The sequence below is a fragment of the Micromonospora sp. NPDC005205 genome, from assembly GCF_040608275.1.
Classification (GTDB): Bacteria; Actinomycetota; Actinomycetes; order Mycobacteriales; family Micromonosporaceae; genus Micromonospora.
On record NZ_JBEXHV010000002.1, the window covers coordinates 1 to 57013 of the forward strand.

At 71.0% G+C, this 57013-nt stretch carries 55 protein-coding genes and 1 pseudogene (1 of these 56 cut by a window edge); 16 read left to right on the forward strand and 40 right to left on the reverse strand.

Annotated elements, in window-relative coordinates:
• Positions 1–283 precede the first annotated feature (283 nt).
• Together ABZU43_RS04640 and ABZU43_RS04645 are read right to left on the reverse strand one after the other, a co-directional pair.
• Positions 284–1123 (reverse strand): GNAT family N-acetyltransferase, encoded by an 840-nt coding sequence (locus ABZU43_RS04640; RefSeq protein ID WP_355005204.1) that lies wholly within the window; start codon positions 1121–1123, stop codon positions 284–286.
• Between the two features lie 5 nt (positions 1124–1128).
• On the reverse strand, positions 1129–2382 hold the full coding sequence (locus ABZU43_RS04645) for an MFS transporter (RefSeq protein ID WP_355005205.1): 1254 nt from the start codon (positions 2380–2382) through the stop codon (positions 1129–1131).
• 112 nt (positions 2383–2494) lie between these two features.
• On the opposite strand from ABZU43_RS04645, the gene ABZU43_RS04650 reads away from it, so the two are divergent.
• Positions 2495–3088, forward strand: a complete 594-nt coding sequence (locus ABZU43_RS04650) for a PadR family transcriptional regulator (protein WP_355005206.1) — start codon at positions 2495–2497, stop codon at positions 3086–3088.
• Positions 3089–3254: 166 nt separating this feature from the next.
• Here ABZU43_RS04650 and ispG read toward each other — a convergent pair whose 3' ends face one another.
• The 7 genes from ispG to ABZU43_RS04685 form a co-directional block, all read right to left on the reverse strand.
• Complete coding sequence (gene ispG / locus ABZU43_RS04655; RefSeq protein ID WP_355005207.1) at positions 3255–4427, reverse strand: flavodoxin-dependent (E)-4-hydroxy-3-methylbut-2-enyl-diphosphate synthase; 1173 nt, start codon at positions 4425–4427, stop codon at positions 3255–3257.
• 9 nt (positions 4428–4436) lie between these two features.
• Entirely contained in the window at positions 4437–5687 is a 1251-nt protein-coding gene (locus tag ABZU43_RS04660) for a site-2 protease family protein (protein WP_355005208.1), read from the reverse strand.
• Positions 5687–6898 carry a 1-deoxy-D-xylulose-5-phosphate reductoisomerase gene (gene dxr / locus ABZU43_RS04665; RefSeq protein ID WP_355005209.1) on the reverse strand — a complete coding sequence of 404 codons (1212 nt, stop codon included), beginning with the start codon at positions 6896–6898 and terminating at the stop codon, positions 5687–5689. The genes ABZU43_RS04660 and dxr overlap by 1 nt, the downstream gene beginning before the upstream one ends.
• 43 nt (positions 6899–6941) lie before the next feature.
• Positions 6942–7577 (reverse strand): Uma2 family endonuclease, encoded by a 636-nt coding sequence (locus ABZU43_RS04670; RefSeq protein ID WP_355005210.1) that lies wholly within the window; start codon positions 7575–7577, stop codon positions 6942–6944.
• Positions 7578–7733: 156 nt separating this feature from the next.
• Entirely contained in the window at positions 7734–8183 is a 450-nt protein-coding gene (locus ABZU43_RS04675; RefSeq protein WP_355005211.1) for a hypothetical protein, read from the reverse strand.
• A 325-nt stretch (positions 8184–8508) separates the two neighbouring features.
• Positions 8509–12480: a CARDB domain-containing protein gene (locus ABZU43_RS04680; RefSeq protein ID WP_355005212.1), complete on the reverse strand. Its 3972-nt coding sequence runs from the start codon at positions 12478–12480 to the stop codon at positions 8509–8511.
• Positions 12481–12919: 439 nt separating this feature from the next.
• A complete protein-coding gene (locus ABZU43_RS04685; protein ID WP_355005213.1) occupies positions 12920–13471 on the reverse strand; it encodes a GNAT family N-acetyltransferase in 552 nt (183 codons plus the stop codon).
• A gap of 51 nt (positions 13472–13522) precedes the next feature.
• On the opposite strand from ABZU43_RS04685, the gene ABZU43_RS04690 reads away from it, so the two are divergent.
• Positions 13523–14395 carry a YhjD/YihY/BrkB family envelope integrity protein gene (locus ABZU43_RS04690; RefSeq protein WP_355005214.1) on the forward strand — a complete coding sequence of 291 codons (873 nt, stop codon included), beginning with the start codon at positions 13523–13525 and terminating at the stop codon, positions 14393–14395.
• Positions 14396–14477: 82 nt separating this feature from the next.
• On the opposite strand, the gene ABZU43_RS04695 is transcribed toward ABZU43_RS04690, so the two are convergent.
• The 4 genes from ABZU43_RS04695 to ABZU43_RS04710 are packed head-to-tail and all read right to left on the reverse strand — an operon-like array spanning position 14478 to position 18109.
• Entirely contained in the window at positions 14478–15689 is a 1212-nt protein-coding gene (locus tag ABZU43_RS04695) for an ABC transporter permease (RefSeq protein ID WP_355005215.1), read from the reverse strand.
• Complete coding sequence (locus ABZU43_RS04700) at positions 15686–16375, reverse strand: ABC transporter ATP-binding protein (protein WP_355005663.1); 690 nt, start codon at positions 16373–16375, stop codon at positions 15686–15688. The genes ABZU43_RS04695 and ABZU43_RS04700 overlap by 4 nt, the downstream gene beginning before the upstream one ends.
• Positions 16375–17508, reverse strand: a complete 1134-nt coding sequence (locus ABZU43_RS04705) for a hypothetical protein (protein ID WP_355005216.1) — start codon at positions 17506–17508, stop codon at positions 16375–16377. Before ABZU43_RS04705 ends, ABZU43_RS04700 begins: the two co-directional genes overlap by 1 nt.
• A complete protein-coding gene (locus ABZU43_RS04710) occupies positions 17495–18109 on the reverse strand; it encodes a hypothetical protein (RefSeq protein WP_355005217.1) in 615 nt (204 codons plus the stop codon). Before ABZU43_RS04710 ends, ABZU43_RS04705 begins: the two co-directional genes overlap by 14 nt.
• A gap of 113 nt (positions 18110–18222) precedes the next feature.
• Here ABZU43_RS04710 and ABZU43_RS04715 point away from each other — a divergent pair, with 113 nt between their 5' ends.
• From ABZU43_RS04715 to ABZU43_RS04725, 3 genes are all read left to right on the forward strand, one after another.
• Complete coding sequence (locus ABZU43_RS04715) at positions 18223–18918, forward strand: response regulator transcription factor (protein ID WP_355005218.1); 696 nt, start codon at positions 18223–18225, stop codon at positions 18916–18918.
• Positions 18908–20794: a HAMP domain-containing sensor histidine kinase gene (locus tag ABZU43_RS04720; RefSeq protein ID WP_355005219.1), complete on the forward strand. Its 1887-nt coding sequence runs from the start codon at positions 18908–18910 to the stop codon at positions 20792–20794. The genes ABZU43_RS04715 and ABZU43_RS04720 overlap by 11 nt, the downstream gene beginning before the upstream one ends.
• Before the next feature lie 132 nt (positions 20795–20926).
• Positions 20927–22522, forward strand: a complete 1596-nt coding sequence (locus ABZU43_RS04725) for an NAD(P)/FAD-dependent oxidoreductase (RefSeq protein WP_355005220.1) — start codon at positions 20927–20929, stop codon at positions 22520–22522.
• 96 nt (positions 22523–22618) lie between these two features.
• On the opposite strand, the gene ABZU43_RS04730 is transcribed toward ABZU43_RS04725, so the two are convergent.
• Positions 22619–24199: a Rieske 2Fe-2S domain-containing protein gene (locus tag ABZU43_RS04730; RefSeq protein WP_355005221.1), complete on the reverse strand. Its 1581-nt coding sequence runs from the start codon at positions 24197–24199 to the stop codon at positions 22619–22621.
• A gap of 198 nt (positions 24200–24397) precedes the next feature.
• Between ABZU43_RS04730 and ABZU43_RS04735 the strand changes: the two genes are divergently transcribed.
• Positions 24398–24619, forward strand: coding sequence for a DUF2631 domain-containing protein (locus ABZU43_RS04735; protein ID WP_036412111.1), 222 nt, complete (start codon positions 24398–24400; stop codon positions 24617–24619).
• Positions 24620–24706: 87 nt separating this feature from the next.
• Here ABZU43_RS04735 and ABZU43_RS04740 read toward each other — a convergent pair whose 3' ends face one another.
• The 8 genes and pseudogenes from ABZU43_RS04740 to ABZU43_RS04775 all read right to left on the reverse strand — a co-directional run bounded on the left by ABZU43_RS04740 (position 24707) and on the right by ABZU43_RS04775 (position 33873).
• On the reverse strand, positions 24707–25873 hold the full coding sequence (locus tag ABZU43_RS04740) for a DivIVA domain-containing protein (protein ID WP_355005222.1): 1167 nt from the start codon (positions 25871–25873) through the stop codon (positions 24707–24709).
• Positions 25874–25904: 31 nt separating this feature from the next.
• On the reverse strand, positions 25905–27062 hold the full coding sequence (gene rlmN, locus ABZU43_RS04745) for a 23S rRNA (adenine(2503)-C(2))-methyltransferase RlmN (protein ID WP_355005223.1): 1158 nt from the start codon (positions 27060–27062) through the stop codon (positions 25905–25907).
• A gap of 104 nt (positions 27063–27166) precedes the next feature.
• Positions 27167–28588: a phosphatidate cytidylyltransferase gene (locus ABZU43_RS04750; protein WP_355005224.1), complete on the reverse strand. Its 1422-nt coding sequence runs from the start codon at positions 28586–28588 to the stop codon at positions 27167–27169.
• Positions 28589–29043: 455 nt separating this feature from the next.
• Entirely contained in the window at positions 29044–29601 is a 558-nt protein-coding gene (gene frr, locus ABZU43_RS04755; RefSeq protein WP_204943784.1) for a ribosome recycling factor, read from the reverse strand.
• Between the two features lie 83 nt (positions 29602–29684).
• The gene (gene pyrH, locus ABZU43_RS04760; RefSeq protein ID WP_030487501.1) at positions 29685–30452 is read right to left on the reverse strand and encodes a UMP kinase; all 768 of its coding nucleotides are present in this window, start codon (positions 30450–30452) and stop codon (positions 29685–29687) included.
• 161 nt (positions 30453–30613) lie between these two features.
• Positions 30614–31441 carry a translation elongation factor Ts gene (tsf, locus tag ABZU43_RS04765; protein WP_091400300.1) on the reverse strand — a complete coding sequence of 276 codons (828 nt, stop codon included), beginning with the start codon at positions 31439–31441 and terminating at the stop codon, positions 30614–30616.
• Positions 31442–31575: 134 nt separating this feature from the next.
• Complete coding sequence (rpsB, locus tag ABZU43_RS04770) at positions 31576–32496, reverse strand: 30S ribosomal protein S2 (protein WP_355005225.1); 921 nt, start codon at positions 32494–32496, stop codon at positions 31576–31578.
• 275 nt (positions 32497–32771) lie between these two features.
• Positions 32772–33873 (reverse strand): annotated as a pseudogene (locus ABZU43_RS04775) (hypothetical protein).
• 166 nt (positions 33874–34039) lie between these two features.
• Between ABZU43_RS04775 and ABZU43_RS04780 the strand changes: the two are divergent.
• From ABZU43_RS04780 to ABZU43_RS04795, 4 genes are all read left to right on the forward strand, one after another.
• Positions 34040–34399 carry a YraN family protein gene (locus tag ABZU43_RS04780; RefSeq protein ID WP_355005226.1) on the forward strand — a complete coding sequence of 120 codons (360 nt, stop codon included), beginning with the start codon at positions 34040–34042 and terminating at the stop codon, positions 34397–34399.
• A gap of 30 nt (positions 34400–34429) precedes the next feature.
• Entirely contained in the window at positions 34430–35950 is a 1521-nt protein-coding gene (locus ABZU43_RS04785; protein ID WP_355005227.1) for a YifB family Mg chelatase-like AAA ATPase, read from the forward strand.
• A complete protein-coding gene (dprA, locus tag ABZU43_RS04790) occupies positions 35947–37164 on the forward strand; it encodes a DNA-processing protein DprA (RefSeq protein ID WP_355005228.1) in 1218 nt (405 codons plus the stop codon). The genes ABZU43_RS04785 and dprA overlap by 4 nt, the downstream gene beginning before the upstream one ends.
• A gap of 301 nt (positions 37165–37465) precedes the next feature.
• Positions 37466–37984, forward strand: a complete 519-nt coding sequence (locus ABZU43_RS04795; protein WP_355005229.1) for a hypothetical protein — start codon at positions 37466–37468, stop codon at positions 37982–37984.
• Between the two features lie 271 nt (positions 37985–38255).
• Here ABZU43_RS04795 and ABZU43_RS04800 read toward each other — a convergent pair whose 3' ends face one another.
• Complete coding sequence (locus ABZU43_RS04800; protein WP_355005230.1) at positions 38256–38513, reverse strand: hypothetical protein; 258 nt, start codon at positions 38511–38513, stop codon at positions 38256–38258.
• Between the two features lie 1142 nt (positions 38514–39655).
• Between ABZU43_RS04800 and ABZU43_RS04805 the strand changes: the two genes are divergently transcribed.
• Positions 39656–39916 (forward strand): hypothetical protein, encoded by a 261-nt coding sequence (locus ABZU43_RS04805; protein ID WP_355005231.1) that lies wholly within the window; start codon positions 39656–39658, stop codon positions 39914–39916.
• Positions 39917–39990: 74 nt separating this feature from the next.
• On the opposite strand, the gene ABZU43_RS04810 is transcribed toward ABZU43_RS04805, so the two are convergent.
• Positions 39991–40215 carry a DNA-binding protein gene (locus ABZU43_RS04810; RefSeq protein WP_355005232.1) on the reverse strand — a complete coding sequence of 75 codons (225 nt, stop codon included), beginning with the start codon at positions 40213–40215 and terminating at the stop codon, positions 39991–39993.
• A gap of 226 nt (positions 40216–40441) precedes the next feature.
• Here ABZU43_RS04810 and ABZU43_RS04815 point away from each other — a divergent pair, with 226 nt between their 5' ends.
• Positions 40442–40618 (forward strand): hypothetical protein, encoded by a 177-nt coding sequence (locus tag ABZU43_RS04815; protein WP_355005233.1) that lies wholly within the window; start codon positions 40442–40444, stop codon positions 40616–40618.
• Positions 40619–40818: 200 nt separating this feature from the next.
• On the opposite strand, the gene ABZU43_RS04820 is transcribed toward ABZU43_RS04815, so the two are convergent.
• Positions 40819–41589: a hypothetical protein gene (locus ABZU43_RS04820; RefSeq protein WP_355005234.1), complete on the reverse strand. Its 771-nt coding sequence runs from the start codon at positions 41587–41589 to the stop codon at positions 40819–40821.
• 420 nt (positions 41590–42009) lie between these two features.
• Between ABZU43_RS04820 and ABZU43_RS04825 the strand changes: the two genes are divergently transcribed.
• Both ABZU43_RS04825 and ABZU43_RS04830 read left to right on the forward strand, forming a co-directional pair.
• Positions 42010–42966: a tyrosine recombinase XerC gene (locus ABZU43_RS04825; RefSeq protein WP_355005235.1), complete on the forward strand. Its 957-nt coding sequence runs from the start codon at positions 42010–42012 to the stop codon at positions 42964–42966.
• Between the two features lie 76 nt (positions 42967–43042).
• Entirely contained in the window at positions 43043–44224 is a 1182-nt protein-coding gene (locus ABZU43_RS04830; RefSeq protein ID WP_355005236.1) for an aminotransferase class V-fold PLP-dependent enzyme, read from the forward strand.
• On the opposite strand, the gene ABZU43_RS04835 is transcribed toward ABZU43_RS04830, so the two are convergent.
• Positions 44145–44846, reverse strand: coding sequence for a M23 family metallopeptidase (locus ABZU43_RS04835; protein ID WP_355005237.1), 702 nt, complete (start codon positions 44844–44846; stop codon positions 44145–44147). The genes ABZU43_RS04830 and ABZU43_RS04835 overlap by 80 nt on opposite strands.
• 244 nt (positions 44847–45090) lie before the next feature.
• Between ABZU43_RS04835 and ABZU43_RS04840 the strand changes: the two genes are divergently transcribed.
• Entirely contained in the window at positions 45091–46233 is a 1143-nt protein-coding gene (locus tag ABZU43_RS04840) for a sulfite oxidase (RefSeq protein WP_355005238.1), read from the forward strand.
• A gap of 63 nt (positions 46234–46296) precedes the next feature.
• On the opposite strand, the gene ABZU43_RS04845 is transcribed toward ABZU43_RS04840, so the two are convergent.
• The 12 genes from ABZU43_RS04845 to proS all read right to left on the reverse strand — a co-directional run bounded on the left by ABZU43_RS04845 (position 46297) and on the right by proS (position 54660).
• Positions 46297–46620: a DUF2469 domain-containing protein gene (locus ABZU43_RS04845; RefSeq protein WP_007075222.1), complete on the reverse strand. Its 324-nt coding sequence runs from the start codon at positions 46618–46620 to the stop codon at positions 46297–46299.
• Positions 46617–47429 (reverse strand): ribonuclease HII, encoded by an 813-nt coding sequence (locus ABZU43_RS04850; RefSeq protein WP_112699866.1) that lies wholly within the window; start codon positions 47427–47429, stop codon positions 46617–46619. Before ABZU43_RS04850 ends, ABZU43_RS04845 begins: the two co-directional genes overlap by 4 nt.
• Positions 47423–47902 carry an NUDIX domain-containing protein gene (locus tag ABZU43_RS04855; RefSeq protein WP_355005239.1) on the reverse strand — a complete coding sequence of 160 codons (480 nt, stop codon included), beginning with the start codon at positions 47900–47902 and terminating at the stop codon, positions 47423–47425. Before ABZU43_RS04855 ends, ABZU43_RS04850 begins: the two co-directional genes overlap by 7 nt.
• 47 nt (positions 47903–47949) lie before the next feature.
• Positions 47950–48585, reverse strand: coding sequence for a signal peptidase I (lepB, locus tag ABZU43_RS04860; protein ID WP_355005240.1), 636 nt, complete (start codon positions 48583–48585; stop codon positions 47950–47952).
• A 10-nt stretch (positions 48586–48595) separates the two neighbouring features.
• Positions 48596–49465, reverse strand: a complete 870-nt coding sequence (lepB, locus tag ABZU43_RS04865; RefSeq protein ID WP_355005241.1) for a signal peptidase I — start codon at positions 49463–49465, stop codon at positions 48596–48598.
• Between the two features lie 183 nt (positions 49466–49648).
• Positions 49649–50005 (reverse strand): 50S ribosomal protein L19, encoded by a 357-nt coding sequence (gene rplS, locus ABZU43_RS04870; protein WP_088991045.1) that lies wholly within the window; start codon positions 50003–50005, stop codon positions 49649–49651.
• A 143-nt stretch (positions 50006–50148) separates the two neighbouring features.
• Positions 50149–50922 carry a tRNA (guanosine(37)-N1)-methyltransferase TrmD gene (gene trmD, locus ABZU43_RS04875; RefSeq protein ID WP_355005242.1) on the reverse strand — a complete coding sequence of 258 codons (774 nt, stop codon included), beginning with the start codon at positions 50920–50922 and terminating at the stop codon, positions 50149–50151.
• Between the two features lie 11 nt (positions 50923–50933).
• Complete coding sequence (rimM, locus tag ABZU43_RS04880; protein WP_355005243.1) at positions 50934–51602, reverse strand: ribosome maturation factor RimM; 669 nt, start codon at positions 51600–51602, stop codon at positions 50934–50936.
• Entirely contained in the window at positions 51602–51862 is a 261-nt protein-coding gene (locus tag ABZU43_RS04885) for an RNA-binding protein (protein ID WP_186718042.1), read from the reverse strand. The genes rimM and ABZU43_RS04885 overlap by 1 nt, the downstream gene beginning before the upstream one ends.
• Positions 51837–52355 (reverse strand): 30S ribosomal protein S16, encoded by a 519-nt coding sequence (rpsP, locus tag ABZU43_RS04890; RefSeq protein ID WP_355005244.1) that lies wholly within the window; start codon positions 52353–52355, stop codon positions 51837–51839. Before rpsP ends, ABZU43_RS04885 begins: the two co-directional genes overlap by 26 nt.
• A gap of 228 nt (positions 52356–52583) precedes the next feature.
• Entirely contained in the window at positions 52584–53204 is a 621-nt protein-coding gene (locus ABZU43_RS04895; RefSeq protein ID WP_355005245.1) for a DUF402 domain-containing protein, read from the reverse strand.
• 49 nt (positions 53205–53253) lie between these two features.
• A complete protein-coding gene (gene proS, locus ABZU43_RS04900; RefSeq protein ID WP_355005246.1) occupies positions 53254–54660 on the reverse strand; it encodes a proline--tRNA ligase in 1407 nt (468 codons plus the stop codon).
• Between the two features lie 241 nt (positions 54661–54901).
• Between proS and ABZU43_RS04905 the strand changes: the two genes are divergently transcribed.
• Positions 54902–55498: a TetR family transcriptional regulator gene (locus tag ABZU43_RS04905; RefSeq protein WP_355005247.1), complete on the forward strand. Its 597-nt coding sequence runs from the start codon at positions 54902–54904 to the stop codon at positions 55496–55498.
• Positions 55499–55775: 277 nt separating this feature from the next.
• Here ABZU43_RS04905 and ABZU43_RS04910 read toward each other — a convergent pair whose 3' ends face one another.
• Together ABZU43_RS04910 and ffh are read right to left on the reverse strand one after the other, a co-directional pair.
• Positions 55776–56855 (reverse strand): amidohydrolase family protein, encoded by a 1080-nt coding sequence (locus ABZU43_RS04910; RefSeq protein ID WP_355005248.1) that lies wholly within the window; start codon positions 56853–56855, stop codon positions 55776–55778.
• A gap of 65 nt (positions 56856–56920) precedes the next feature.
• A protein-coding gene (gene ffh / locus ABZU43_RS04915) for a signal recognition particle protein (protein WP_112581984.1) crosses the window boundary here: on the reverse strand, positions 56921–57013 show its final stretch. Its footprint extends 1467 nt past the window's final position; the window shows 93 of its 1560 coding nt (coding positions 1468–1560); its start codon lies beyond the right edge, outside the window — the gene reads right to left on this strand; it ends in the stop codon at positions 56921–56923.

The following is a 57013-nucleotide window of genomic DNA, read 5'->3' on the forward strand; positions in this document are numbered from 1 at the left end:
GGACACCGCACCAGCGTCGGCACCACCCACGCCGGCACCACCGTCACCGCCATCCGCGACCACAACCGAATCACCATCTACCACCACGACGGCCACCCCCTCGGCCACTTCCACCTCACCCCCGAGCGGACCTACACCACCCTCACCCGAGCAGCCTGATCAACAACACATGACACATCTATCGGGACTTCCCCTTGACACATGTCTCGGGACACGACAGTTTCGCGCGAACGGAAAGTGTCCAAGATCTACGAGGATGCATCACCACCCTCACCCGCAGCGGTCAGAAGAGGACGGTGGCCAGGGTGCCGATCGGCTGGAAGCCACAGCGCTCGTAGACGCGGCGGGCCGGGAGGTTGAAGTCGTTCACGTACAGGCTGACGGTGGGGGCGACCCGCAGCAGCGCGTCGCGGACCACGGCTGCCATGGCGGCGGTGGCGATCCCCCGACCTCGCCACTCCGGTGCCACCCAGACGCCCTGGATCTGCGCCGTCCGTTTGGTGACCACTGCCAACTCGGCCTTGAACACGACCTTGCCGTCGACGATGCGGGCGTACGCGCGACCGGTCCGGACCAGGTCGTTGACCCGTCGGCGGTAGCTGCGTCCGCCGTCCTCGGCCAGCGGGGAGACGCCGACCTCTTCGGTGTACATGGCCACCGCCGCCGGGAAGAGCCGGTCGACCTCGCCGGAGCGAACCTGGCGTACCTCCGGATCGGCCGGTACGGGTGGCAGTGTGTCGGTGACCAGCAGTGGCTGATTGGGGCGAACGTCTCGCGCTGGCCCCCACGTGTCGGAGAGGCGGCCCCACAGCCCGAGGACGGCATCGGCCCGGCCGACGATGGAGGAGCAGAGCCGCTCCTCGCCCGCGAGCAGGTCGGCGAAGGCAGCCACCGCGGCGTCGCTGGCCAGCACCGGCGTGAGATTGCCGCCGAGCCAGCAGAGTGATTCGAGGTTGCGGCGGGCTCCGTACCCCAGGATTCTGCCCTCGGCCCGCCACCACGAGAGTCCGCGCGCGGCGATGCGCTCGGCGACCTGCGCGCCCGCGAACGGGTCATGGTCGAGCAGTCGCTCGACCGCGCGGCGCTCCGATTCCCCCAGTTGGCGTACCGGCACCGTCAGCACGGCTATCAGCCTGCCAGATCAGCCCCCCGCTTCGCCGGTCGAGTGACAAGGCCGGCACCGGTTACCCGAGGCCGGGTCCGCCCGGCCCACCGGACGACCGGGGGCACCAGGGCTCCGAGCAGGAGAAACAGGGCACCGAGTACGAGCCAGCCGGGTACGCCCCAGCCGAGGGCCAGGGTGGTCACCACCACCGGTGCGAGCATCTTGCCCAGTTCATAGCCCATGCCGTACGCCCCCTGGTACTGCCCCTGGGCATCCGCCGGTGCCAGCCCGAAGGAGATCGCCCAGCCGGCGGCGGAGTGCCACAGTTCTCCGGTGACGTGCGCGAGCGCCCCGAGGCCGAGCAGGCCCACCGCCCCGGCGGTGGGCAGCGCGCCGCTGGCGGCGAAGAGTACGCAGGCCAGGGCGATGGCCACGCCCGCTCGACGAGCGGCGCGGGCGGCTCCGGGCAGTGTGGCGGCGGTGCCCGCGGCGCGTACCTGAAGGAGCACCACCACCACGGTGTTGACCAGTGTCAACGCGGAGATCATCCAGGCCGGGGCCCGGGTGTGGCCGGCGATCCACAGCGGCAGGGCGATGGTGAGCAGGCTGAAGTGCATCGACATCAGCCCGTCGACCAGGGTGAAGGCGAGGAACGGGCGGTCCCGTAGAGCGACCAGCCGAGGACCGTGCGTCGGGGCGGCGACCGGGGCGACGGCGGGTAGCCGAAGGAAGACCACCGCTGCCGCCAGGGATGTCGCCGCCGAGGCCAGGATCAGCGCGACGTACCCGGTCCGGGTGTCGGCGGCGATGGCGAAGCCGCCGAGGACGGCGCCGACGGAGATCCCGACGTTGGTGGTGGCTCGCAGGTAGGCGCGGGTGCGGACCCGCTGGTCGGCAGGGATCGCTCCGGCGATCAACGCGCCGCGGGCACCCCGCTCGACCGCGTCGGCAAGCGCGGTGGCGGCTCCCACCAGTACGAACGTGGGGAACGACCGGACGGCGATCAGGCCGACGGTCAGGGTGCCGGCGACGAACAGCGCGCCGACCTGCACGCCGCGCGGACCGACGCGGTCGGCCAGGTAGCCGCTCGGGGCGCTGGCCAACACACCGACCAGGGCCGAGATGGTCAGCCCGATGCCGACCTGGGTGGCCGACAGGCCGACCGACCGGGTGAGGAAGAGCGCGCTGGCGACGAGCCAGAGGCCCCGCCCCACGGTCTTGACCAGAGTGCCGAGGGTGAGGACCCGGGCCGGACCCGGCGGGGGAAGCAGGCGCATGACCGACACCCTAACAAGACGTACGTACGGTTTGTTAGATAGGGGTTGTCGACGATGCATTGCCGATATATCGTTGATGCATCAGCGATAGTCCTAAGGAAGGAAGAGCCCCATGAGGTTCCACCGACAGCACCACCCGATGCACGAGGCCCGGATGCGGGGGTTCGGCTTCCCACCGGTCCCGCCCGGTCCGCACGGCCATGGCCACGAGCACGGACACGGCGGCCCCTGGGGCGGCCGGGGCCGTGGTCGGGGTCGGGGCCGACGACCCAACGTCCGAGCCTCCGTGTTGGCCCTGCTCACCGAGCGGCCAATGCACGGCTACGAGATGATCCAGGAGATCGACTCCCGCACCGGCGGTGCGTGGCGGCCAAGCCCCGGCTCGATCTACCCCACCCTCCAGCTCCTGGAGGACGAGGGCGTGATCGTCGCCAGCACCGAGGATTCCGGTGGTGGGCGGAAGCGGTTCACCGTCACCGAGGCCGGTCAGGCCGAGGCGACCGAAGCCGCGCAGACCCCGCCGTGGGCGGACGTCGCCCAGGGCACGGTGAGCAGCTGGCACGACATCCGCGACTCCGGCACGCAGGCGATGAACGCGCTGCGCCAGGTGATGATGAACGGCACCGACGACCAGCGTGAGCGGGCCGCCCAGGTGCTCGACGAGACCCGGCGCAAGCTGTACGCGATCCTCGCCGAATCCGAGTGACGCCAGGCCGCACCACAGCGCCAGCCCGCACCGCAGCGCACGAGCACCAAGGCGCCCGGCTACAGCACCGCGGCTACGAGCACCACGGCGCACAAGCGCACGATCAGCACAAACGCACAGCGGCCGTTCCCCGCACGGGGAACGGCCGCTGTTTCCACCTGGAAAATCAGTGCACGGTGACGGTCGGGCCGGTGACCAGCCCTCGCAGCTCCTCGGGAAGCTCGGCGCCCATCTCGTCGGCGAGCCGCAGCGCTTCCTCGATGAGGGTCTCGACGATCTGGGCCTCGGGCACCGTCTTGACGACCTGCCCCTTGACGAAGATCTGGCCCTTGCCGTTGCCGGAGGCGACGCCGAGGTCGGCTTCCCGGGCCTCACCCGGACCGTTCACCACGCAGCCCATGACGGCGACCCGCAGTGGCACCGGCAGCCCTTCCAGGCCGGCGGTGACCTCCTCGGCGAGCTTGTAGACATCCACCTGGGCCCGCCCGCAGGACGGGCACGAGACGATCTCCAGGCCCCGCTCGCGCAGACCGAGGGACTCCAGGATCTGGTTGCCGACCTTGATCTCCTCCACCGGCGGGGCGGACAGCGACACCCTGATCGTGTCGCCGATCCCCTCGGCCAGCAGCGCTCCGAAGGCGACCGCCGACTTGATGGTGCCCTGGAACGCCGGCCCGGCCTCGGTGACGCCGAGGTGCAGCGGGTAGTCGCACTGCTCGGCGAGCTGCCGGTACGCCCGGATCATCACGACCGGGTCGTTGTGCTTGACCGAGATCTTGATGTCCCGGAAGCCGTGCTCCTCGAACAGCGAGCACTCCCACAGCGCCGACTCGACGAGCGCCTCAGCGGTTGCCTTGCCGTACTTGCTCAGCAGCCGCTTGTCCAGCGACCCGGCGTTGACGCCGATCCGGATCGGCACCCCCGCCGCCCCCGCGGCACGGGCGATCTCCTTGACCTTGTCGTCGAACTGCCGGATGTTGCCGGGGTTGACCCGGACCGCCGCGCAGCCGGCGTCGATCGCGGCGAAGACGTACTTGGGCTGGAAGTGGATGTCGGCGATCACCGGGATCTGCGACTTCTTGGCGATCGCGGGCAGCGCCTCGACGTCGTCCTGGGACGGCACGGCCACCCGGACGATCTGGCAGCCGGACGCGGTCAGCTCGGCGATCTGCTGGAGGGTCGCGTTGATGTCGGAGGTGAGGGTCGTGGTCATCGACTGCACGGACACCGGAGCACCGCCGCCGACCGGGACCGAACCGACCATGATCTGGCGGCTGGCCCGGCGGGGAGCGAGCGGCGGGGGCGGCACGGCGGGCATACCGAGACTGATAGCTGTCACTTCAGGCACTCACCTTGAGAAGAGCGTGATGGGGTTGACGACGTCCGCGGCGATGGTCAGCAGCGTGAACGCGCCACCGATCAGGATCACCGCGTACGTGAAGGGCATCAGTTTGAGGTAGTCCACCCGGCCGGGGTCGGTCCGGCCGATCTTCGCGTAGATCCAGGAGCGGGCCCGTTCGAACCAGGCGATGGCGATGTGGCCGCCGTCCACCGGAAGCAGCGGCAGCAGGTTGAACACGCCGATGAAGAAGTTCAGCGACACGAAGAGCATGAAGAAGACCAGCCAGGCGTTGTTCTCCACCGCCTCGCCGCCGAGCCGGCTGGCACCGACGACGCTGATCGGGGTGTCGATGTCACGCTCGCCGCCGGTGAGGGCGGTCCACAGGGCGGGGACCTTCTGCGGGAGGCGCTGGAGTGCCTGGACGGTGCCGACGGCCAGTTGACCGGTGAAGTCGGCGGTGGCGCCGAAGGCCCCGACCGGGCCGTACGTCACGCGGGTGGGCGTGCTGGGGACGAGCCCGACGCCGAGGGCGGCCACCGGGGCGGCGGCACCGGTCGGGTTGTCCAGCGGCGGACGCTGGGTCTGCGCGAGCACGGTGCTGGTGGTGGCCGGCTGCCCGTCGCGGACGTACGCGATCTGCGCGGTGTCGCCCGGCTTGAGCCCGCGCAGCGTGGTGAGCAGGTCGCCGTAGGAGTTGACCGGGGTGCCGTTGATCGAGGTGATCCGGTCCCCGTTCTTCAACTGCGCCTGGGCGGCCGGGCTGGCCGCGTCGGCGGAGGTGCAGGCGCGCACCGCGTTCTCCGGGACCACGCACTGGCTGAGCTGGATGACGGCGGGCTCCTGGCGGGCCTGCGCGTCGGTGGTCGGGAAGTCGGGGTTGGGCAGGCCGGCGGAGACGGCCAGGATCCAGATGGTGACCAGGGCGAGCGCGAAGTGGGTGATCGACCCGGCGGCCATCACGATGGTCCGCTTCCAGACCGGGTAGCGCCACATCACCCGGGACTCGTCGCCCGGCTCGACGTCGTCGTCCTGCGGCGTCATCCCGACGATCTTGCAGAAGCCGCCGAGGGGGATGCCCTTGAGGCCGTACTCCGTCTCACCTCGCCGGAACGACCAGATGGTGGGCCCGAAACCGACGAAGTACTTCGTGACCTTCATCCCGAACGCCTTGGCGGTCAGCAGGTGACCCGCCTCGTGCAGACTCACCGAGATGAGAATGGCCAGGGCGAAGAGGACCACCCCGAGCAGGTACGACATCAAGCTCCTTCCACCGAACCCGCGATGATCTCCTGCGCATGCGCGCGCGCCCACGACTCAGCCGCGAGCACGTCCTCGACGGTACCTGGTTCGTCGAAGTCCGGAGCCTCCTCCAACACCCGTTCGAGGGTGTCGACGATGCCGAGGAACGGCAGCCGGCCCGCCACGAACGCGGCCACGCACTCCTCGTTCGCCGCGTTGTAGATCGCCGGCCGGCAGCGCCCGGCCTCCCCGGCGGCCTTGGCCAGGGCGACGGCCGGGAACGCCTCGTCGTCGAGCGGCGCGAACTCCCAGGTGTGCGCGGCCGTCCAGTCGACGGCGGTGGCCGCCTCGGGGACCCGGTCGGGCCAGCCGATGCCCAGCGCGATCGGCAGCCGCATGTCCGGTGGGCTCGCCTGGGCGATCGTCGACCCGTCGACGAACTCGACCATCGAGTGGATCACCGATTGCGGGTGCACCATCACGGTGATGTCGGAGTAGGGCACGTCGAACAGCTCGTGCGCCTCGATCACCTCCAGCGCCTTGTTGACCATGCTCGCCGAGTTGATCGTGACGACCGGCCCCATGTTCCAGGTCGGGTGCGCGAGGGCCTGCTCGGGTGTGACCTGCGTCAACTCGTCACGCCGCCGCCCCCGGAACGGACCGCCGCTGGCCGTGACGATCAGCCGCCGCACCTCACCCCGCGTCCCGGAGCGCAGGCACTGGGCCAGCGCCGAGTGCTCCGAGTCGACCGGCACGATCTGCCCCGGCCGCGTCACCGCGGCCTTGACCAGCGGGCCGCCGGCCACGAGCGACTCCTTGTTGGCAAGCGCGAGGGTACGACCACCGCGCAGCGCGGCCAGCGTAGGAGCGAGGCCCAGCGAGCCGACCACCCCGTTGAGCACGATGTCGCACTGCCACTGGGCCAGCTCGGTCATGGCGTCCGGCCCGGCCACGATCTTGGGAAGCTTGAAGTCACCGGTGGCCCACCCGCGCCGGCTCGCCTCCGCGTAGAACGCGAGTTGCAGATCCTGCGCGGCGGACGCTTTCGCCACCCCGACCGCCTCGACGCCCAGTTCCAGGGCCTGCGCGGCGAGCAGCTCGACGTTGCCGCCGCCCGCACCCACGGCGACCACCCGGAACCGGTCCGGGTTACGCCGGACAATGTCGATGGCCTGGGTGCCGATCGAACCGGTGGACCCGAGCAGAACAAGGTCGCGGGGGGTAGTCACCCGGCCATTCTTCCCCACCGCCGCTGCACGCCCGCTGGGAGCCTCAGCCCTCCCCCTCCGCCGGCTCCTCCTCGTCCAGCAACTCGGCCGGGTCGATGGAGAACTCGAACGGCTCCCGCATCGCGAAGGTGCTCCCCGCCGCAGCGGCGGCCAACGGCCGGTACTCCCCGTCGGACAGCTCGAACAGGGCAATGGTCGGCACCCGGTTACGCAGGTCCACCCGGAGAAAGAACGGCACCCCGACGGCGGCGTACTCGCGGGGCCGGTCGATCACGCCCTTACGTCGGTCACCCAGCGAAACGATCTCCCCCAACAACACCGCCTCGGCGATGGGGACCGTCGTTCGGCCACCACCGGACTTGCGCAGCACAGCGATGTCCGGGATGAAGAGATCATTCCCGGAGATGACGTTGATCTCCGGATAGACCCAGAATCCTGCCTTCCGCGCAGCACGGTGCAGCACGTAGGGCAATTCCCGCTCGACCGACTGATGATCGATTCCCGCATGTGGTGTCACGATCACGCTTCCGCTCAGGACCTCAACCTTGGGGCCGTTGGTCTCCGGCAACAGGTCGAGGGCGAGCTGCGCAGTCCAGGGTTCGTCGTGCCACCGCAGCACGTCGAACGACGGCTCGGTGTGCTGCGGCGTCGGCTCCGGCGCGAACGCGGCCTGGGCCATCCGGGCTCACCCCCTCAGCGGGACATTCTGCTCAGGTCAGCCTAGCCATCGCAGCCCCAGAAGCGCGTCATCGCACACAGGGTCCGTCAGCCCGAAATGACTGCACCGCAGCGAGGCGCGTGCAGATCTTGGACAGTTTCCGTCATGGCCGAACTGTCATGGCCGAACGGAAAGTGTCCAAGATCTGCGGGCCGGTGCCCGACTCGTCGTGGTCCGGTGCCGCACGACGGCCAGCCAGACCGCTGCGCCGACACAGAGGACGGCCAGCAGGGACAGCAGCACCAGGGCCGGGTTGACCCAGACGGGCACCAGGTCGTAGGTGGCGTTGCATCGGTCGCGGAGCGGGAACCACATCGACGACTCACGCCAGTGCGCGGCGCGGTAGGCACTGTCGTAGCTGACGCCGGCCTGTCGGCAGGACTCCTCCGAGCTCATGGAGGAACCCGCGAACGCGCCGACGAACCAGGTGACAGCGGTGGCGACGATCGAGAGCCCGGCCGTCGCGGCGAACCAGCCCGGAGTCTTCCAGCGGCCGGTGAGCAGAGGTCGGCCCCAGAACCAGAGCACGAACAGGGCGGGTACGGCGAGGCAGAGCCCGGTCGTCACGACACCCATCCTGATTCGTCAGCCTCCCGCCAGCGAGCCGGCCGTGATCATCGCACGGGCCGGCTCACCGCCGCGAACATGACGACGGCCGTCCAGGCCGACGGGGTGAAGGTTCGGCGAGACCACGCCCAGCGAGGAGGTCGCGCAGTTCCTGCGTACCCGAGTGTTCTGTGACGGCCTGCTCGGCGATGCCGGCCGCTGCCGGCGGCGCGACGCCCACGACGGACCCTGCGCTGCGGCGATCGACTCGGCTTCATGGAAATCGGGGCGTCCGCAGTCCGCGGACACCCCGACTTCACTGAAACCGTGTTGATCAAGCGGCGAACTAGCCGCCGGTGATGACGAACTGTGAGCCCGGCTGGATGACGATGTTGCCGTCGGCCGAGTTGGTGATTGTCACGTTCGTCAGGTTGGCGTTGCCGCGCGCTCCGCTCATCGCGAGGATGCCGGCACCGTTGTTGGACTTGTCGATCCGTACGTTGGTGATGGCGACGTTCGGGATGTTTCCGCCACCGTTCTTGAACTGGATGCCGTCGAAGGTCGAGTCGATGATGTCGGTGTCCCGGATGGTGACTCCGACGATGTCCCTGGTGGCCGGGAAGATCGTGATGGCACCGAACTCCTGGTCCTCGTTCCAGAACGCGCCGCCGGTGCGGTAGAGCCCGTTGTTGGCGATCAGCGTCGTGCCGGAGAACGGCAGCGGGTCGTGGTCGGTCGCCAGCATGATGCCCGGGTAGTTGGCGGTGTCGTAGATCAGGTTGTTCTGGATCGAGTTGTCGTAGCCGCCGTAGATGGCGATGCCGTTCGCCCGCCAGGGCAACTGGATGGTGTTGTTGACGAAGTGGTTGTCGTGGGCGATGTCGACGTTGCGGTCCTTGACGTACGGGTTGGCCCAGACGGCGAGCGCGTCGTCGCCAGTGGTGCGGAACGACGAGTTGAACACCCGCGAGTTGCGCGTGCCGTTGCTGAAGTTGATGCCGTCGGCGTACGTGTTGCGGATCCGCATGCCGCTGAAGTCCAGCCCGTCGGCCGGCCCCCACAGGTCGGGGATGTTGTCGTAGTCGCGACCCACCCAGACGCCCACGTTGGCGTGCTCGATCCAGACGTTGCTGATCTTCGTGCCGGCGCCGAAGCGACCGTTCAGACCGACGCCACCCTCGGCGTTGCCGTCACCGCCGCGGATCCGGCCCGAGCCGAAGATGGCGATGTCGGAGATCTGGGTGTTCTTGTCGATGTCGAAGCCGAAGTTGCCCTCGTGCGGGTGGTTGATGCCGCCCACCACGTTCTGCGGCTCGGTCAGCGTGTAGAGCTGCGAGTGCCACATGCCGGCGCCTCGGATCGTGACGTTGCTGATGCCGACCTGGTTGTGCATGCCCCGGTTCAGCGGGTCGTCGGTCAGGATCTTCTGCTCCTGCCGCCACTGCCCGGCGGGAATCCAGACGCAGCTGATGACACCGTTCTGGTCGTCGGTCACCGCCCGCTGGATGGCTGCGGTGTCGTCGATCCCGTCGTTCGCAACCGCGCCGTACGAGGTGATCGAGGTGCAGCCGGCCGGCTGGCTCGCCGGCCCCGCCACCTGCTCCAGGTCGATCATGTCGATGACGTAGAAGGAGGCGGTGTCACCCGAGTCGCGCTGCAACTTGAAGCGGGTGCCGGCCGGGTACGACTGCGCCAGCAGCGCGTTCGACTCGTCGAAGAGCCGCCGGGCGTCGGCCTGCGGGGTGTTGGTCAGCGCCTCCGGCCCGTCGGTGTTGCCGTAGAGCCAGCTGTGCTTCGACGACAGTGTCAACTTCCGGGAGAAGACGTCGTTGACGTAGAGGCTGATGGTCGCCTCGATGCCGCCGCCACCGGGCGCGTCCGGGATGGAGTTGCGCACGACGATGGAGTTGGCCTGGTTGGCAGAGGTGAACTCGACGAACTGGCCGGTGCTGGTGAGCCGTACCGACTTGCGCCCCGAGGACTCGCTGGCGAAGTTGGTGTGTCCGAACGTCCGCAGGGCGTCGGTCTCCAGCAGCGTGCCCTGGTAACGACCGGCCTCCGCCTCGTAGGAGACGTACGGGACGGCTGCCCCACGCCCGACCACTATCGACTGGCTGAACGCGTTGTTCGTCTCGTTGGTCTCGGCGACCACGTTCGTGGCGTCGGCGGTGGCGGTGAGGGTGGCGCCGCCGCTGGTGGCGGTCCAGGTGCCGCTGACGGCCACGGTGACCGTCGCGCCGGCGGCGATCGAGGCGGTGTTGGTGTTGAGCGTGGTGCTGCCCGCCACCAGTCGGGTGACGGTGGTCGCGCCGGTCGCGGTGGTGCCCCGGTTGCGAACCGTCACGGTGAAGGTGACGGACGCCCCGACGGCCGGGTTCGGCGGGTTCGAGGCGATGCTGAGCACCTGAAGGTCCGGGCCCGGGGCCTGCGCCACCACCAGCGGCGACGCCGCCGTGAAGCTGTTGTTGCCGTTGTTCTGCTCGACGATCGTGTTCGCCGGGTCGACCACCGCCGAGACGGCGTAGCTGCCCATCGGCCGGGTACCGGCGTTGAACGACACAGTGGTCGAGGCGCCCGCGGCGAGCGCGCCCACCGAGGCGCTGCCGACGACCGCGCCGGCCAGACTGAAGTTCACTGTCGTCGCACCGGCTGACGCCGAGCCGATGTTCTGCACCACCGCCGAGAGGGTGACCGGGGAGACCTCGCTGGGCGACGAGGGCGACCAGGTCACCGAGCTGACGACCAGGTCCGGGTTGGGCGCCGGGGTGCCGCACACCTCAAGCTCGGCGACCTGGCCGGACGGGGCACCGGTGTTACCGGTGAACCGCAACTGCACGTCCGCTGTGGTCGCGCTGACCGGGATGGTCACCACGTTGCTGCCCTGGACGAACTGGTAGGCCACCGCCGACACCAGGCTGGTGTACGAGGACGAGGCCTGGTCGCGGCCGAGGACCTGGATGGTCTGGGTACGGGTGCCCCAGGACGAATCCGGGTTGAGCTTCACAGTGACACCGGAGATGGAGTGGTTCGCGCCGAGCGCCACTGTCAGGTTCTGCGGGTAGCTCGCCGCGCCCTCCCAGTAGGTGGAGAGCTGCCCGTCGTTCGCCTTGTCCGGGGTGAAGCTGAAGGTCGAGCCGCTCGCCGTCATGCTCTTGCCCTGCGCCACGTTGGTGCAGGCCGGCGGGTTGCTGCCGGTCCGGGTGACGGTGTTGCTGGTGCCGGAGAGGTTGCCGGCTCCGTCGCGGGCCCGGACGTGGTAGGAGACGGTCGCCGTCGCCGGCTGGGTGTCCTGGTAGGTGAGGACGGTGCCCAACGTGGCGATCAGGCTGCCGCCCCGGTAGACGTTGTAGCCGGCGAGCCCGCTGCCACCGGAGTCGGTGGAGGCTCCCCAGGTGAGCGTGATCGTGCTGCCCGACGTGCTCTGCGACAGCGTCCCCGGGACGCTCGGCGCGGTGGTGTCACCACTGCCGGTACGGGTCACCGTGTTGCTGTTGCCGGACAGGTTGCCGGCCGCGTCGCGGGCCCGGACGAAGTACGACACTGTCGCCGTGGCCGGCTGGGTGTCGTTGAAGGTGGTCACGTTGCCGACGGACTGGAGGAACGCGCCGTTGCGGTAGACGTCGTAGCCGGCGATGCCGCTGCCGCCCGCGTTGTCGGTCGACGCGACCCAGTTGAGGCTGATGGTGGTGCCCGACTGGGTGTACGAGAGGTTGCCGGGAACGCTCGGCGCTGTGGTGTCCGGGGTGGTGCCGCCGCTGCCGTACACCTCCAGCTCGGAGAGCTGCCCGGCCGGCCAGCCGCTGTTGGCGGTGATGGTGATCCGGACGTAGCGGGTGGAGGTCGAGCCGAAGTTGATCGTGGCGGTGCTGCCGCTCGCCGGGTTGAAGGTGTACGTCTGCGACCCGACCAGGTCGGTGAAGGACGAACCGTTGGTGCTGCCCCGCACGCTCAGCGTCTGCGTCCGGGTCCCCCAACCGGAGGTCGGCAGCTTCAGAACTACCTGGTTGACGCTCTGCGACGAGCCGAGATCGACCTGCACCCACTGGGGGAACGCGTTGTTGACGCTCTCCCAGTAGCTGCCCGCGTTGCCGTCGACGACCTTCGACGAGTCGTAGACGTCGGCGTGGCCGCTCTCCTGGGTGGGACGGCCCTGGGCGAGGTTGGTGGCCGCCGGGGCGAAGGCGCTCGGTGCTGCTGCGGCCGGCTCGGTGGGGCGGGCCGCGGCGGCCGGGTTCGCGAGGGCGGTCGCCCCGGCCGTCGCGATCAGCGCGGCGGCGGCCGTGGCCGCCACCATCCTGAACAGGTTCGTTCGTCTCATCACTGTCCTTGTCGTCGGGGGACGGTTGCCGCGGTGGCTGGACCACGGGGGTGGGGGGGTGCGGCGGTGCAGCGCCGGCCGACGCGAGAGGGCCGGTGTCGAGAGAGACGGGTGGTGCGGGCGGCGCGGGGGCGCCGACCGCCGTGGAAACACCAGAGGGGTACGACCATCAACGGGCCTCCCCAGGAGGCCCGTTGAATCTTCCGAGTACGTGCACAGAACCGTGCACGCCTTTGTCGAAATCTTGCGTTACTTTGGCCCAAAGGTTACTGAAGTGCTACGGGAGCGTCAACACTTCGACCGCCGTGACTATTGATGGACTTGTCTGCCCCGAGGGTCGACCTGCCCATAATTTCGGGGAAGGTGCTGCCTCCCGACGACCGGAGGCAGCACCTTCCCCGAAGTTGCGCGGATCTTGCGTCAGGTCGTGCGGGAACGATCAGGCATCTGGTGCGGTCAGCACGAACGTCTCCAGCAGTTCCCCGCCGTACCAGTCGGTGCGCTGGCCGACATGGGTCATGCCCAGCCTCCGCGCGACAGCCATCGACGGCTCGTTGCCCGGCGCCACGACCGCGTAGATCTCCCGGGTACCGGCCGCGAACTCCCGGTCGACCGCCGCGCGGGCCGCCTCGGTGGCGAAGCCGTGGCCCCACGCGTCCGGGTGCAGGTGCCAACCCACCTCGATGTCGTCGCTCCGACGCGACTCGTCGCGCCCCGGCAACGGCTTGAGCAGAACCGTGCCCACCACCTGACCCGTCTCCCGTACCTCGATCGCCCAGGTGCCGTACCGGCCGCCGTCGGCGGCGTGCCGCTCCTGCCAGATCCGCAGCCGCTCGACGGCCTGCGCCGGGTCGGTCAGCGGCAGGCCCGGCGCGACTCCCAACCAACGGCTGATCTCCGGGCGGGAGTAGATGTCGTAGATCCGGGCCAGATCGGCCGGATCGGCGGTCCAATCGCGCAGGATCAGGCGTTCGGTGGTGAGAACAGTCATGACCGGCGATCTTAAGGAGTGACAGCCCCGACGACAGGGAAGGAGGACCCGATGGGCAACGGATGGCAGCGCACGAAACGGATCACCAGTGCGGCGTTCCGTCCGGTGCGCGGACGGGACCTGTCGCTGCACGCCGCCGCGATCACCTTCTACGGGGCGATCGCCGTGGTGCCGGTCGCCCTGCTGGCGATCTGGCTCACCGCGCTGGTGGCCGGGGCCGACCAGGTACGCCGGCTCACCTCGTACGCCGTGGAGGCCCTGCCCACCGCGATCGGCGCGCCCCGGGCGGTGGAGGCACTGGTCGACGCAGGGGTGGGGTTGACCCCGCTGCTGGCGCTGGCCTCCCTGCTGCCCGCCTCGCTGTACGGCGAGGGCCTGCGTCGGGCGTTCGTCTCGGTGGCCGCGCCCCGCTCCGACGAGCACCTGGTTGGCTGGCGGGGCCGACTCCTGCTGCTGCCACTGCTCGCGCCGGCCCCCGCGCTGCTGCTGTCGATCCTGCTGGCGCTTCCGCTCACCACCCGCCTCGTACGCCAGGGCGGTTGGCTCGGTGTGCTCGGCGTGGTGCTGTCGTTCCTGGCGGTCTGGCTGGTGCTGACGCCGGTGCTGGTGTGGGTGTTCCGGGTCGTCGGGCCGGCCTCACCGGACTGGCTCTCCACCCTCGGGGTCGGGTCGTTCACCGCGGCGAACCTCTCCGGATTCCTGCACGGCTTCGTGCTCTTCGCCTCGCTCCCGCTGGACCTGGGAGTGCCCTTCGGCGGCTTCGACGACATCGGCGCCGGCGTGGCCGTCCTCCTCTGGCTCTACCTGTTCCACGTGATCGTCCTGGCCGGCTACTCCGCCACCCTGGCCCTCGCAAACTGGCGCACCAACCGCCGGACCCCCACCCCCGACCCGTCGCCCTCCCCCGGCCCGTCGCCCCGTTGATCATGAAGTTATTGCCGCGACACGCCGCGCCGAGTGGCAATAACTTCATGATCAACCAAGGGAATCGGGCGGCGGGGGCCTGTCACGGGGTTGCCAGGGCTTCGGTGGGGGTTTGGCGGGCGGCTCGGATTGACGGGTAGACGCCGGCCACCACGCCTACCAGGAGGGCGGCGGTCACTCCGCCGAGCACAGCGGGCAGTGGGATGGTGGGCGGCCAGCCCTGGTAGCTGGCGTAGCCGACCGTGGCGAGCACCCCCAGGGCGGCCCCGGCGGCACCGCCGAGCACGCTGAGCAGCACCGACTCGGTGAGGAACTGCACCCGGATCTGGCCGCGGCTCGCGCCGAGCGCCCGGCGCAGGCCGATCTCCCGACGGCGTTCCAGCACGGAGATGACCATCGTGTTGGCCACGCCGATGCCGCCGACCAGCAGGGCCACCGCCGCCAGCCCGAGGAACAGCGCCGAGAAGCTGTCCTCGGTGGCCCGTTTCGCGGCGAGCGCGTCGGAGGGGCGGCTGACCTGGACCAGCCCGGGCAACTGCGGGTTGAGGGTGGCTGGCAGCACGGCACGGACGTCCTCCAACGCGTCCTCCCTGGCCCGCAGGTAGACGACGGTGGGGTGACCGTCGAAGCCGAGCATGGCCCTGGCGGCGTCCCACCCGACCAGCACCGAACGGTCGAGATCCGGAGATAGCGGCAACGGGTCCAGGATGCCGATCACCGTGAACCAGCGCTCGCCGATGAACACCTGGGGTGGTTGTCGCGGGTCCACAGTGGCGAAGCCGAGCCGGCTCGCCGCGACGTAGCCGAGGACGGCGGTCGGAAGCCGGGCCGACCCGTCGTCGAGGGCCCGGCCGCTGCGGACCCGGCCGTTGACGGTCCCCAACAGGTCCGGCCGGGACGCGAGCACGGTGAGCCCGGACGTGTCGTACCGGTCCAGCAGCTCGTTGCGGCGCACGGCGGTGTGGGTGTTCGCGACCGCGCTCGCCGCGTGGACCGGCCCGATCCGCGACGCCATGGCGGCGGCGTCCTCGGGCAGGAGGACGGGCGGGTTCTGATCGGGCACGGGTTCGGCCCGCAGCAGGTTGGTGCCGAGGGCGGAGAGCTGCTCCATCAGGTCGCGCTGGCTGGACGCGGGGATACCCACCACGACGACCAGCGTGGCGATGCCGATGGAGATGCCCAGGGCGGAGAGGACCGCCCGCATCCGACGGGTGGTCAGGCCGAGCAGACCGAGCCGGAGTACGTCGGCCGGGGCGAGCCGGGTCGACCGGGTGCCACCCGGGGACGCGCTCACGCCCCGCTCCCGGCGACGGTGTCGGCGACGATCCGGCCGTCGCGGATCTCCACCTGTCGAGGCGTACGGGCGGCGAGATCGCGGTCGTGGGTGATCACGGCGATGGTGGTGCCCTCCGCGTTGAGGTCGGTGAGCAGGTCAAGAACCGCCTCCCCGTTCGCCGTGTCGAGGGCGCCGGTCGGCTCGTCGGCCAGCACCAGCGCCGGCTCGTTGACGAGCGCCCGAGCTATCGCCACCCGCTGCCGCTCCCCGCCGGAGAGCTGCTGCGGCAGGTGGTTCACCCGGTGCGCCAGGCCGACCCGGGCCAACGCCTCGATCGCGGTGCGGCGACGGCGACGACGGGGCACCCCGGCGTAGAGCAGGCCGGTGGCGACGTTCTCGGCGGCATCCAGGCCGTTGGTGAGGTGGAACTGCTGGAAGACGAAACCGAGCCAGCGGCCCCGCAGCGCGGAGAGCCGCCGGTCGGACAGCGCGGTGACCTCCTGCCCGGCGACGCGTACCCGACCGCTGGTCGGCAGGTCGAGGGTGCCCATGATGTTCAGCAACGTGGACTTGCCGGACCCGGACGGCCCGACGATGGCGAGCATCTCGCCGGCGCGCACGGTCAGTGAGACGTCGTCCAGTGCGGTCACCCCGCCGGGGTACGTCCTGCTGACTCCCTCGACGTTCAGCACCGCTTCGGCGATCACGATGCCGTCACCACGTCGAGGCCCTCGATCACACCGGTGCCGCTGACCTCGACCAGGCCCCGGGCGAACATCCCGGTCTCCACTGCCACCAGCGCGCCGTCGGCCAGTTGCAGCGCATGCCCACCCTCGCGGAGCGCCACCAGCGCGCCGATCGGCACCGCGAGTACGCCCTTGTGGACGGCGGTGGTGAAGCGGACCTGGACCGTGGCCGCGTCCAGCTTGGCCACGTCCGCCGCCCGGGTCGGTGCGACGAGGACGTCCACGGTGGGCGGGCTGCCCTGCCCGGTGCCGCCGTCCGACCCCCCGCCGCGCACCGTCTGCGAGACCGAGGCGACCTTTGCCGGGATCTCGGAGCTGTCCGGCAGGGCGACGACCACGGCCGTGCCCACCGTGATGGCGCCGACGTCGGTGGCCCCGACCGGCACAGTGACAAGCTTGACCTTCTCGGTGACGGCCAGCAGCTCACCGGCGACCGGGTCACCTGGCAGCGCCTTCACCGCGCTGATTCGGGCCGGCCCGGTCAGCACCGCGACCTGCCCGACCCCGATCGTCCCGGTCGGGTCCAGACCGAGGGCCTGCTGCCACTTCTTGATCGCGCCGACGAGGCTCGTGGTGAGCAGGGCCTGACCCGTGCCGACCTTCGTGCCGTCGGTGGCCCGGGACGGCTGCGAGCCGGTGTGGTAGCCCAGCGCCTTCAGGTTGTCCGACACGATCCGTACGTCGCTGCCCACCAGACCCGGCTTGTCGAGCGTGCGGAAGAGCGGCGTCCCGCCGAACAGCACCGGCACCGGCCGGTCGTTGACCCAGTAGAGCGGCTTACCCCGGGCCACCGTGTCGCCCACCTTCGGCAGCCGGGTGACAACGCCCTCTCCGGCACCCTTCACCAACCGCTCCGGGCCGAAGCCGAGCGTGCCGTTGAGCGAGCGGCTGTCCGACAGGTCGGCCCGGGTCACTGTCGTCGTGGTGACCGGCGGCGGTGCGCTAGCGACATCACCGCCGGGGTGACGCCGCAGAGCCAGCGCACCGACGCCGGCACCGACGGCGACCACCACTGTCACCGCCGCCACCACGATCGCGGTACGCCGGGTCGTCCGCCGGCCAGGATCATCGCTCGGGTTACTTCTTGGCACCGAAGATCTCCACAGTGCATTCCCGCTCGACCTTGTCCATCCCCGGACCCTCAAGTCCGTTGGTCGGGTCGGCGACGCCGTCGTCGTAGGTCCAGCCGGAGCCGTCCGGCAGTGAGTGGATCTTCAGCCCTCGCCCGCGCAGGCACTGGACGTAGTCGTTCCACTGGCTCACGTAGTTCGGGTTCTTCTCCGGGTCCAGCTCCGGCGGCTGGAGCGGCAGCTTGTTCGCGCACGCCACGTACGCCGCCTTCGGCTCACCGCTCTGGTCCAGCGACAGGCCCGTGCCGTCCCCCACCGGCCCGGGTTGTGACCGGCCGTCGTTCAGCTTCACGCCGTTGTCGTGCAGACAGATGTTGTACGTCCCCCAGAGCCGCTCCTCCTCCTCGTCGGTCATGTCCAGGCGTAGCTGCGGTCGACCGTTGGTGGCACCACCGGCCGGGGTGGCGCTCGCCGGGGCGGACGGGTTGACGAGCGACGCGACGTCGCCGCTGGCGGTGTCCTTGTCGGCGCTGGACGCACCGCCGCCGCAGCCGGTGAGGGCGACGGCGAGCACTGCGACCGCGGCGAGCCCGGCCGCGACCCGATGGGTTGAGTTGGTCATGGCGTGCAGCTTCACGCCCGGGTGTCAGAGACCTGTAAGGAAGCGGTCGTCATCCGATAGCCCCAGCTCAGCGGCCCTGCTGGAACCGGTCCGAGCCACGTACAGTCGCTGCCGTGTGTGCGTACGTGCTGGTAGCCGAGGACGACCAGAAGCAGGCGGAGTTGGCGCGCCGGTATCTGGAACGCGAGGGGCACGAGGTGACTGTGGTGGCCGACGGGCGGGCCGCCCTGGAGCAGATCCGTCAACGGCCCCCGGCGCTGCTCGTCCTCGACGTGATGATGCCGAAGGTCGACGGCCTGGACGTGTGTCGCATCCTGCGCCGGGAGTCCGACCTTCCGGTGCTCATGCTGACCGCCAGGTCGACCGAGGACGACCTGCTGCTCGGCCTCGACCTGGGCGCCGACGACTACATGACGAAGCCGTACAGCCCTCGCGAACTGGTCGCCCGGGCCCGCAGCCTGCTGCGCCGGGGCCAACGGACGCCGGCGGACCCGGTGCTGCGGGTCGGCGCCGTGCACGTCGACCCGGTGCGCCACGAGGTACGCAGCGACGGACGCCTCGTCGACTGCACACCCGGTGAGTTCCAACTGCTCCAGGCGATGGCCGCCCAGCCCTCCCGGGCGTTCACCCGGGATCAGCTCCTGGGCTACCTGCACGGGTTCGACAGGTACATCACCAACCGGACCGTCGACGTGCACGTGATGAACCTCCGCCGGAAGATCGAGCCGAACCCGCGCAAGCCGGCCCGGTTGGTGACCGTGTACGGCATCGGATACAAGCTCGTCGAAGAGTCACCCCGTGTCGGGTGAGGTCCCGCTGCGCCGCAGCCTGCTGCTCCGACTGCTGGCGCTGGCCGTCCTCATCGCCATCGGCTCGATCGCGGCGACCGCGTGGCTGGCCGTCCGCACCACCACCGGAGCGATCCGGCAGGAGCAGGGGCAGGCGCTCGCCGACGACGCGCGCATCTACGACACGGTGCTCGCGTACGCGGCGACCCACCCGACCTGGGACGGAGTCGACGCGGCCCTTCGGCCGCTCGCCCAGGACGTCGGCCGACGGATCGCCCTGACCACCGAGACCGGTGCGCTGATCGCGGACTCGGCACCCGGCGCGGGCCCCTTGCCGACGACGTCGTCCGCGACCGTCGACGCGCTCGCCGTCGACACCGCCCTGATACCCGGCACCACACTGCCGGGCGGCGGTGACGGCGGCACCACCCTGCCGAGGGGCAGCGGTGACGGCGGCACCAGCCGCATCGACCCGCGCACCACCGGGCCGTACCTGCTCCCGCCCGAGGAGCGCGCCGCGCTGCGCGACAAGGCGGCCCGGGCGGCCCAGTGTCTGCGGCTCCGGGCGCAGATCGACGCCACCGTCGTGGACGGGCCCACCGGCCGCCCCCGCCTCGACACCCCCGGCACCGACCTCGCCGACAGTGCCGCCTGCGGTCAGTTGAGGGAAGAACTCGCGGCCCGTACGGCCACCGAGGGCAAGGCGCTCGCCCAGCTCAACGCCCTGGTGAACACCTGCCTGGCGCGGCGGCGCCTGCCCGCCGTGCAGGTGGACCTGAACTGGACCTGGACGAGGCAGCCGGCGGCCAGCGCACCCGACTCCCGCAGCGCGGCCGGCGTCGACCAGGAGCACAACCGGGCGGTCAGCGCGTGCGTCGGCACCAGTCGACGCGAACAACTCCTCCCGTACGTCGCCCCGGCCGCGACCCTCTTCGTCACCGACCCGGGCGGTCGCCCCTCGACCACCTTCGACCTCTCCCCCGCCAACCAGACCCGCATCGTCGCGGTCGCCGGACTCGTCCTGCTGGTGACGATCGGCTTCACCGTCCTCGCCGGCATCCGGCTGACCCGTCCGCTGCACGCGCTGACCGGGGCCGCCCAACGGATGCGCGACGGCGACGGCGCCGCCCGGGTCCGGGTGACCGGCCGCGACGAGATCGCCCGGCTGGCCGAGGCCTTCAACGACATGGCCGAACGGCGGGAACGGCTGGAGCAGCTACGCCGGGCCATGGTCAGCGACATCGCCCACGAGATGCGGACGCCGGTGAGCAACATCCGGGGTTGGCTCGAAGCGGTCGAGGACGGCGTCGCGGCCCCCGACCGCCGGCTGCTCTCCTCACTGCTGGAGGAGGCGACACTGCTCCAACATGTGATCACCGACCTGCAGGACCTGGCCGAGGCCGACGCCGGCGCGCTGCGGCTGCACCATGAGCAGGTCTACCTCACCGACCTGCTCGCCCAGGTGGCGGAGGCACACCGGGCCCAGGCCGACCGGCTCGGCGTCAGCATCACGGTACGCACCGAGGCCGACCCGCAGGTGGACGCCGACCCGGTCCGACTCCGCCAGGCCGTCGGCAACCTGGTGGCCAACGCGGTACGGCACACCCCGTCGGGCGGGCGCGTGGCGATCAGCGCCGGCGCGACCGACGCCGAGGTCATCATCTCGGTGACCGACACCGGCAGCGGTATCAGCGCCGAGGACCTGCCCCGGGTCTTCGACCGCTTCTGGCGGGCCGAGAAGTCGCGGAGCCGGCAGACCGGAGGCAGCGGCCTGGGTCTCGCCATCGTGCGCAAGCTCACCGAGGCCCACGGCGGCACAGTGCGCGCCACCAGCACCCCCACCCAAGGCTCCACCTTCACCCTCCACCTCCCCCACCCGGCCCGCCGGTCTGGTTGATCATGAAGTTGTTGCCACTCGGTGCGGCGTGTCGCGGCGCTAACTTCATGATCAACGGGACGGCGGGGTGGGGGTAGGCAAGAGGGCGGAAGGGGTGACCTGGGGTGGTGGGGCGGACTAGGCTGCCGCGGCATGAGCAGTGAGATTCCGGCCCGCGCCGACGTCGTGATCATCGGTGCCGGGCACAACGGGCTGGTCTCCGCAGTGCTGTTGGCCCGGGCCGGCCTGGACGTCCTCGTGCTGGAGGCAGCCGACGTGATCGGCGGCGCGACCCGCACCGAGAACCCGTTCCCGAAGGTGCCGGGGCTGCGCCACTCCACCGGGTCGTACCTGCTCGGGCTGATGCCTCCGGAGCTGCTCGCCACGCTCGACGTACGGATCCCGGTGCTACGCCGCGACCCGCACTACTTCCTCCCCACCCCGGGCCGCCTCGGCTCGCCGTACCTGCTCTTCGGCAGTGACACCGCCGCCACCCGGGCGCAGCTCGCCGAGTTCTTCTCCCCCGCCGACGTGGCCGCCGACGACGCCATGCAGGCCGAGCTGGCCGCGCTGCGGGAAGACCTCGCCCCGGCCTGGCTGGCCGAGCCGCTGAGCGTCCAGGAGACCGCCGAACGGCACGTCCGTCCGGCGCTGCGCCAGGTCTTCGTCGACCTCGTGCAGGGCTCGGTCGCCGACTACCTGGCCCGGTTCGAGTTCCGCTCGGAGCTGCTGGTCAGCATGTACGCGGTCACCGACGGCCTGTCCGGGCTCAACGCCGGCCCGGACGACCCCGGCACCGGCCACAACTTCCTCGTGCACAACATGTGCCGACTGCCCGGCTCCGGCGGCACCTGGATGATCGCCGAGGGTGGGATGGGCACCGTCTCCAGGACCTTCGCCGAAGCCGCGCGCGCCGCCGGAGCGACAATCCTGACCGGTACGCCGGTGCACGCGGTGACCATGGACGGCGGCGCGGCGAGCGGAGTGGTGCTGGCCGACGGTCGGGAGGTCGCCGCCCGGGTGGTGCTCGGCGCGTGTGACCCGTACCGGCTGATGGACCTGTTGCCCGACGGCGCGCTCCCGGCGCGGCTCGGCGAACGGATGGCGGCGGTCCGTCGGCCCGGCACCACCCTCAAGCTCAACCTGGCGCTCACCGGGCTGCCCCGGTTCTCCTGCCTGCCGGACGGCACGCCGAGCCCGTTCGGCTCGACCATCCACCTGCTGCCAGGGTCGGCGTCGCTGGTCGGCGGGGCGGAGACCTCACCGATGACCGCGCTGCGCGCCATGTGGGCGGACGTGCAGGCCGGGCTGCTGCCGGCGGAGCCCACCATCGAGTGGTACCTGCACACCACTGTCGACCCGTCGCTCTCCGACGCCGCCGGGCACCACTCGTCGGCGCTCTTCGTCCAGTCCGTCCCCTACGAGTTGGCCGGCACCACCTGGGACGCGGAGCTGCCCGGCTACGTCGACCGGCTGCTCGGGATCGTCGAGCGGTACGCCCCCGGCACCGCCGAGCTGATCGCCGACGCGGTGCCGCTGCCGCCGCCCGGCATCGAGGAGCACTTCGGCATCACCGGCGGGCACATCCACCACGTCGACAACACCGTCTCGTTCACCGACCGGATGCCCTACGCCACCGGCGTCGACGGTGTGTACGCCGGCAGCGCCGGCTGCCACCCGGCCGGCAGCGTCATCGGCGCGGCCGGCCACAACGCCGCCCGCCGCATCCTCACCGACCTCGGCCGCTGACCGAACTCCCGCGATCTTGCACTTTCGGTCGCCGCTATGGGCGGTACGCCCTGCTTCGGCGCAACAGGAAGTGCAAGATCGCGGGTGGGGCGGGGGTCAGATCACTGCTTCGCCGGCCGGAGCGGGGGTTTCCGCGTCCACCCGGTGGGCTCGCACCTTGTGCCCGACGCTGGTCAGGCAGCGGCCGCTGGGCAGGTCGAAGCGCCAGCCGTGCAACTGGCAGGTGAGCTGGTCACCGTCGACGATGCCGAAGCGGGTCAGGTCCGCCTTCAGGTGCGGGCACCGCCGCTGCACCACCCAGTCGCCCAACGTGATGTCCTCGGCGTCGGTGCTGCGCTCGTGCTCGTCGTACCAGCCCTCGGCGTACTGGAGCCGCTCCTCGGAGAGGCACTTGAAGAACGCGTAGACGAACTCGTTGTACTGGCCGATCCGGGCCGCCGAGAACCGGCAGGACAGGAAGAGCGAGTTGACCCAGTCCACCTCGTCGATGAAGAGCAGGTGCTCGATCAGCGACCGCTCGGTCCGGAACCGGTAGCGCACCTTCTCGTCCGCGTACGGCCGGACCTCCTTGCCGGGGAAGTCCACCACGATCGACTCGACACTCTCGCCGTCGTACCCCACCAGGTCGAAACGGACCGGGCCACCGACCCCCTTGGCCAGGTAGATCGACTCGTCGAGCAGCGGTTCGATCCGACGCTTCATCTCGCCGAGCACGTCCACCTCGGGGTGCCGCCAGGACGCCTTCTCCGCCTCGATGATCGGGCGCTTGCGCTCCCGCATCTCCTCCAGGTGCGCGACCTTGTTCGCGAAGAACTCCTGCACCGGCACCGGGTGGGTGGTGCTCGCGCCCTCGGTGGTGACGTCGGCGACGCTGCCCGGCAGCAGCACGATCCCGTTGGTGCCGCCGACCTTGGCGTACTCCGACAGGAAGACGGACTGGTCGGGGAAGATGTTGCCCTCGTCGCCGTGGATGTCGTTGAACTGCCACAGCGCGTCGTCGAGGAAGCACGGCGGGCCGGCGATCGGGAAGACGTGATCGGCCTTCAGATCGTCGATGTAGCGCCAGGTCCGGTCGAACTGCCGGTCACGCTTCTGCTTGCCGAACGCGGTCTTCGCCGCCTGCGGCAGCTCGTAGACCATCGGGTACCAGATCGCACCGGAGAACTGCAGCATGTGGGCGTGCACGTGGCCCAACTCGGCGAAGACACTCAGGTCGGTGGGGCGGGCGTCGTTCTGGTTGAGCAGCCGCACACCCTCGTACTCGACCCAGAGCGAGGAGTCGCCGATCGGCCCGTCGGTCGGGCTGGTCAACGCCTGAATCATGATCTTCAGGCCGCCGGGCAGCTCCACCACCTGCTCGTTGGGCGCCTTCAGGAACTTGGTGAAGCCCAGCGCCCGGAACTCGTCCTCCATCTCCGAGGTGGGGAACTCGGGGAGCAGGACCGTGGCGTCCTTCGAGATGAAGTCGCGTAGGTGCTTCGCGTCGAAGTGGTCCCGGTGCAGGTGGGAGACGTACAGGTAGTCGACCTGCCCCAGACTCTCCCAGTCCAGCAGTGAATTGTCGGGGAACGGGAACCACGACGCGAAGTAGGCCGGGTTGACCCACGGGTCGCACAGGATGCTGCCCGCGGCCGTGTCGATCCGCATGCTGGCGTGCCCGGTTCCGGTCACTCGCACCGCACAGTCCCCCTCAAACAGACAATCAGGTGTACGCCAAACGCTACCGGAGCGAGTCTGACCGCCGCCCCGCGACGCCGGTAGTGCCATCCAGCCCGGGTGGGGCAGGGCCGATGGCCAGGAAACCCCCACCCCACCGCACCGCGTACGAGGCGTGCCAGACTAACCAAAGATCCGATCGCGAGGGAAGGACCGACAGTGGCAGGAAGCGAGCCGGTAACGTCGCCAGACCAGCACAAGCCCGGGCACCGCAAGGCCGGGCAGATCGGCGCCGTGCTGTCCGCACTGGCGCTGCTGGCGATGATCTGCGGCAACCACGAGGGCAGGGTCGAGGACATCTGGCTGATCGGCCTGGCCGCGCTGCTGCTGATCATCGTGATCGGCGACATCGTGTTGCGGCGCAGCGGTCTGCGCTCCTGACCCGACCCACCGCCGGACGACCGGCCGACGTACGCCGAGGGCCCGCCCCCACCTGGGGGACGGGCCCTCGTCCGTATCGCGTCGGGGTCAGCGCCCGAAGAGAATGTCCTGCACGTCCTTCAGCGCGGCGTCGACCTCGGCCTCGAAGTAGCCACCCGGCACCAGGCCGAACCGGAGCGTGTCCAGGTCCTTCGGGTCGACCGGCATCGGGTTGCGGCGCTGCATGCCACCGAGCAGGGTGTCGAAGAACCGGTCCACCTGGTCGGGGTCGTACCCGCTGCCGAACCGGCGCACCTGGAAGCTGCGACGGATCTGGTCGACCCGGTACAGGTCGCTGCCGGGCGGACCGGCCATCGGCGGGCCACCCATCGGCGGACCGGCCACCGCAGGCGGACCGGCCATCGGCGGCGGACCGGCCATCGGCGGGCCACCCATGCCCTGCTGCGGCAGCTGAGGCGGACCGGCCGGACCACGGCGCATGTCGCGCAGCTCCCGCTCCGGCATCCGGATCTCGGCCGTCATGTCGGCGCGACCGTGCCGCCCGGCCTCGAAGCCGTCGAAGCGCGGCTCCTCCGGCGGCGGCGGATAGCCGCCGGGCGCGCGCTGGTCGTCCTGGCCGTACCCGCCTCGCTGGTCATCCGGGCCGTAACCACCGGGTGAGCGCTGGTCGTCCGGGGGGCCGTACCCGCTGGGACCGGCGGGCAGGCCGCGCTGCGGCATGCCGTGGCCACCCATCGGGCCGGGACCCATCGGGCCACCGGGACCCATCGGCGGGCCGGCCGGGCCACGTGGCGCGTCGTAACCACCGCCGCGGGGGGCGTCGTACCCACCGGCGAAGGCACCGGTCGGCTCGTCGTAGCGACCGTAGGGCGGGCCGGGCTGCGCGGGCATCGGCCGGGGCGGCATCGGCTGCGGGACCATGCCCCGGTCATCACGCATCGGCGGACCCATCCGGTCCGGTGGGCCCATCCGGTCACCCATCCGGGGGTCGCCGCCGCGTCCGGCGCTGTTGCGCTCCTCCAGCTCGGCCAGCTGCCGCTCGACCCGGTCCAGGTGCAGGTCGACCTGCCACTCGTCGTAGCCGTTGAAGCGGACCCGGAAGACGACGTCATGAACCTCCTGGGAGGCCACCGGGGCACCGACCTGTCGGCCGTCGAGCGTCGCCTCGACCCGGTCGAGGAAGGCATCCACCTCGTCGACCTTGTATCCCCGGCGGAGCGCCTTGCGCCGGAAACGCTGACCCTGACTCGCCACTATGTCTCCTGGTCTCGTTCGCCACGCCCGGTCACGCCGGTGCCTCTCCGGCGCGGTCGGTGTTGGTGTCGTTGTCTTCGGCAGCGGCAAGCTGGCCACACGCGCCGTCGATCTCGCGACCTCGGGTGTCCCGAACTGTGGTGGACACCCCGGCGTCGCGCAACCGCCGGACGAACTCCCGCTCGACCGGCTTCGGACTCGCGTCCCAGCGGCTGCCCGGCGTCGGATTGAGCGGAATGAGGTTCACGTGGGCCAACTTGCCGGCCAGCAGCCGCCCGAGCAGGTCGGCTCGCCACGGCTGGTCGTTCATGTCCTTGATCATCGCGTACTCGATCGACACGCGGCGGCCCGTCCGGGCGGCGTAGTCCCACGCTGCGTCCAGCACCTCGGCTACCTTCCAGCGCTGGTTTACCGGCACGAGTTCGTCGCGCAGATCATCATCGGGCGCGTGCAACGACAACGCAAGGGTCACTGAGAGGTCTTCGCTGGCCAGTCGGTGGATGGCCGGAACCAGGCCAACCGTGGAAACGGTGATGTGCCGCTGGGACAGGCCGAGCCCCTCCGGAGCCGGGCTGACCAGCCGACGGATCGCCGCGATCACCCGGTTGTAGTTGGCCAACGGCTCGCCCATGCCCATGAAGACGACGCGCGACAACCTCGGCGGGGAACCCGCCACCACGCCGGAGGCCGCCACCCCGGCCATGTAGACCGCCTGGTCGACGATCTCCGCCGTCGACAGGTTGCGGGTGAGCCCGGCCTGACCGGTCGCGCAGAACGGACAGGCCATGCCGCAACCCGCCTGGCTGGAGATGCAGACGGTCACCCGGTCCGGGTAGCCCATCAGCACGCTCTCCACCAGCGCACCGTCGTGCAGCCGCCAGAGCGCCTTGCGGGTCGCGCCGTCATCACAGGCCAGCTCGCGCACCGGGTTGAGCAACGTCGGCAGCAACTGGTCGGCCAGCCGCTCCCGGGTCGCCGCGGGCAGATCGGTCATCGCCTGCGGGTCGCGGACCAACCGCCCGAAGTAGTGGTTGGAGACCTGCTTGGCGCGGAAGGCCGGCTCACCCAGCCCGGTGACCAACGCCTGGCGACCGGCCAGGTCCAGGTCAGCGAGGTGCTGAGGGGGCATGGAGGCCCGGCGCGCGGCGGGGGCGACCGAGATGGCGGGGATCAAGGGCAGGCTCGTCATGGCTGGTCCAGTGTGTCACGCCGTCGGCGGTGGCTGCCGGTCCGGAGGTGTCGAACGGGCCGCGACCACCGGAGCCGGATGACCGGGACGCCGTGATTCATACCTCAGCTCACCACCGGCACGAAGACCGCCAACAGCAGGTAGGCCGTCGGCACCGCGAACAGGATCGAGTCCAGCCGGTCCATCAGACCGCCGTGGCCGGGCAGCAGGTTGCTCATGTCCTTCACGCCGAGATCCCGCTTGATCATCGACTCGGCCAGGTCGCCGAGGACCGCCGCGCAGGAGACGGCCACCCCGAACAGCGCGCCCCACCAGGGGGCCACCTCGAACATCAGCCACAGCAGCAACGCTCCACCCAGGGCCGCCGCGGTGACCGAGCCGGCGAAGCCCTCCCAGGACTTCTTCGGGCTGATCGACGGGGCCATCGGGTGTTTGCCGAAGGAGACCCCGGCCGCGTACCCACCGGTGTCGGAGAGGACCACCCCGATCAGCGTGGCCAGGATGCGCAGATGCCCATCGCCGGGGGCCGCCGCCAGCAACGCCGCGAAACCGGCGAGGAACGGCACGTAGACGGCGATCAGGGTGGCCGCTGTGAGATCCCGCTGGAAGCCGGCCGGCCCGTCACCCAACCGCCAGACCATGGTGCCCAGCACGGTGACCAGCAGCCCCAGGCTGAGCGCGTCCGGGCCGGCGTACCAGGCCAGACCCACCGTCAACACGCCGCCGGCGATCAGGGGCACCAGCGGAGGATGCGCGCCGCTGCGCCGTACCGCGCGGGCCATCTCCCAGGTGCCGATGGCGACCGCGGCGGCGATCACCGGCAGGAAGGCCAACGGATAGAAGGCCAGCGGCACCACGATCAACGCGCCGAGGCCGAGCCCGACCCCGATCGCCGCGGGCAGGTTGCGCCCCGCCCGCCCGGTGCCCAGCTGCTGGGTGGCCGGTCGGTCGAGGCTGGCCCGACGTCGCCCCTTCGACCGTCGGCCGGTCGTCGGCTCCGGCTCGACAGTCGGCTCCGGATCCGGCCCGATCTCGGCCCCGATGGGCGCCAGCTGCGTGGTCGGGTAATCGGCGTCGTCGTCATGACGGAACGGCCCGTCGGACGGTCCCGGGCCGTTGTACCGGCCGGGCTCGTCGAAAGGCGGGAGGCCGCCGCGGGAAGGGGCACCGTCCGCACCGGCGGGCGCGCGGTCGCCGTAGCGGTCACCGCGACCCCGGTCGTCGTACCGGTCGGGCTGGTTGCGGTCGTCGACGTGCCGGTCGCGATCGTCGAAACGGTCGTGCCGGTCCCCGTCGTCGAAACGGTCGTCCGGGCGGACCGGGCGGCCACGCTCGTCGTACGGGTCCGCGGGCCACGGTTCGGCGTACGGCCGGGCGTGCGGATCGGCGTACAGCTCAGGGCCGGCGGCCGGACGGCGGCTCCACTGGCCGGCCTCCAGCTCCTGCTCCGGCCAGGGCGGCGCCACCGGGCGCTCCGGCCGGTCCCAGCCGCGAGGCTCGCTGCCGTAGGGGTCGGGGTGGGACATCACGCACCGCAAAGCGGCACGAGAACCACCACATGACGCAAGACCACAAGCATCCCCTACACGTGCGATGTTCCTCCGATTGACCGCCCCGACGGTCGGTCGATCCCCGGTGTTCACCACCCGGTGGCCGGGAATCCTGCCGAGCCTACTGCACACGCCGGATCGGCACGGCGGACGAGGCACGCCCACCGACGCCACCCGGCGCCGCCGGCCCGCCGGCCAGCGACGCACACCCATCCGGTACGGCAGACAGCAGGCAATCCGCAGCCGTCGACCCGACTCGTCCGGTGCGCGATCGAGTACTGAGCGAACCCGCCCGGCGTGGTCCGCTGGTGCCGCGCGCTGGACATCGGCGAGCAGTTCGCCGAGAGCACCAGGACAGTCTGGATCCCCTGCTGACCCAGGTATGGAACGAGGCCCGTTCCCGACGTCGGGAACGGGCCTCGGAGCATGGGTCACACCTCGAGCAGCTCGGTTTCCTTGTGCTTCACCAGGTCGTCGATGTTGGCCACGTACCGCTGGGTCAGGTCGTCGAGTTCCTTCTCGGCGCGGCGGCCGTCGTCCTCGCCGGCCTCGCCGTCCTTGACGATCCGGTCCAGCTCCTCCTTGCCACGGCGGCGGACGTTGCGGATCGCCACCTTGGCCTCCTCGCCCTTGTGCCGAGCCACCTTGATCATGTCGCGGCGGCGTTCCTCGGTCATCTGCGGGAGCAGGATGCGCAGCTGGTTGCCCTCGTTGTTCGGGTTCACCCCGAGGTCCGAGTCGCGGATCGCCTTCTCCATCGCGTTGATCTGCGAGTTGTCGTACGGCTTGATGATGGCCATCCGCGGCTCGGGAACCGCGATGGACGCCATCTGCGTCAGCGGCGTAGGCGTGCCGTAGTAGTCGATGATGACCTTGGAGAACATGGCGGCGTTGGCGCGACCGGTACGGATGGCGCCGAACTCCTCCTTGGCGTGCTCAACCGCACGCTCCATCTTCTCCTCGGCCTCGAGGAGGGTGTCGTCGATCACCGGTCTCCTCGCCTCCTTCTGTGCTCGTGGTGGGCTCTGCTGAAAGTCGTCAGACCGCTGTCGTCGTCGCCGGTGGGCGGGGTTCAGGCGGTGATCAGGGTGCCGATCTTGTCGCCACCCACCGCGCGGATGATGGTGTCGTCACCCTGCGCGCCAAAGACCAGCATCGGCAGACCGTTCTCCATGCAGAGGCTGAACGCCGCCGCGTCGGCCACCCGCAGGTTGCGGCGCAGCGCCTCGGAGAAGGTGATCGAGTCGAGCTTACTGGCGGTGGGGTCGATCCGCGGGTCGGCGGTGTAGACGCCGTCCACGCCGTTCTTGCTCATCAGCACCACGTCGGCCCGGATCTCCAGCGCCCGCTGGGCGGCCACCGTGTCCGTGGAGAAGTACGGCATCCCGGCGCCGGCGCCGAAGATGACCACGCGGCCCTTCTCCAGGTGCCGGATGGCCCGCAGCGGGATGTACGGCTCGGCGACCTGGGCCATCGTGATGGCGCTCTGCACCCGGGTCTCGATGCCCTCCTTCTCCAGGAAGTCCTGGAGCGCGAGGCAGTTCATCACCGTGCCGAGCATGCCCATGTAGTCGGCGCGGGCCCGGTCCATCCCACGCTTCTGCAGCTCCGCGCCGCGGAAGAAGTTGCCTCCGCCGACCACCACGGAGACCTGCACGCCGCGGCGGACCACTGTGGCGATCTGCCGGGCGATGGCCTGGACGACGTCCGGGTCGACGCCGATCGCGCCGCCACCGAAGACCTCACCGGAGAGCTTCAGCACCACCCGGCGGGCGCGCCCCGGCGGCGGTGCCGTCGGATCGTCCAGCTCCAGCGTCCGGTCACTCACAACCTGCGTCATCCGCCCCGCCCTTCCCCACGCGCACGCCCCGTGCGGCGCGTACCGCGAACCTGCCGCTGCCGACCCTATGTGACGAGGAGGCCGCGGTGCCTGTCACGTACACCGGCGGCCTCCTCGTTGACGTCTTCTGCCCACGGGCGCGCGTGGCGCCCGGTGGCGGCTCAGGCCTGGCCGACCTCGAACCGCACGAAGCGGGTGACCTCGATGCCGGCCTCGGCCAGCAGCTGCTTCACCGACTTCTTGTTGTCGGAGACGGACGACTGCTCGATCAGGACGAAGTCCTTGAAGAAGGAGTTGACCCGACCCTCGATGATCTTCGGCAGGGCCGCCTCGGGCTTGTTCTCCTCGCGGGCGGTCTGCTCGGCGATGCGCCGCTCGGACTCGACGACCTCGGCCGGAACCTCGTCCCGGGTGAGGTACTTCGGCCGCATCGCGGCGATCTGCATCGCCACACCACGGGCGTCGGCGTCGCCGGCCTCGTCGGTCTTGCCGGTGTACGACACCAGCACGCCGACGGCCGGAGGCAGGTCCTGGGCCTTGCGGTGCAGGTAGACGGCGGTGGTGCCCTCGACCCGGGCGAACCGGTTGAGCACCAGCTTCTCGCCGATCTTGGCGGACTGCTCCTGGATCAGGTCCGCGATGACCTTGCCGTCGAGCTCGGAGGCGAGCAGCTCCTCGGCGGAGTTCACGCCGGCGCGCTCACCGTGCTCGACCAGCTGCTGGCCCAGCGCGATGAACGACTCGGTCTTGGCGACGAAGTCGGTCTCGCAGTTGAGCTCGAGCAGCGCCTTGCCGGAGTGGGCGACCAGGCCGTTCGCAGCCGTACGGCCGGCCCGCTTGCCGACGTCCTTGGCGCCCTTGACGCGCAGGATCTCGACGGCCTTGTCGAAGTCGCCCTCGGCCTCGGTCAGCGCCTTCTTGCTGTCCATCATGCCGGCGCCGGTGAGGTCGCGGAGCTTCTTGACGTCCGCGGCGGTGATTTGGGACATGGCTCTCTCTTCGATGTTGAGACGGCGTGTGGATGGTCAGAGGTGCCGGTTACCCGGATCCGGGCGGATAGTGCCCGGCGTACCGTCGCCGCCCGCCGTCCGCGAAAACGGACGGCGGGGCAGCGACGGTGCGATCACTCCGCGGTGGCGGCCGCCGGCTGCTCGGTGGCGGCCTGCGCGGGCTGCTCCGGGGTGGCGGGCTGCTCGGTGGCGGCGGCGGGCTGCTCGGTGGCGGCAGCGGCGGGCTGCTCGGCCGGGGCGGCCTCGTCGGCCTTCTTCGGCTCCAGCAGCTCGCGCTCCCACTCGGTCAGCGGCTCGTCGCTCGCGACACCCTCGGGCTTCTCGTCGTTGCCCCGGCGACGGCCGGAGCGCGCGATCAGACCATCCGCGACGGCGGCGGCGACGACCTTGGTCAGCAGCTCCGCCGAGCGGATCGCGTCGTCGTTACCCGGGATCGGGAAGTCGACCTCGTCCGGGTCACAGTTGGTGTCCAGCACCGCGATCACCGGGATGCCCAGCTTGCGGGCCTCGTCGACGGCGATGTGCTCCTTCTTGGTGTCGACGATCCACACCGCGGCGGGAAGCTTCTGCATGTCCCGCAGGCCACCGAGGGTGCGGGTCAGCTTGATCTTCTCGCGGGAGAGCTGCAGGGTCTCCTTCTTGGTGTAACCGGCGGCGGTGCCGCTGAGGTCACCCAGGCCCTCCAGCTCCTTCATCCGCTGGAGCCGCTTGTAAACGGTCTGGAAGTTGGTCAGCATGCCACCGAGCCAGCGGTGGTTGACGTACGGCTGGCCGACCCGGGTCGCCTGATCGGCAATCGCCTCCTGGGCCTGCTTCTTGGTGCCGACGAACAGGATGCTGCCGCCCTCGGCGACGGTCCCACGCACGAACTCGTACGCCTTCTCGATGTACTCGAGGGTCTGGCGCAGGTCGATGATGTAGATGCCGTTGCGCTCGGTCATGATGAAGCGCTTCATCTTCGGGTTCCAGCGCCGGGTCTGGTGCCCGAAGTGGACACCGCTCTCCAGCAGCTGACGCATGGTCACGACGGCCATGGTTGGGGTACTCCTCAAGGTCCCTGGTTGTCACGCCCGGCCGGTGGCCGGGCGTCCTGGCGCCTGGTCGCCGACCCATGGTGGACCCGATCAAGATCGGGACCAGGGAGGCCGTCGCTCCACGACGATTCGTGAAGAGGGCGCGCGAGGTCGACCGCACGAGGCGGTCGCCAGTTGGCCAGTGTACGCCCCTCACCCTTTCAGCCGCCCCGGGGTGCGCGTGGCGTGCTGCTCCGCCGCCCCGCCGCTCTCTCGCGAGAGTCGCGCGGGCCGGGTCAGCCGGCGGCGAGCGCGGCGGCCACGAAGAGCACCAGGCCGACGGTCAGGTAGGCCGTCGGTGGGCGCAGCCAGCCCCGACCGTTGTCGGCGAGCGCCAGACCTCCGGTTCGTAGCCCGTACAGCCCGGTCGCGAAGATCGGCAGTCCGGCAACCAGGGCGATACCCACCACCACGTTCCCGGCGTCCACCGGGTCGCCGGTCACGCCCGCGAGCAGCACCCGCGACGCGGGGACCTCGAAGACCAACACCAACAGAGCGAAGAGTACGGCCAGCACCGGTCGCCTGGTCCGATAGACGCCGTCGGCGGCCGGCGGATACACCGGTGGCTCACCTGCGGGCAGGTCGGGTCGCGGGCCGATCCCGGGCATCGGGCCGGTCGGCATCTCCAGCGGATGCGGCGTGTCGACGCCACCCCGGGTCGGCTCGATGATCGGGTACCCACCGAGCGGAGCGGGACGAGCCTGGTCAGCGAGCACGCCGGCCGGCGCTGTCGACGTGCTGTCGCGGGTGGTCTCCGGCGCCGCGCTGGTCACCGGAGATCCCGCCGTGGTCGTCTCTCGGGCGGCTCGGCGTCCGGGTAGCTCTCCGGAGGTCTCCGACGGGTCCCGGTCCGCCCGCCGCGACCGGGTGGCCCGGTAACCGTCCGCCTCCGGCCGCGCCACACCCAACGGGTCGACCGCGCCGAAACGCCCCGAATCAGCCTCGCTCCCGCCGAACCGACCGGTCTGAGCGTCCAGGGCGCCAAAGCGACCCGAGTCCGACTCGGGCGTACCGAAGCGGCCCACGTCCACCGCGCTCAGGCGACCCGAATCCGACTCCGGCGTACCGAAGCGGCTCTCGTCGACGGCGCCGAAGCGTCCCGAGTCCGGCTCGCGCCGGCGGCCGACGCCGGTGTCCTCGACGGAGCGGTCGTCTTCAGCGCCACGCGGCTCGGGGATCTCACCGTCCCGGTACCGCGGGTCGCCCGCGCCACGCCAGTCCGACTCGCCGTAACCGCGACCCCGCTCGTCGGGGTACCAGCGCGACTCCTGATCTTCCGGGAAACTCCGTCGTCCGTCCACGTCAGGCACCGTATGCGACCGGCCACGCCCGCGCCATTTCAGCCCCGCCGAACGGGCCCTCGATCGTCGGGGCAGCGCGGACACGGGTGGCCCCGTAGCACAGCGCGGGCATGATCGTCCGACTGTCCACAGCACCCCTGTTGTCCACAGGCGGGCTGCTGCCGGGTCGCGGCGACCACCCTCCGGCGGGCACCGTGCCGGCCATGACGAAGCGGAACCAGGCGGTTGGCGCGTACGGCGAGCAATGTGCGGCCCGGCACCTGACCGAGGCCGGGCTGCGCCCGATCGCCCGGAACTGGCGCTGCCCGGCCGGAGAGATCGACATCATCGCGTGGGACGGGCCTGTGCTCGCCTTCTGCGAGGTGAAGACCCGCCGGGGTGAGGGCTTCGGCACCCCGGCCGAGGCGGTCGTACCGGCCAAGGCCCGCCGGCTGCGAGGGCTCGCCGCGCGGTGGCTGACCGAGACCGGCACGACCGCCGAGGAGGTGCGCTTCGACGTGCTGTCGGTGCGGCTGCCCGACGCGGGTCCGGCGCAGGTCGACCACCTCAAGGGCGCGTTCTGACATGCGTACCCGGAGGATCGGTGATGTGCCGTGAGCTACGCCAAGGTGCTCTGCGTGGGGTTGGTCGGGGTGACCGGACACCTCGTCGAGGTGGAGGCCGACCTGGCCGCCGGCCTGCCGGCGGTGGTGATCTCCGGCCTGCCGGACACCGCCCTGCACGAGGCCCGCGACCGGGTCCGCGCCGCCGTGGTCAACTCCGGCCAGCGCTGGCCCAACCGGCGGATCACCCTCAACCTGCTGCCCGCCACGCTGCCGAAGTTCGGGTCGGCCTTCGATCTGGCCATCGCCGCAGCGCTGCTGGGCGGCTCGGGTGAGTTGCCGCTGCTCCCGCTGGAGGGAGTGGTGGTCCTCGGCGAGCTGGGGCTCGACGGGACGGTCCGGCCGGTGCGCGGCGTACTCCCGATGGTCGCCGCCGCAGCCCAGGCCGGCGTCGCGCGGGTGATCGTCCCGGTCGGCAACGCCGCCGAGGCCGCCGTCATCCCCGGCGTACGGGTGCGAGCGGTGGACAACCTGCACCGGCTCGTCGCCTTCGTTCGGGACGGGACCCCGCCGATCGAACCACCGGCGGACATCCCGGAGCCGCTGACCGGTGGGCCGGATCTCGCCGACGTCGCCGGGCAGCAGCTGGGTCGGCGCGCCTTGGAGGTCGCCGCGGCCGGCGGGCACCACGTGGCACTGCTCGGCCCACCGGGCGCCGGCAAGACGATGCTCGCCGAACGGCTGCCGTCGATCCTGCCCGAACTGGACGACGACGCGGCGCTGGAGGTCACCGCGCTGCACTCGGTCGCCGGGCTGCTGCCGCCGGGTGGTCGGCTGCTGCGTCGCCCGCCGTTCCAGGCGCCGCACCACACCGCGACCGTTCCGGCGCTGGTCGGGGGTGGCTCGGGGCTGGCCCGACCCGGCGCGGTGTCGCTGGCGCATCGCGGGGTGCTCTTCCTGGATGAGGCTCCTGAGTTCAGCAAGGGCGCGCTGGAGGCGCTGCGCCAGCCGCTGGAGCACGGCCGCATCCAGCTGAGCCGCAGCGGGGGCGGCACCGTCTATCCGGCCCGGACCCAGCTGGTGCTGGCTGCCAACCCGTGTCCGTGCGCGAAACCGGCTGGCGACGCGCACTGCGAGTGTTCGCCGCTGGCTCGCCGCCGCTACCTGGGAAGGCTCTCCGGGCCGCTGCTCGACCGGATCGACGTCCAGGTGCGGCTGATGCCGGTGCGGGCGGCCGAGCTGATGGCGACCGACGGCGGCGTCGAGCCCTCGGCGACGGTCGCCGCCCGGGTGGCGGCGGCCCGGCAGGCGGCGGCCAGCCGCTGGGCAGACCTCGGCCGACGGCTCAACGCCGAGGTGGAAGGGCCGCACCTGCGCCGACCGCCGTGGCGGCTGCCGGCCCGGGTCACCGTGGAACTGCGGGGCCGGCTCGACTCCGGCTCGCTGTCGGCGCGCGGCTTCGACCGGGTGATCCGAATGGCCTGGACCATCGCCGATCTCGACGGTCGCGACCGACCTGACCAGGACGACGTCCGGGAGGCGCTTCAACTACGGACGGGGGAGGCGGCATGAGCGCCGAGGAGGAACGACGGCTGGCCCGGGTCGCCCTGACCTGGTTGGCCGAGCCGGGCACGCGCGCTGTGCATCACCTGGTCGAACGGCACGGTCCGGTGGAAACCCTGGAACTGCTGCTCGACGGGGGCAGTCCGGACGGCTGGCTGCACACCACTGTCGCCGCACGCTCGGCGGCCGGCGACGCGAGGGCGGTGGCCGTGGAGGCCCTGGAGCGGGCCGACCGACTGGGTGCCCGCCTGGTCACGCCGGACGACGAGGAGTGGCCGGCCCAGGTCGCCAGCCTGGCCGCGTTGCGGCTGCCGGACGTCAGCCGCCGGGTGGACGCTGAGACCGCCCCGCCGCTGTGCTTCTGGGTGCGCGGGAGCTGGCCGCTCGGCGAGGCTCTGGATCGTTCGGTGGCCGTGGTCGGGGCGCGGGCGGCCACCGGATACGGGCAGCACGTCGCGACCGAGCTGGGGTACGGCTTGGCGGAGCGGGACTGGACAATCGTGTCCGGTGGCGCGTTCGGCATCGACGCCGCCGCCCACCGCGGCGCACTCACCGCTGGCGGTCTGACCGTCGCGGTGCTCGCCTGCGGGCTCGACCGTCCGTACCCGATGGGCAACGCCGCGCTCTTCGACCGGATCGCCGAGACGGGGCTGCTGGTCAGCGAGTGGCCGCCCGGTGCCGAGCCGCTGCGGCCCCGGTTCCTGATCCGCAACCGGGTGATCGCCGCGGGCACCCGGGGCACCGTCGTGGTGGAGGCGTCGGCGCGCAGTGGCGCGACGCAGACCGCGCGACGAGCCGTCCACGCCAATCGGGTGGCCATGGTGGTGCCGGGGCCGGTGACCTCGGCGATGTCCGTCGGCGCGCACGAGTTCCTGCGCGAGTTCCCCGACAAGGTCCGGCTGGTCACCGGGGTGGCGCACGTGTTGGAGGAGGTGGGTCGGATCGGCGCGGACCTGGCCCCGCTGGCGCGTGGACCGCAGCGGGCCACCGACGCGTTGGACGACGACGCGCGGTCGCTGCTGGAGGCGCTGCCCCGCCGTGGCGCGATGGGCGTGGACCGGCTCTCCGCGCGCGCCGGCGTCGACGTACGGACCGCGTTGCGCAAGCTGTCTCTGCTGGAGGAACTGTCCATGGTGGTCCGTCGCGACGACGGCTACGCCCTCGCCGTACCCGTCAAGCCCAAGGGAGCGGCGGCGGAGACATCAGTTCTGCCGGGCACCTGAGCGGGTGCGACACAGCCGGCCGGGGAGGTCGTCCAGATACCCGTGCCCCCTCGCGCTCGGGAACCAACGGTGTCAAGCCGCCGCTCGGGCCTGGACAACTCGGAGTGTCGGCCTCGTGTACCGCTTTGCATCCCTCTGTATCGTCTTGTAACGACCAATGCGCTACTGAGCGAGCATACGGCGAGACTGCCCCGGGGGCGAGAATGAGTCAACGCAGTGTCGTGCACTTCTCGTCTGCGGTGTAGCTGATCAGTGCTGGGGACGGTGGGACGCCACCGTCCCCAGCACCGTCGACACGCTATTGACCACCGACCCAAGTGACGAGGTCGTCGCGGGCATACAGGTCGGCGTTGCCTCGCTTCCCTCGCACCCTCGGGACCGCCCCGACGCGCCGCTGAAGCCTCTTCTTCGCCGCGTCGTCGTACCTCCAGGGCAGAACCTCAGCGTCTACGGCCTCGCGCAGCGTCAGGAAGTCCCGGGAAGCTTGGGGACGGACCGGAAGCTGGCCAGACTCAGCCGTGCAGGGCTGGCTGAGCGGTCCACGGACCAGCTTCAGGATGACCTCACGATCGTGGAGGAGGCGGCGGAGGTCGTGAAGGCAGAGGTGGTCTACGGCCTCTGGATGAACGACTCGGACGACCTTCCCCGGCCCATCACGCAGAAGGGCCTGGTACCTGAGGAAAGGCTGTACGCCCTGGGCGAGACACCGGAAGAGGCCCTGAAGAACGGCCAGGGGATGCGGACCCGCCTGGCGGCCCGCATCCAGGAGGTGCTGGACCAGCAGACGGCGGGCGCTGAGCCTGCTGGCTGCCTGAGCTGAGCCAGCACGAAGGAGCCCCCGCCGTAGCGGGGGCTCCTCGGTGTCAGACCTGGTTACCCCTGGTTGCCCCATGGGGCAACGGAATCCCCAGGCCAGGGACCATCTTCGTCTGGTTGCCCTGGTTGCCCCAGAGAGAAGGCCACCAGAGTCAGCGAACGAATCTCCGGCAGTGCACCAGCGGCCTTGTTGAAGTTGTGGGTGAAGCCGGGGCCGGAGATGAACTTGTGGAGGAGGCCGGGAGTTGAGCACCCCTCCCGGCCCCGTCTCCGTGCTAGCTCCGCCGCTTGGCGGGCCGCTTGCGGAGCACCACCGCGATGGCGCTGATAGCCGCCAGGGCCACCCCACCGATCGTGGTGATGGCCGCCTGGGCGATGCCGCCCATGTCCGGCCCGCTGAGCTGGACGATGTAGACCAGCGCGCCGATGGACAGCGCCGCGATCAGCACAAGCGCGCCGATCAGGACGTGTTCCACGCCGCCGCTGGTCTCCCCGGTCTGGCGCTGCCGGGACCCTCTCGTTACCGTGGTCACCTGGTGTCGTTCTCCTTCATGTAAGTCCCTGCCAGGACGTGGTGGGTGCGACCGTTCAAGGCGGCCCCTGGGTTGCAGCCCAGGGGACCCGCCGCCTTGACCCAGACATGCAGGCTGGTCGCTTGCGCAGGACTGTATATGGCGGACAGGACAACTCCCCCACTCATCGGTGGACACGTGTGGGGACACAACCTCCACAGGGTGCGGACCGTCCAACATGCTCAGTCCCGCTGTTCTCGGGCGACTGTATCGGCGGTAAATCGGCGGCTCCACCGTCCGCGCCGACCGTCATTCGGCCTGGACCGCCTCGAACAGTGCAGTTGGGCATCCACCACGCGGAATCCGCCCTGCTCAGCGGCTTGCGTTGTGGCTGCTCCGACCGCGTGAAGTGCTTGCCGAAGATGTCCCAGTAGCTGGCGGACCCGTCTTCTCTGCGACCGGAACCGTGTTACAGGTCCACCGCTTCAACGAGAGAGCCGAAGGCTGTTCTTGTCGGAGACCTCCTTCTTCGGGTTCAGGCAGGTGCTTCGGTAGGGGGCCGAGAGTCCTCACAGAAAAGGTTGACCACGCCCAGGGCCACTTTGGGTGGTGCCGCTACCTCCTCAACGCGGCAGCGCCGAAAGCGGTGCCATCTGGCCGCGCTCGCACCCCGCGTCGAAGTTGCCGCTGGTCTGCACGGAGGGCAGCACCGGGTTCTTCAGGACCTGTGCGTTACGCGCCGCGCCGGAGGTACATGGCGTCGGCGTTGCGGACAGCGGATCTCCAGGAAGTACCGGCGTAGCCGACAGAAGGTCTTGCCGGTGCCGTAGTTATCGACGACGCCGGACGCACATAAGAGTCACTATGGTGTCTTCAACAGTGGCACCTTGGACTATTTGTTGGCACTTTGCGGGTATACGGTCCGGAACATGAGCCGTATGACAGCCGGCAAGCGCCACGCCTAGGAGCTGGAGGCCCTGGAGCTAAGCAACGCCGGCCACTCCATCGACGTGATCGCTGCCGCCGCCTGAGCCCCGTACGGACTACGGCCCGCCCTCTGGTCTACAGGGCGGGCCGTTCCGTGTCGTCCACCCGACACTTCTCACCCGGCCCGCCCGTGGCCGGACAGGATCGCGTAACGGTCGCACTACGGAGGGACAGACGTGCCGAAGGACTACACCAAACTTGCTACGGACTACCTGGACACGGCAGTCCGGATGACTGAGAAGATCCGGGATCCCGATGCGGACTACTACCTCCGCCACGGGCAGGCTCTCGCCAATCTGGCCGTGGCATGGGAGCTGAGGAAGCTCCGGGAGGCCATCAACGGCGTGGAGGACGCGCTGGAGGACCAGGACGGGCACGGAGTCGGTACCCATGTCAGGCACGCGGCTGAGTACCTGGAGAAGATCGCGAAGCAGTGACCCCCTCACGGACAACGGCCCGCCCCCATGCCTCCGGGGCGGGCCGTTGTCCGTGTCTGCTCTCACATGGCCGCTCAGCTCTCCGGCGGCGGGGGCTCATCCGCTCCCCTGGCCTTCCACGGCTGATGCTCCGTGATCCAGCGCTCCACGTCCTCCACCAGCCAGACGCTTCCGCCGGCCAGGTGATCGAAGGGCTCCGGGAAGTCGGGCCGGCTGGAGAGCTGGACGACGCGGACGCGCGACACGCCCAGGCGCTCCTGAAGCTCCGCGCTCCCGTACAACCTCCGCAGCCAGGCCATCTCCTGAGCATCACCACGGCACCCCCTTACGAACCTGAAAGCCCTCGCGAAACCACCTATAAGGGCTGCTCAGGACCAGTTTAAATGCGTAGCCATCGCACTTACGTACTTGACAGGGGGTAGGCCAATGCGGTCCCCTGGACGGGCAACACACCGAGTAGCGGTCCGGGTACGCGAGCAGGGCTCCGTGCCCGGACCTGCCATTTCAGGAGGTGGAGCTGTGCCGATGGACGACGGACCCGTAACCCCCGCGCTGGTCCTCTGGACGGCCAAACGGGTCATCACCCAGCACCGGGAGCCGGCCCAGGACGCCCGCGCTACTGGCCGTTGCGCCCAGTGCCGGGACGCCGGGTGCGACATGCTGAATTGGGCCATCGGCGTGGTGAAGGCCAGCCGCGCGTGAGCGTGCCGGAGGAGGTCCCCAGGGAGGTCTGGGTCCCCCGGCTGGCCGCATGGACCATCGCTGAGCACCAGCAGGCCCGCTGTCCCCGGTGCAGGGTGGGCGGGTGCCCGTCGCTGGACTGGGCACGGGACCGGCTGAAGCGGTACGGCGCATCTACGCCCAGCCAGTCCTAGCGGTCGCCTGGACTGGCCGGGCGTAACTCAGCGCCAGTCGATCACTCCTGCCCGGGCGCGATAGCCCAGCTCCGCCAGGAGTTCGCGCGACCGGAGCACCTCGATACCTTGCCTCAGCGCCCGGGAGCGGAGAGAGCCGCCCTTCTCCTCATTGGTAACCAACGCGCACCCCTCCACCGTGCATGTGTGGGCGAGCAACGCGTCATTGGTGTGCGTCAGGTCCGTCCTGCCCGCTCTGAGCGCGTCGATGGAGGCAAAATCGTTGCTGAGTCGCGCTCGATCGAGCGCGGATGCCCCGAGGAGGAAGCCGCCCGTGCGCGTGTCTCTGGTCAGGTCCAGGACCTTTTGGAGCTTTGCCCGGCGCTCCACGTTGGGAATGGCCGCCAGCTCCTCCTCCAGGATGTGCGTCCCCAGCAGCTCCAGCTCCCCGGACTCCACCGCTCGCTTTACCACATCGAAAGCCCCGGGCAGATCAACCAGCGGGTCCACAGCGTTGCAGTCCAGCACGACGCGTCTCATGGGCGGAGAGGTTAGCTGGCCGCCCCAGCTCACGTCGTCCAGTCGATGACCACGGACTCCGGCCGGAAGGTCCGCGTACCTCGGCCAGGAGGCAGGAGCGTCACGGGTCATCAGCGTCTCAATCACCATGCGCTGGCGGTCCGTGTCCAGGGCTTCCCAGGCGGCCCGTACGTCCTCCGAACCCCCTAGCGGGCCCAGCACGTTGACCCGTCCGGCGTCCGCCTGGGCGGCCTCCTCCACCTCCGCCAGCCTCGTCCGGAGCTTCGCGGACTCACGCACCCGCCAAGCCCAAGGGAGCGGCGGCGGAGATATCCGTTCTGCCGGGCACCTGAGCAGGTGCGACACAGCCCGCCGACCGGGGTGGTCGTTCGGATGCCCGCACCCCGTGCTCGGGGCCCCGGCCAGCCGACACTGCCGGTACCGTGCCCGGTCATGGGTGCAATCAAGCCGTGGCACATCAGCGTGCTCTGCTGTCTCGTCGTGACCGCCGTGCTCGTTGCCGGCCTAGTCGTGTACCTGATCAAGAGGAGCAACCGCCCGTAGTCGGGGGTGGACACCAGCACCCTCGTGTCCGGTCAGGTATCCGGATCGGCCGTAGGCTGTTGCCGTGCCAGCCGTCAGTGAGGGTGCCCGAACCGGTGAACCGGGCAGCGAGCCAGGACGGCCACGTTGATTCGGCCGGACCGGGGCACCCGGGCCATGCACCAGGCACTCCCGCCAGCGTTGCGCGACGCTGTCGACGACTTCGCCGAGCACCTGTCCCGGGTCCGTAACCGCTCGGCGCACACCGTCCGCGCGTACGTCACCGATCTGGTCTCTCTGCTCGACCACGCCGTCCGGATGGGCTGCGTCGACCTCGCCGAGCTGGACCTGTCGGTGCTGCGCAGTTGGCTGGCGCGGCAGCGCACCACGGGTGCGGCCCGCACGTCGTTGGCTCGGCGGGCCGCGTCGGCGCGGGTATTCAGCGCCTGGGCACACCGGGCCGGCCTGCTCCCCGCCGACGTGGGCGCCGCGCTGGCCAGCCCTCGCGCGCACCGGGATCTGCCCAGCGTGCTGCGCGCCGATCAGGCCGCCGCTCTGGTCGAGGCGCCGTCCCGGCAGGCACCTCCCCCGAACCCGCCAACGGAGTCGGGCCCGAGCGAAGCCGCCGAGGCGGTTCCGCTCCGGGACCGGGTGCTGTTGGAACTGCTCTACGCGACCGGCGTACGGGTCAGCGAGGCCTGTGGGTTGGACGTCGGGGACGTCGACCACGGCCGACGGGTGATCCGGGTGTTCGGCAAGGGCGGGCGGGAGCGCTCGGTGCCGTACGGGGTGCCCGCCCAGCGGGCGTTGGACGACTGGCTGCGCCGTGGCCGCCCGGTGATGGTGGGCGCCCGCTCCGGCGACGCGCTGCTGCTGGGTGCGCGGGGTGGTCGGCTCAACCCGACGACCGCCCGTCAGGTTGTCGGTGCGTACGCCGAGGCCGCCGGGCTCCCCCCGACCAGCCCGCACGATCTGCGCCACTCCGCTGCCACCCACCTCCTGGAGGGTGGCGCGGACCTGCGCGCCGTGCAGGAACTGCTCGGCCACTCGTCGCTGGCGAGCACGCAGATCTACACCCACGTCTCGGTCGAGCGGCTGCGTACCGCCTACCGGCAGGCGCACCCGCGCGCCTGATCAAGGGCCGGAGAGCGCGCACGCCCGCCCTGATCAAGGGCCGCGGACGCGCGAGCGTGGCGGTTACGATCATCAGGTGAGCGTCCCGAATCCTCCTGAGCCGATCCCGGGCGCCCGCCTGCTCTTCTCCCTGGACCCGGCGGTCAGCCACCTCAACCATGGCTCGTTCGGCGCGGTGCCGATCAACGTGCAGCGCGCCCAGCAGCGGCTGCGCGACGAGATGGAGGCGAACCCGCTGCGCTTCTTCACCCAGGGGCTGGTGGACCGGATCGCGCACACCCGCCGGCACCTCGCCGGGTTCCTGGGCGCCGACCCGGACGGCAGCGCCCTGGTGGGCAACACCACCACCGGCGTCGCGGTGGTGCTCCAGTCGATTGGTCTCAAGGCCGGCGACGAGGTGCTGAGCACCGACCACGAGTACGGGGCGGTGAGCCTGGCGATCCAACGCGAGTGCCGCCGCACCGGCGCGGTCAGCCGAGTCCTGCCGATCCCCCTGGCCGCCACCGACGAGCAGATCGTGCAGAGCATCCGCGCCGGCCTGCGCCCAGGGCGGACCCGGTTGCTCGTCGTCGACCAGCTCACCTCGGCCACCGCGAAGCTATTTCCGACCGCCGCCGTCGTCGGGGTGGCCCGCGAACACGGCGTGCCGGTCCTGGTGGACGCCGCGCACGCCCCGGGCATGCTGCCCATTTCGGTGGCCGGCATCGGCGCGGACTTCTGGGTGGGCAACCTGCACAAGTGGGCGTTCGCACCGCGTGGGACCGCCCTGCTGGCTGTGGCACCGCAGTGGCGGGACCGGATCGAGCCGCTGGTGGTGTCCTGGGAGCAGGAGTCGGGTTTCCCGGCTCGGCTCGAGTGGCAGGCCACGCTCGACTACACGTCCTGGCTGGCCGCCCCGGCGGGCCTGTTCACGATGCGCAGCCTCGGGCTCGACCGGGTGCGGGCGCACAACGCGGCGCTCGCCGCGTACGGCCAGCGGGTGGTGGGGGACGCCCTGGGGGTGGCCCCCGCCGATCTGCCCGACCCCGGCGGGCCGGGGGTGGCACTGCGGCTCATCCCGCTGCCGGCTGGCACGGGCACCACGATCGACGCGGCGCGGGCGTTGCAGGCGCGGATCGGTGAGCGGCTCGCCGCCGAGGTGGCGGTGATGAGCTGGAACGGCCGGGGGTGGCTGCGGCTCACCGGCCAGGTCTACAACGCCACCGACGAGTACGAACGGCTGGCAGCACGGCTGCCGGCACTGCTCGCCCAGCGCTGACCGGACGGCCGGGAGCGGACACCCGGGCCGGGCCGACCGGGAGCAGGCGCACCGGGCCGAGGCCGAGCAGGGCCAGCGGGTCGAGATAGCCCTCGCCGCGGCGCAGGCCCCAGTGCAGGCACGCCTCGGCCGGGCACCCCGGATGCCCGGGCAGCAGCTCGCCCAGCGGCGCGCCGGCGGTGACCGGCTGGCCGGAGCGTACGCCGGGTCGGACCGGCTCGTGAGTGGTCCGCAGCCCGTCGGCGTGCCCCACGGTGACCACTGGTCGACCGGCCACCAGACCGGCGAAGAGCACGGTGCCCGGCCCGGCGCTGCGGACCACCGCACCAGCGGGAGCGGCCAGGTCGACGCCGCGATGGCCGGGCAGCCACGGTCGCGGGGGCGGGTCGAAGCGGCGCACCGGACGGGGTGGCCCGTCGAGCGGCCAGCGAAACCGCCCGGCGGGCGTCGGGGCGACGATCGGCTCCCCCAGGGCCGCGACCGGCACGGTCGGGGTCGGGGGTTGGCCGGGCACCGCCGCTGCCAGCACCGCCAGCCCGCAGAGCTGGACGGTCAGCGCGAGCGGGAGCGCGGCGCAGAGCAGCACAGTGCGGCGGATCGAGCGGACTGATGGCTGTCGCATGACGGCAGCCTCCGGCCGACGCCGGGTCGTCCGCCAGCCCGGCCGACGAGGCTGTGGACAACCGGAGGCGCTGTGGACGACCACCCGACGCCCTCGATGATCTGCTATGCCCGAGACGGCGGAACGATGGCCACGGCCCGCCGCGAGAACGCGGCCGCAGCTCCGGTGCCGTTCTCGGGCCGCCACGCAGGGCCTAGGCTGGGCCGCGTACGGCGGGTGCCGCCGTCTGTGCCGGGGAGGCCGCATGACCACTCTCGATGACCGGACGTCGTCCCCCACCGGGCCCACTGTGGCCGACGTGAGCGGCCCGTCCCGGCTCGCGGAGCCGGACGAGACGATCAGCGCCGAGGAGCTGCAGCTCGCGGCCCGCAACCACGGCATCCCGTTGGAGGCGCTGCGCTACGACGTCACCCCGGCCGGGTTGCACTACCTGCTGATCCACTACGACATCCCGGAGCTCGACCCGGAGACGCACACACTGACCATCGGCGGCGCGGTCGACAGTCAGTTGACTGTCACCCTCGCCGATCTGCGCGAGCGGCCCCGCGTCACCCGGCAGGTGACACTGGAGTGCGCCGGCAACGGGCGAGCCCTGCTGCACCCTCGACCGGTCAGCCAGCCCTGGCTGGTCGAGGCGGTCGGCAACGCGGAGTGGACCGGCACCCCCCTCGCTCCGCTGCTGCGGGAGGCGGGCGTCGACCCGGATGCGGTGGACGTGGTCTTCACCGGCGCCGATCACGGTGTGGAGCGCGGGATCGAGCAGGACTACCAGCGGGCGCTTCCGGTCGCCGACGCGCTGCGCGAGGAGGTACTGCTGGCGTACGAGATGAACGGCGCTCCCCTGCTGCCGCAGCATGGCGCGCCGCTGCGGCTGATCGTGCCGGGCTGGTACGGGATGGCGCACGTGAAGTGGGTCCACTCGATCGAGCTGCGGACCGAGCCGTTCGAGGGGTACCAGAACGCGGTGGCCTACCGCGTACGTCGCGACGCGGACGACCCGGGCGTGCCGGTCACCCGGATCGAGCCACGGGCGCTGGTCCGTCCGCCCGGCTTCCCCGACTTCATGTCCCGTCGTCGGGTGCTGCGACAGGGCCCGTGCACGCTGGATGGTCGGGCCTGGTCGGGGCACGCCCCGGTGGTCGCCGTGGAGGTGACCACCGACGGCGGGCGGAGCTGGGCGCCGGCCGAGCTGGACCCGGCGGACGCAGGGGACTTCGCCTGGCGGCGCTGGCGGCACGAGTGGGTCGCCACCCCCGGCCGGTACGTGCTCGGCGCGCGGGCGACCGACGCGTCCGGGCGGACCCAGCCGGTCGAGCAACAGTGGAACCGTGGCGGCTTCGCCAACAACATGGTGCAGCGGGTCGAGGTCGTGGTGCCGACCGAGTGATCGGCGGCGAGTGTCAGGCCACGGGTGGGGGGCCCGTGGCACGGCCCGGCGGCTCGGGTGCGCTCAGCCGCCAAAGCCCGAGTCGGCGGGCAGTGAGATGTCGGGCTTCTCCAGCTCCTCGACGTTGACGTCCTTGAAGGTCATCACCCGGACGTTCTTCACGAAGCGGGCAGGACGGTACATGTCCCATACCCAGGCGTCGTGCATCTCGACCTCGAAGTAGACCTCGCCGTCGGAGTTACGCACGTGCAGGTCGACCTGGTTGGCCAGGTAGAACCGGCGCTCCGTCTCCACCACGTAGGAGAATTGGCGGACAATGTCGCGGTACTCCCGGTAGAGCTGCAGCTCCATCTCGGTCTCGTACTTCTCGAGATCTTCCGCGCTCATCGCACTCCGCCTTCCATGGCCACATCTTCCCCCACCGGCGTCGGAGGCCGAGGCTGCTCGCCCAACGCCACGCCGACGGTACCCCCTGACGCCCACGAGCGCTCCATCGGCTCGTCCGGGCCGTGGCCGCCGGGCCGTCGGGCGCGCGGCGGCCGGCCGTCGCGGCCGGAGACCGCGGCGACATTGACGTACGAGAACCGGTGCTCCCGGCACGGCCCGTGCTCCCGCAACGCGGCCGAGTGTTCCGGGGTGATGTAGCCCTTGTGCTCGGCGAAGCCGTACGCCGGGAACACCCCGTCCAACTCCACCATGAGCCGGTCCCGGGTGACCTTGGCCAGCACACTGGCCGCCGCCACACACGCGGCCACCCGGTCGCCCTTCCACACCGCCAACCCGGGCACGCCCAGGCCGTCCACGCCGAACCCGTCGGTCAGCACGTACTCCGGGCGGGTGGTGAGCGAGGCGAGCGCCCGGCGCATCGCGGCCAGGTTGCACACGTGCAGACCCCGGGCGTCGACCTCCTCGGCCGGGATGACCACAACGGCGTACGCGAGCGCGCGGTCCACCACCTCCGCGTACACCCGTTCCCGGCTGGCCGGGGTGAGCAGCTTCGAGTCGGCCAGCCCCTCGATCTCGCCGCGCCGACCCTCGGGCAGCACCGCCGCGGCGGCGACCAGCGGACCGGCGCAGGCACCCCGGCCGGCCTCGTCGGCACCGGCGACGTGCCGGAAGCCGCGCCGTTGCAGCGCCCGTTCGAGGGCGTACAGGCCGGCCTCGCGGCGCACGACGGTGCGCGGTGGGGTCAGCACGACGTCTCCGTCCGGGAGGTCGGGGGCAGGAACCGGCTCAGCAACGCGGGCAATTCGGCGGGGTAGAAGCGGTCGCCGCTGGCCACGAGGGCGTCCGGCAGCCACCAGCGGTGACCGGCGATGCTGCGCTGCTCGATGTCACTGAAGCCACCCGTGTCCACCTCCCAGGACGGCACCCGGAGGACGAAGAAATCCTGCACCTGGCGATACCACCCGCCGTCGAACGGGAACTCGGTCGTGTCGGACCAGACCGGCTCGCCCAACTCGGCCGGGTCGACCCGCAGCCCGGTCTCCTCGGCCAACTCCCGGGCAGCGGCAACTGCCGGCGCCTCTCCCGGATCCAGCCCACCGCCCGGCGTGAACCAGTAGTGGTGCCCGGGTCGAGCCGGGTCGAAGCCCTCGAACAGCAGCACCTGGCCGGCCGCGTCGACGAGCAGCACGCGAGCCGCGCGTCGAGGGGTGTAGACGGTCACCGCACCAGCCTGCCAGACCGACGGCGGATCGCCCACGCCCCGTCGGCCTACGGCTTGGGGATGCCGTCGAACCCGTCGGGCACCGTCAGCCAGGTGGCCCGGTTGACCGGCCAGAAGACGGTGAACGCCCGCCCGACCACATCTTTCTCGGGGATGGTGGCCTCGGTGATGTCCTGCTGGGACTGCTGCCAGTGCTCAAGTGAGTCGCCGGAGGCGGAGCGGTGGTCGCCCATCACCCACAGCCGGCCCTCCGGCACGGTGATGTCGAACTCCTGGTCGGCGGCCTTGTCGCGAATCCCGTCCATGGAGAAGATGTACGGCTCGTCCAGCGACTTGCCGTTGATCACCAGCCGTTCCTCGGGGTCGCAGCAGACCACGTGGTCGCCGGGGGTGCCGATCACCCGCTTGATGAAGTCCTCACCGTCGGGGTTGCCGCTCCACGCGGTCGGTGCCTTGAACACGATCACCTCGCCGCGGTGCGGTGACCGGAAGTCGTAGACCAGCTTGTTGACCAGCACCCGGTCATCGATCTTGAGAGTGTTTTCCATGGACGGGGAGGGGATGAAGAAGGTCTGCAGCACGAAGGCGCGGACCAGCACCGCGACCAGGATCGCCACACCCAGCAGGATCGGCAGCTCCTTCCAGAAGGAGCTGCGCGGCTTGTCGGTCTGCTCGTCAATCACGCCAAGGAGCCTACGTTGCCCGGCTGGACGGCACCGTCCGGAACGCGCGGGAACCACGTAGCGCGGCTGCCAACGGAAGCATCAGCAGCACACCGCCCTGCGGAGTCGGTCGCGCCGGAGTCGCACCGGGGGACGCCGTGGCCGGCCCGGAGACGTCCTCGAACGTGGACGGCACCGACAGCGCGCTCCACCGCGACGACGGCCAGACCACCATGAAGGCCCGGCCGACCACGTTGTCGATCGGCACCGGCCCCTGGCAACGCGCGTCCTGGGAGACCTCACGGTGGTCACCCATCACGAAGATCTGACCGGGTGGCACGACGATCTCGTCGAAGCGCCGGGAGCGACACTCCGCGGGGTTGGGTGGCAGGTCCAGGGGTGAGTCCCGCAGGACGTACGACTCGTTGAGCGGGACGCCGTTGACGGTCACCCGGCCCTGACTGTCGCAGCACTTGACCCGGTCACCGGGCAGACCGATCACCCGCTTGATGAAGTCCTTCTCACCGGGGCGGCTCACCCCGACCAGATCGCCGACGGTGCGGGCGAGCCGGCCGCCGACGCCGGGCTTCGGCTGCTCGTCGACCTGCGGCGCCCAGCGGTCGGTGCCCCGGAAGACCACCACCTCGCCGCGCAGCGGGTCACGAACGTCGTAGACGACCTTGTTGACCAGCACCCGGTCACCGACGAGGAGGGTGTCCTCCATCGAGCCGGACGGAATGAAGAACGCCTGGAGCAGGAAGGTGCGGATCAGCACCGCGAGGCAGAACGCGACCACCAGCAGCAGCGGCAACTCCTGCCAGAGCGGCATCTGCCGGCGGGTGCGGCGAGCCCGTCGGCGCCACGGATCGACGGTGCCGTCCTCGTCAAGCGTCTGCACCACGCCACTCCCCGGTCCGCAGAAAACACCACCGCCCGGGAGCCTCGTCGAGGCTCCACGGGCGGTAGTGGACAACTACCCGCCACCTGGGCGGGACCGCTGCCTCGCTGCGCCCGTACCGACCAGGGTAGTGCCCTCTGGTCGGTACGGCATACGCGCAGCTCGGGCGGCGTGGCGAGCGGGAAGTCAGCTGGGCTGCTTCTCCCGCTTCTCCTTGATCTTGGCCTTCTTGCCGCGGAGCTCGCGCAGGTAGTAGAGCTTGGCGCGACGCACGGCACCGCGGGTCACGACCTCGATCCGGTCGATGCCCGGGCCGTTGAGCGGGTAGGTCCGCTCGACGCCGACACCGAAGCTGACCTTGCGGACCGAGAAGGTCTCGCGCAGACCGTCACCCTGGCGGCGGATCACGACGCCCTGGAAGATCTGGACACGGGACCGGTTGCCCTCGACGACGCGGGCGTGCACCTTGACGGTGTCACCGGCCCGGAAGTCGGGAAGGTCGGTCCGCTTCGACTGGGCGTCAAGGGCGTCCAGGATGTTCATCGCTGCGTCCTCGTAAGGCTCACGGCGCACCGTCACTCGGTGCGCGGGTGGGTGATTCTGATTCCCGGGTGGTGATCGGCGGACCGACCCCGGTCGGGGATCCTCGCAGCCGACCGCGGGCGCGGACGGATGCGGCAACCCCCCTACTTTGCCACATCCCCCGGTGGAGGTTGAAATCCAGCCTGGTCCAGGGCCGCGATGTCCCGTTTGTCGAGCCGATCGGCCGGCAGCGCGGCCAGCAGATCCGGCCGGCGGGCGGCCGTGCGCAGCAGACCCTCCTCGCGCCGCCAGCGGGCGATCCTGCCGTGGTCACCGGAGCGGAGCACGTCCGGCACGTCGTGCCCACGCCAACTCGGCGGCTTGGTGTAGATCGGCGCCTCCAGCAGCCCGTGCGCGTGCGACTCCTCGTCCAACGAGCCCGCGTTGCCCAGCACCCCGGGCAGCAGCCGGGTGACCGCTTCCAGCATCACCAGGACCGCGACCTCGCCGCCGAAGAGCACATAGTCACCGAGCGAGACCTCGGTGACCGGCATCCGGGTGGCGGCGTGCGCCAGGACCCGCTGGTCGATCCCCTCGTAGCGGCCGCAGGCGAAGAGCAGATGCGACTCGGCCGCCAACTCGTACGCCATGGCCTGGGTGAAGGGGGCACCGGCCGGCGACGGCACCAGCAGCCGTGGCGGCGGGGCGTCGAGCGGCGCGAGGGCGTCCAGTGCCTCACCCCACGGCTCGGGGCGCATCACCATTCCCGGCCCGCCACCGTAGGGGGTGTCGTCGACGGTGCGGTGCACGTCGTGGGTCCAGGTCCGCAGGTCGTGCACGGCGAGCTGGAGTACGTCGTTGGCCCGAGCCCGTCCGATCAGCGACAGGTCCAGCGGGGCGAAGTACTCCGGAAAGATCGACACGACGTCGACGCGCATGCGGGCTGGTCCTAAAGGTCGAGCAGTCCGGCTGGCGGGTCGACGATCACACGTCCGCCGGCCAGGTCGACCTCCGGAACGATCGCCCGGACGAACGGGATCAACGCGATACGCCCCTCGGGGCGCCGCAGCACCAGCAGGTCGGACGAGGGCGCGTGGTCGATGCGGGCGACCTCGCCCAGGCGTTCGCCGGCAGGGGTCACCACGGCCAACCCGACCAACTGGTGGTCGTGGAACTCCTCCGGGTCGTCCGGTGGGGTCACGTCGGCGCTGTCCACCACGAGCAGCGTCCCACGCAGCGCCTCGGCGGTGTTGCGGTCCGGGATGCCCTCGAACGCGATCAGCACCCGGCCCTGGTGGAAGCGGGCTTCCTCGATGGTCAGCTCCGCGGGAACCCGGAACGGCACCCCGGGCTCATCGCTGGCCGGCGGGGGTGTCGCCCCCGGCTCAGTGCGCAGCACACCGCTGCTGCGCGGGGACGCAGTCGGGGGCGTCGCCCCCGGCTCAGTGCGCAGCACACCGCTGCTGCGCGGGGACGCAGTCGGGGGCGTCGCCCCCGGCTCAGTGCGCAGCACTGTGCCGGGGGCGAACCGTGCCTCGGGCTCGTCGGTCCGCACCTCCACGGTGACCTCACCGCGGACACCGTGCGGCTTGCCGATCCTGCCGACGACGAGCTGCATCAGTACGAGTCGACGATGTCGACGCGAACCCCGCGCCCGCCGATGGAGCCGATCACCTGGCGCAGCGCCTTGGCGGTCCGGCCGGACCGCCCGATCACAGTGCCGAGGTCCTCGGGGTGCACGCGGACTTCGAGCCGCTTACCCCGACGGGAATCGACCAACCGCACCCGGACGTCGTCCGGGTGGTCGACGATGCCCTTGACCAGGTGCTCCAACGCCGGACGCAGTGGCATGTCAGGCCTGCTCACCGGCGTCGGCAGCGGCCGGCGCCTCGGCGGCCGGAGCCTCGGTCTTCGGCGCCTCGGCGGCCGGAGCCTCAGCCGGAGCCTCGGTCTTCGGAGCCTCGGTCTTCGGAGCCTCGGCAGCCTTGGCGGCCTTCTTGGCCGGCTTGGCCGGGGTCTCCGGGGCGAGCCCGGCGGCGGCCTTCGCCTCAGCCTCGTACGCCGCCTTGCGGTCGGCCCGCTCGGGGGCGACCAGGAGCGGCGGCGGGGCCGGCAGGCCCTTGTACTTCTGCCAGTCACCGGTCAGCTCCAGCAGACGCTGCACCGCCTCGCTCGGCTGAGCGCCGACGGACAGCCAGTACTGGACCCGCTCCGACTTGACCTCGATGATCGAGGGGTCTTCCTTGGGCTGGTAAACCCCGACGAACTCGATCGCCCGACCGTCACGCTTGGTGCGCGAGTCGGCGATGACGATGCGGTACTGCGGGTTGCGGATCTTGCCCATCCGCAGGAGCCGGATCTTTACGGCCACAGTTGTTTCGCTCCTGTTGCGATCTCACCGGCCCAGGCGGGCGGTGTGCATGGGTGAGCGCCGACCGGACCCGTGGGGTTGGGCCGGAGACAACTCGGTGGACTGGCGACGCGCCCGGGTTAGAGGGCGCCGGACGCGCGCCGGATACCAGCGACCTATTCTGCCAGATCCGATGCCGATCTTCCGCATCGGACCCGCACACCGCGTTGCCGGTGACCTCGGCACCGCTCAGCGCACCGGCGGACGATCCCATCCCGGTGGCAGTTTGTCCGGTATGCCCCACTCTGGTGGGGGTGTGAAATCACACCAGGTGCCGTCGAACGGGAACTCGCCAGCCTCGGCGAGCGCGATCACCCGCTCCCCCTCGGCGCGGACCGCCTTCTCGTCGGTCACCCAGTAGTCGGCGCCGAAGGCGAGCCGCTCGACGAACTCACCCTCGTCCTTCCACTCCCAGCTGCGATCCGGCCACACCACCACGTCCAGGTCCTGGTCCACCACGTCGACGCCGGCCACCGGGCCGTCGTCCCAGCGGACACCGGGCTCTTCGAGGTTGACGTACCAGTGGGCGAACCGGCCCTGGGCGTCGGAGAACCACCAGACGGAGTGCGCCGCCCCCGTGGGCAGGAACTTCAACAGCGGCGGGCCGTTCCAGCGTCCGTGCGCCAACCGGTAGGTCGACGAGATCCACTGGGCGAAAGGCATGGCCCGCATGTTGAGCCCGGCCTCGGTCACCTCATGGGCCACCGGCGAGTCCCGGGCGATCCAGACCAGCAACCCTCGATCATCGTCGCTGACCACGCGGGCCGGCCGGACCCACCCGATCCGGCCGTGCCGCACGTTCCGATGCATGATCAGCCGACCCGGCTCGAACCGGTCGACGGGGTTGCCCGGCCGCACCTCAGTAGGCGCGGGCGAGGATGGCAACCAGGTCCGGCTCGTCCTCCGAGTCCGGTACCGAACCGTCGGCGCGCAGCAGGCAGCGCACAGTGACGCCCTGACCGTTCGCCTCCGCCTCACCGGCCACGCCGACCGCCGACCACGGCACCCGCGCCCAGCCGGTCGCGGCGGCCTCGATCGCCTCGGCCAGGGTGGCCACCTCGACGGTGCGCGACTCGCGGTTGGCCAGCGCCTGGTCGTGCAGCACCTGCTGGTCGGTCTCCAGGGCGGCCAGCACCGCGGTGACCACGTCCGCCACCGGCGTCGGGGTCTTCGAACCGTCGGTCCGACGCACCACCGTCGCGTTGCCCACGGCCAGGTCACGGGGGCCGACTTCGACGCGTACCGGATAGCCACGCAGCTCGGCGTCGACGGCCCGGCGGCCGAACGGGGTGTCGGTCCGGTCGTCGAGCGCGACCCGGACACCGGCGTCGCGCAGGCCGTCGCGCAGCTTGGCCGCCGCCTCGCCGACGCCGTCGCCGTCCTTGACGATCATGACGTACGCCTGGATCGGCGCGAGCCTCGGCGGCACGCGCAGGCCGTTGTCGTCGCCGTGCGCCATGATCAGGCCACCGAGCATCCGGGTGGACGTGCCCCAGGAGGTGGTCCAGGCGTGCTCCCGGCCGCCCTCCTTGGAGGAGTAGCTGATGTCGAACGCCTTGGCGAAGTTCTGGCCCAGCTCGTGGCTGGTGCCCAGCTGCAACGCCTTGCCGTCGCCCATCATGCCTTCGCAGGTGTACGTGGCCGTCGCCCCGGCGAAGCGCTCACGCTTCGTCTTCAGACCGACCACCACCGGAATGCCGATCACGTTGACCATCAGGTCCTCGTACGCCTCGTGCAGGATCCGCCGCGCGTACGCCCGGGCGTCCTCACGGGTGGCGTGCGCGGTGTGCCCCTCCTGCCAGAGGAACTCGCTGGTACGCAGGAAGATCCGCGGACGAAGCTCCCACCGGACCACGTTCGCCCACTGGTTGAGCAGCAGCGGCAGGTCCCGGTACGAGTCGATCCACTTGGCCATGAACTCGCCGATGACCGTCTCGCTGGTCGGACGCACCACCACCGGCTCCGCCAGCGGCTTGCCACCACCGTGGGTGACGACGGCCAGCTCCGGCGAGAAGCCCTCGACGTGCTCCGCCTCACGCTTGAGGTAGCTCTCGGGGATGAACAACGGGAAGTACGCGTTCTCCGCACCCGCCGCCTTGATCCGAGCGTCCATCTCAGCCTGCATACGCTCCCAGATGGCGTAGCCGGCCGGTCGGATGACCATGGTGCCGCGAACCGGGCCGTTGTCGGCCAGCTTCGCCTTGGCGATCAGGTCCTGGTACCAGCGGGGAAAATCCTCCGCACGGGGAGTGAGCACGCGTGCCATGACCGCACATACTATGCGCCGCTCGTCAGGGCGGTGCGCTCGGGCGCGGCATCGTCGGCCCCCGCCGCCATGTCCTTCCTCCATCCGCACGCCCGGGAGCGGCTCCCACCCCCGGGCCCGAGGCCCCCGACCCGGCACGCCGGGCCGCGAACCGGGTGCGCCGGGTGGCCCGACACCGGCAGCTGACCCGGCCCGATCGTCGACCGGTCCGGCCGACACGCCGGCCTACACTTCGACCACCATGATTGAGCAGAGGGACCCCACCCCGGTACGGACAGGCATCGTCGACGCCGCCCGCGCGCTGACCGTCGCGACCGGATGGGACGGAGTCCGGATGGGTGCCGTCGCGAACACCGCAGGGGTGAGCCGACAGACCGTCTACAACGAGTTCGGCAGCAAGGCAGGGCTGGCCGAGGCGCTCGCCCGCGCCGAGGTGGACCGATTCGTCGGCGCCGTCCGGGCCGCTCTGCTCGCCCACGACACCGACGTGCGGGCCGGCGCGTACGCGGCCATCGCAAACACCCTCACCACGGCTGCGGAAAACCCGCTGATCAAGGCGATCCTGACCAGCGCCCGGGGCGGCTCGGACGAACTACTGCCGTACCTCACCACCCGGGCCGAAGTGGTGCTCACCGAGGCGTCCGGCGCCCTGATCGACTGGGCCGGCGACCACCTGCCCGGAGCGGACCAGGCCGCGCTGACCTTCGCCGCCGACACCATCGTCCGCCTGGTGGTCAGCCACATCGTGCTCCCCCGCGAACCGATCGAGCAGACCGCCACGGCCCTCGCCGACCTCGCCGTACGCCTCTTCAGCGCCGCCGCCCGCCCACTCCCCTGACTCCCACCCCGCCCTCGCGCCCCGGGGCCCGCGCAACTTCCCGGATGTTGCGGCCTCAGGTGCGCTAGAGGCAGCAACATCCCCGATGTTGCGGGGATCTCTCTCTCGGGGCCCGGCTGATCTCGCAACCAGGTCAAGACCGCGCTCGATAATGGATGTAGTGGCATCCTCCAACGCGGAGGCCACTACATCCTGGTTCGAGCGCGATCTTGCGACACGGCCGGCCCGGCTCGGCTCGGCCCGGCCCGGCCCGGGCGGTGTGGCGCTCGCGGGGGGGTCAGCGGATGACGCGGCCGCGAAGGATCGTGCGGGACGGGGCGCGGACGACGCGCAGGTCACTGCGGGGGTCTTCGGGGTAGACGGTCAGGTCGGCGAGGCCGCCTTCGACCAGGCCGGCGAAGCCGAGCCACGCGCGGGCGCCCCAGGAGGCGGCGGCGAGTACGTCGATCGGTGCCATGCCGGCCCGTTCGTGCAGCAGCAGCATCTCCTCGGCGGCGAGCCCGTGATCGATGCCGCCACCGGCGTCGGTGCCCACGTAGATGGGTACCCCAGCCTCGTACGCGGCACGCACCACCTCGGGGAAGCCGTCGCGCAACGCGAGCATGTGGTCGGCGTACCCGGGAAACTTGCCTCGCGCCTGCTCGGCGATGCCCCCGAAGGTGGCGATGTTGATCATCGTGGGGATCAGGGCGGTGCCCTGGCGGGCCATCTCGTCGATCAGGTCGAGGCTGAGCCCGGTGCCGTGCTCCACCGAGTCCACCCCGGCCCGCACCATGATCTCGACTGCCGACTCGGAGAAGGTGTGCACCGCGGCGCGTACCCCGGCGTCGTGCGCCGCCCGCACGGCGGCGGTGAGGGTGTCCGCGTCCCAGGCCGGCGCCAGGTCACCGACGCCACGGTCGATCCAGTCGCCGACCAGCTTGACCCAGCCATTGCCGGCCCGTGCCTGCGCGGCGACAGTGGCGGCCACCTCGGTCGCGTCGACCTCCACCCCGATGTCGCGCAGGTAGCGCTTCGGCGGGGCGACATGCTGGCCCGCGCGGGCCAGTCGCGGCAGGTCCGGCTCGTCGTCGAGTTCGGGGTACGGGTACGGCGAGCCGGCGTCCCGGATCGCCAGCACCCCGGCGTCCCGGTCGACGTGGGCCAACGCGCGGGCCTGGTCGAGTGAGGTGATCGGGGCGCCACCTCGGGCGATGCCGATGTGGCAGTGAGCGTCTACCAGCCCCGGCAACACGAAGCCGCCGTCGACGACGGTCTGGGCATCGGGTACGGGGGTGAAGGTCACCCGGTCGCCGACCAGCCAGAGATCCCGGACCTCGTCGTCGGGGAGCAGCACGCCGCGCACATGAAGAGCCATGCGCACAGTCCTACCCGATCACTCCCCGTCGGGGGCGAGCAGGTGGTCCTCGACCGGCACCGAGGTCAGCGCGGGCCCTTGTCGCCGCCCTTGCCGAGCTTGTTGAAGTCGATCTTCGGAAGCTTGAAGCCGGGCGGCAGGCCCTGGCCGCCAGCGAG

Bases quoted from the DNA above. Each gene is read 5' to 3' on its own strand.
- ABZU43_RS04645 (WP_355005205.1), bottom strand. From the start codon at position 2,382: ATGCGCCTGCTTCCCCCGCCGGGTCCGGCCCGGGTCCTCACCCTCGGC.
- ABZU43_RS04650 (WP_355005206.1), top strand. From the start codon at position 2,495: ATGAGGTTCCACCGACAGCACCACCCGATGCACGAGGCCCGGATGCGG.
- ABZU43_RS04660 (WP_355005208.1), bottom strand. From the start codon at position 5,687: ATGTCGTACCTGCTCGGGGTGGTCCTCTTCGCCCTGGCCATTCTCATC.
- ABZU43_RS04670 (WP_355005210.1), bottom strand. From the start codon at position 7,577: ATGGCCCAGGCCGCGTTCGCGCCGGAGCCGACGCCGCAGCACACCGAG.
- ABZU43_RS04680 (WP_355005212.1), bottom strand. From the start codon at position 12,480: ATGAGACGAACGAACCTGTTCAGGATGGTGGCGGCCACGGCCGCCGCC.
- ABZU43_RS04685 (WP_355005213.1), bottom strand. From the start codon at position 13,471: ATGACTGTTCTCACCACCGAACGCCTGATCCTGCGCGATTGGACCGCC.
- ABZU43_RS04690 (WP_355005214.1), top strand. From the start codon at position 13,523: ATGGGCAACGGATGGCAGCGCACGAAACGGATCACCAGTGCGGCGTTC.
- ABZU43_RS04710 (WP_355005217.1), bottom strand. From the start codon at position 18,109: ATGACCAACTCAACCCATCGGGTCGCGGCCGGGCTCGCCGCGGTCGCA.
- ABZU43_RS04725 (WP_355005220.1), top strand. From the start codon at position 20,927: ATGAGCAGTGAGATTCCGGCCCGCGCCGACGTCGTGATCATCGGTGCC.
- rlmN (WP_355005223.1), bottom strand. From the start codon at position 27,062: ATGACGAGCCTGCCCTTGATCCCCGCCATCTCGGTCGCCCCCGCCGCG.
- ABZU43_RS04750 (WP_355005224.1), bottom strand. From the start codon at position 28,588: ATGTCCCACCCCGACCCCTACGGCAGCGAGCCTCGCGGCTGGGACCGG.
- pyrH (WP_030487501.1), bottom strand. From the start codon at position 30,452: ATGACGCAGGTTGTGAGTGACCGGACGCTGGAGCTGGACGATCCGACG.
- tsf (WP_091400300.1), bottom strand. From the start codon at position 31,441: ATGTCCCAAATCACCGCCGCGGACGTCAAGAAGCTCCGCGACCTCACC.
- rpsB (WP_355005225.1), bottom strand. From the start codon at position 32,496: ATGGCCGTCGTGACCATGCGTCAGCTGCTGGAGAGCGGTGTCCACTTC.
- ABZU43_RS04780 (WP_355005226.1), top strand. From the start codon at position 34,040: ATGACGAAGCGGAACCAGGCGGTTGGCGCGTACGGCGAGCAATGTGCG.
- dprA (WP_355005228.1), top strand. From the start codon at position 35,947: ATGAGCGCCGAGGAGGAACGACGGCTGGCCCGGGTCGCCCTGACCTGG.
- ABZU43_RS04810 (WP_355005232.1), bottom strand. From the start codon at position 40,215: ATGGCCTGGCTGCGGAGGTTGTACGGGAGCGCGGAGCTTCAGGAGCGC.
- ABZU43_RS04815 (WP_355005233.1), top strand. From the start codon at position 40,442: ATGGACGACGGACCCGTAACCCCCGCGCTGGTCCTCTGGACGGCCAAA.
- ABZU43_RS04825 (WP_355005235.1), top strand. From the start codon at position 42,010: ATGCACCAGGCACTCCCGCCAGCGTTGCGCGACGCTGTCGACGACTTC.
- ABZU43_RS04835 (WP_355005237.1), bottom strand. From the start codon at position 44,846: ATGCGACAGCCATCAGTCCGCTCGATCCGCCGCACTGTGCTGCTCTGC.
- ABZU43_RS04840 (WP_355005238.1), top strand. From the start codon at position 45,091: ATGACCACTCTCGATGACCGGACGTCGTCCCCCACCGGGCCCACTGTG.
- ABZU43_RS04845 (WP_007075222.1), bottom strand. From the start codon at position 46,620: ATGAGCGCGGAAGATCTCGAGAAGTACGAGACCGAGATGGAGCTGCAG.
- rplS (WP_088991045.1), bottom strand. From the start codon at position 50,005: ATGAACATCCTGGACGCCCTTGACGCCCAGTCGAAGCGGACCGACCTT.
- trmD (WP_355005242.1), bottom strand. From the start codon at position 50,922: ATGCGCGTCGACGTCGTGTCGATCTTTCCGGAGTACTTCGCCCCGCTG.
- rimM (WP_355005243.1), bottom strand. From the start codon at position 51,602: ATGCAGCTCGTCGTCGGCAGGATCGGCAAGCCGCACGGTGTCCGCGGT.
- ABZU43_RS04895 (WP_355005245.1), bottom strand. From the start codon at position 53,204: ATGCATCGGAACGTGCGGCACGGCCGGATCGGGTGGGTCCGGCCGGCC.
- proS (WP_355005246.1), bottom strand. From the start codon at position 54,660: ATGGCACGCGTGCTCACTCCCCGTGCGGAGGATTTTCCCCGCTGGTAC.
- ABZU43_RS04905 (WP_355005247.1), top strand. From the start codon at position 54,902: ATGATTGAGCAGAGGGACCCCACCCCGGTACGGACAGGCATCGTCGAC.
- ABZU43_RS04910 (WP_355005248.1), bottom strand. From the start codon at position 56,855: ATGGCTCTTCATGTGCGCGGCGTGCTGCTCCCCGACGACGAGGTCCGG.